Here is a 56,652-nt window from a genome sequence, read left to right as displayed (position 1 = left end):
GGTCGATGGCGTCATTCGTGATCGTCGGCTTCCGCATCGGCGTATTGGTTATGCTGAGCTGTTGAAGGGCCGCCGGGAGGTATTGAAGCTGGCCGACCAGGTGACGCTTAAGTCGCGCGCGGACTACAAAATAGTGGGTCAGCGCGCGGCGCGAGTGGATATTCCCGCCAAGGCGCGTGGTGAACTCAGCTACGTGCATGACGTGCGCCTGCCCGGCATGCTGCACGGCCGCGTGGTTCGGCCGCCCTATCACGGGCTGGACCGGGGCGAATTTGTCGGCACCAGCCTGATCGCGGTGGAGCGGGAGTCGCTGGCCGGACTCGCGGGCCTGGTGGACGTGGTGGTGATGGGCGATTTTGTTGGCGTAGTGGCGGAACGGGAGGAGGTGGCGATGCGCGCGGCGCAACGCCTCAAGGTGCGTTGGCGCCAGCCCCGGCAATTACCGCCCCTAAACGCAGCGGATGACCTGGAGAGTGCCCTGCGCGGGCTCCCCGCCCGGCGCCGGCAACTGCTGGAAGACGAGGGTGCCGACCCACCGCCAGCGGGCTCGACCCTGCATCGTACCTACGTCTGGCCCTACCAGTTACACGCCTCCATCGGTCCTTCCTGCTCGGTGGCGGACTATCGGGACTCGGCGCTGACGGTCTGGTCCGGCACCCAGAATCCTCACAGCCTGCGTGCCGATCTGGCCAAGCTGATGGATCTGAGTGAAGCCAATATCGACATTCGCCGGCTGGAAGCGTCCGGCTGTTACGGCCGCAACTGTGCCGACGATGTGGGGGCCGACGCCGCGTTGCTCAGCCGTGCGGTGGGTCGCCCGGTCCGGGTACAGCTATCCAGAGAACAGGAGCACTTATGGGAGCCCAAAGGGGCGGCCCAGATCATGGATGTGGACGGTGAGCAGGATGAGCACGGCGACCCGATCAGTTACCGTTTCGTCACCCGCTACCCGTCGGACAACGCCCCTACCCTGGCGTTGCGGCTGACCGGCGCGGTGGCGGCCTCCGAGCACCCTTTTCAGATGGGCGATCGCACCGCCGTGCCGCCCTATGCCTATCCTCGCCGCCGCATCGCCAGTGACGATGTGCCCGTCCTGATCCGCGCTGCCTGGCTGCGCGGCGTGTCGGCATTGCCCAATACCTTTGCTCACGAAAGCTATATCGACGAACTGGCGGAGTTGGCGGGTGCTGACCCGTTGGCGTACCGGCTGCGCCATCTCCAGGACGAGCGTGCCCGCGCCGTATTGCTGGCGGCGGCCGAACGTGCCGACTGGTCGGCCGAAAAGCGGGGGGCGAAAGTGGCGGACGGTGATGGCTGGTTACACGGTCGCGGTCTGGCCTATGCGCGCTATGTGCACAGCAGGTTTCCCGGCTTTGGCGCCGCCCTGGCCGCCTGGGTGGTGTTCCTGCGGGTCCATCCGGTCAGTGGCGTGATCCGGGTGCGGCGCCTGGTGGTGTCCCAGGATGCTGGGTTGATGATCAATCCCGCGGGGGTTCGCCATCAGGTGCACGGCAATATCATCCAGATGCTCAGCCGCACCCTGAAGGAAAGCGTGCCTTTTGAGAATGGCCTGCCCGCCGCACGGGAATGGGGCGGTTACCCGCTGCTGCGGTTTTCCGAGCTGCCGGAGATTGATCTGGTGCTGCTGGAGCCGCCGGAGACGCCACCTCTGGGTGTTGGAGAGTCCACTTCCCTGCCCGCCGCGCCCGCCATCGCCAATGCCTTGTTCGATGCCACCGGCGTGCGTTTTCGACATCCGCCGTTCACTCCGGAGCGGGTGCGCGCCGCCCTCGCCGGCGGGCGACGGGCGGACTGACGCGGATGCCGGGCCGGCAGGTGGTTCGGCGAGCCCGGCAACGGTCCCGGGCTGGCGAACCTGTTTGAGGCACTCTGGCGCTTGCGGCTTAGCGGGATAAGGACTCTTCCGGTGCCACCACTTTTCCTTCCTCGACGACGGTCAGATCATCGAGCATCACAGTACAGTGACGCATCGGGATGTCCATGTGGCAAGGCGTGTTGCGGGGACCGCCCACTTCGGTATTGGGGCCGGTGGAGAACAGGAAGTTGCCCTCGAAAGCACGGGCGTCCATGCCAATGGCGTCGTTCTTGTCGTGCAAGCCCAGGGCCGTCCATTGGGCGCGCGGCTGCAGCCCCCAGCCGATGTGCGACAGCGCGTACACTTCGGGGTCCTTGAAGTGTTCCATGTATTCGCGCAGGTACTCGGCGTCGAAGCCGCCGTGGATGCGTTTGATGAAGCCTTTCTCGATTTCCAGCGTCACCGGTTTTTCCCGCACGTAGTTCTTGAACGGTAACAGGATGTCGCCGACGTCCAGTACCAGAGTCCCCTCGGCGGTGCCCTCGTTGGGCCAGGAAAACAGGAATCCGCTGGGCCAGTGATCCCAACGGCCCGGTTCATCGGCGAAGCCATACTCGGTAACCACCGGGTACTGGCCCAGCGCGGCCTGGAAGTCACTGCCGGCGGCGGACGTGACCTTGATGGTGGCGGCTTGCTCGAACACCTTCTGTGCCGCGACCACGCGGCGTTTATCCGACTCGCTGGGCAGCATGCGCGCCAGCATCTCCGGTGGCTCCACCGCCAGCAGAATGCGGGTGCCGGACTTGAGGATGGCTTCCTGCTCCGGGGAGTGCAGCAGCATCATTGTATCCACCACCAGATCGGCGGCCATCAGCGCCTGCTGGGCGGCGGGGTGGTCGGTGAGCGCGGTATGGCCCACATAGGCGGTAAGGTCGTTACCCATGGCGGTCTCGTGGTTGAAGGCGGGCAACTCAACGATGTAAGCGCGTGCCTTGAGGCGCAGCGCGGCTTCCATCGCCGCATTGACGATAAAAGTGTTGGAGTAGTGGCTCTTGAGAATCGCCACGCTTTGGCTCTCGTCCACCCTGGAAAGACGCAGTACGTGCTCGAAGTGTTGAGTAAGTTCGCTCTGACTGACGGGCATTGGTGCCTCCTGCTCTGATTGTCACGCACCGATCGGGTGCGGGCTGATGTTCATGGCATGCGTTGTCGGGCATGCACGATTTCTGATCATTTGATTCAATGCATACACCATAAATGCGCGAATCTGGTGGTGCCTTATCAAAAACACCAATTCGAGACATGGAACCAGTAAGTGCATTGTTTTTAATTATTGACGGAGAACTTCAAACATTAAATCGACTTTATTGGGAACAGGGTTGCCGAGTCAATAAATGGTGTGTACGTTATTTATTCGTCAATACCAGGAATCATCAGGAGGGTCTGATCTTGACTACCACCAAGCCAACCATCGCGGTGATCGGCGCTGGCCTGGGCGGCGCCGCGGCGGCGGCGTTGTTACAGCGGGCGGGTTACCCCACTCAAGTTTATGAACAGGCACCGGAGTTCTCGCGGCTGGGTGCCGGTATTCACCTTGGCCCCAATGTGATGAAGGTGATGCGGCGCATCGGCATCGAGGATGAGCTGGATCGCATGGGCTCTCACCCGGATTATTGGTTCAGCCGGGACGGCGCCAGTGGGGAGTATCTGTCCCGTATCCCACTTGGCGATTTCGCCAAAAAACAATACGGCGCGTCTTACATTACGGTGCATCGGGGTGATCTCCATGCGCTGATGGTGGATCAGTTGGATCAGGACCGTCTGCACTTTGGCAAGCGGCTGCGGACAGTGGATGACCAGGGCGACAAGGTGATGATGACCTTCGCCGACGGCAGCGAAGCCAGTGCCGATCTTGTGATCGGGGCGGATGGCGTCAACTCGGTGATCCGCGAGCATCTTCTCGGTGAGGAAGCGCCCATCTACAGCGGCTGGGTGGCACACCGGGCGATCATCTCCGCGCAGAAACTGGCCGCCTATGATCTGGACTTCGAGGCTTGTGTGAAGTGGTGGTCCGAGGATCGGCACATGATGGTCTATTACGTCACCGGTGATCAGCGCGAGTACTACTACGTGACCGGCGTACCGGAACCCGATTGGCATCATGGCACCTCTTTTGTCGACAGCTCCCGGGAGGAGATGCGCAAGGCGTTTGCCGGTTATGGCGACGTGGTGCAGGCGCTGATCGACTGTACCGAGCAGGTCACCAAGTGGCCGCTACTGGAACGTAATCCCCTGCCCTTGTGGCACGACAATCGGTTGGTGTTGCTCGGTGACGCCGCTCATCCAATGAAACCGCATATGGCCCAGGGGGCCGCCATGGCCATTGAGGACGCGGCCATGCTGGTTCGTTGTCTGGAATCCGTCGGTAACGCCCACTACAGCGAAGCCTTCGAGTTGTATCGCGCCAACCGCTTTGAACGAGCCTCACGGGTGCAGCAGGTGTCCCACGACAATACCTGGCTGCGCAACGATGAAGACCCGGCCTGGGTGTTTGCCTATGACGTCTTCGACGTCCCTTTGAACGATCCGGCGACGCAAACCAAGAAGGAGACCGCATGAGCACCACCCGACTCTATGGCGCCAACGTGCACGCCAACGGCATCCGTCAACATTACTTGCGTTATGGCGGCAAGGGGCAACCCCTGGTGCTGATCCCCGGCATCACCAGCCCGGCGATCACCTGGGAGTTCGTGGCCGAACGCCTGGGACGGCACTTCGATACCTATGTGCTGGACGTACGGGGTCGAGGCCTCTCCTCCACCGGACCGGAGCTGAACTACGACACTGACACCTGTGCCGACGACGTGATTGCCTTTGTCGAGGCCCTGAGCCTGAGCAATGTGATTCTCGCCGGCCATTCCATGGGAGCGAGGTTCGCGCTGCGGGCCGTGACCCGTGGTGGCGGGGGTATCGGCAAGCTGGTGTTGATTGATCCGCCGGTGTCCGGCCCGGGGCGCCGCGAATATCCCAGCAAGTTGCCCTGGTATGTGGATTCCATCAACGACTGCACAGCGGGCGCTGATCTGGAAACCATGCGCAAGTACTGCCCGACCTGGACCGAGGAACAGTTGCTGCTGCGTGCCGAATGGCTGCACACCTGCTACCTGCCCGCGATCGTAAAAAGTTTCGAGGAATTTCATGAAGTGGACATTCATCAGGACTTTCCGTCCGTGAAGATTCCAACGCTGCTGATGTGCGCCGGAAAAGGCGGTGTGATCCAGCCCGAGGACAAAGACGAAATCCGGCGGCTGTTGCCATCCATTCGCATAGAAACGGTGCCGGAGGCCGGTCATATGATTCCCTGGGATGACTATGACGGCTTCTTCCAGGGCTTCGCTGACTTTTTAGGAGTGCGGCCGTGAGCCGCCCTCGTCGGGAGAACATCATGACCAGACCTTATCGAATCGGCCAGATCGTCCCCAGTTCCAACATCACCATGGAAACCGAAATTCCGGCCATGTTGACCGCCCGGCAGCAAATTCGTCCGGATCGATTCACCTTCCATTCCAGCCGCATGCGCATGAAAACCGTCAGCAAGGAAGAACTGGCCGCCATGGACGGCGAGTCCGATCGTTGCGCGCTGGAGCTCAGTGATGCCGCCGTGGACGTCATGGGTTACGCCTGTCTCGTCGCCATTATGTCGATGGGGCCGGGCTACCACCGCGAGTCGCAGCAGCGATTGCGCCAGCGTACCCGGGAAAACGATCAGGAATGCGAAGTGGTGACCAGTGCCGGGGCGCTGGTGGATGCACTCAAGGTGCTCGGCGCCAACAAGGTAGTGGTGGTGGCCCCGTATATGAAGCCGCTCACCGAAATGGTGGTGGAGTACATCCGTGGCGAGGGCACCGAGGTGCTCGAATATCGCGCGCTGGAGATCCCCAACAATCTGGACGTGGCGCGCCATGACCCGGCCCGGTTACCGGATATCGTCGCCGGCATGGATTTTTCCGACGCCGACGCCATCGTGCTGTCCGCCTGTGTGCAGATGCCGTCCCTGGCGGCGGTACCCAAGGTCGAGGCGCTCACCGGCAAGCCGGTGGTGACCGCCGCTATCGCCACCACCTATGCCATGCTCAAGGCATTGGACCTGGAACCGGTGGTACCGGGAGCCGGCGCGCTGCTGTCCGGCGCTTATTGAGGGGGAGATCATGAGTAACGGCAATCGGGATGACCTGGCCAGCAACTACCAGGGGGTTTGGGGCGGCCGGGTCGGTTTCGGGCGCCACCCTGCTTTGCTGGCGGTGGATTTTCTGCAGGCCTACACCCGCCCGGGAGCGGCGCTTTACGCACCGGGCGTGGTGGAAGCAATGAACCATGCGCCGCGCTTGCTGGAAGCCGCTCGCCACAGCGGCATTCCGGTGATCCATACCAATATTCGCTACCGTGGCCAAAACCAGCTGGACGGCGGTATCTGGGTGAAGAAGGCGCCGGTCATGCGCGCCATGGTGGAGGGCAACCCGGACGCCGAGTTCTGTCCGCAAGTGGCACCGGCGGCGGATGAGCTGGTGATAACCAAACAATACGCCAGCGCGTTTTTCGGCACGTCTCTTGCCTCCACTCTGACGGCGTTGGGCGTGGATACCCTCATCCTCATGGGCTGCTCCACCAGTGGTTGCATTCGCGCCACCGCGGTGGACGGTTTGCAACACGGCTTCCGCGTGATGGTGGTCCGCGAAGCGGTGGGCGATCGCCACTCGGAGCCCCACGAAGCCAACTTGTTCGATATTGACAGTAAGTACGGCGATGTCATCGGTATCGACGAGGCCATTGCCCAACTGAAATCGTCATCCTTGTGAAAAAGGGGAAGCTCAATGAAGAGTGCCAAATCTCTCGTCACCATCATTCTTGCGGTGGTCATGCTCGGAACCCTGACCGGCCGGGCCATGGCTGATTTTCCGGAAAAGCCCATCACCATAGTCGTGCCCTGGCCGGCGGGGGGGGCCTACGATCTGGCGGCGCGGTTGATGGCGGAGAACCCACCGCAAAACCTGCCGGTTGCCATGGTGGTGAACAATGTAACCGGCGCCGCCGGATCCAATGGCGTTCGGCACGTGGCCCAGTCCGAAGCGGACGGTTATACCATCGGCATGATGGGCACTCACGCCATCGCGCAAAGCTACATGAACGCCAACGCCACGCCGCTGGCGGATCTGGAACCACTGATGCTGATCGGTCCCGAGCCCGCGTCCCTGGCGGTTTCCAATGACACCGGCATCAGTACCGTCAAACAGTATCTGGCGGCGCTCAAAGAGCAGCCCGGTTCCATCCTCAACGGCAACGATTCCCCCGGTGGATTTTCCTACATCGCGGCCACCATGCTCGAGAAGCGTTTCGGCGTGACGCTCAGCAAGATCCCCTATCAGGGCTATGCGCCCACTGCCTCGGCTCTGGTTTCCGGGGAAGTCATGTCCTCCACGTTGCCGATTCCACTCCTCGCCGAACAACACAAGGCCGGCAAAGTGAAAATCATCGGCGTGGCCGCTGAGAAGCGTCATCCCTTCGCCCCGGATGTGCCGACCTTCAAGGAGCAGGGCTACGATTTCATCGCCGAGGATTTTTACATGCTCTATTTGCCCAAAGGCGTGCCCGGGAATCGCCGTCAGCGGTTGGAGAAAGGCTTCCATGACCTGCTCAATGATGATGGGTTTCAGAGCAAGGCCGCTGAACTGGGCCTGGTGATCATGCCTCTCGACGCAGAGGCAAGCCGCGACTACCTGGACCGGCGCGCCCTGGAAGTGAAGACGATCCTCGAAAACGCCAATCTGCTCGAAGACTGAGCCATGGCCCAACACCCTGCCGATAACGTCGACACTTCCGAGGCCACCACAAGTCCGATTCTGGATCTGGCGGTCGCCGCCTTTTTCGCCATCATCTGCGCCGCCGGCTGGTTTTCGGTACTCAGCGGCAAGCGCCTCATGGCCAGTTTGGAGAGCGGGCTGGACCCGGGAGCCGCCTTCCTGCCGGTGCTGGTATTAGGCCTGCTCTCATTGGGGACGGCGTTGATCCTGGTCAAAGGATTGGTCCGTTTTTTTTCCGGAGCGCAGGGCGGACCGTCGCTGCGCCAAGGCGACCATTTGCCTGCCGTGGCCTTGTTTCTCGGTATGGTCGTGCTGTGTCTGGCCGCCACCAGGATTGGTCTGCTGCCCGCGGCTTTTCTGTTCAGTGCCGCCTGGACCGCCTGGCTGAGCGGGCGGCGCAACGGGCGGAGAGCGCGCGCACTGTTTTCTGGTCTGATTCTGGGAGGGCTGCTGTGTACCTTCCTTTATGTGGTTTTTGTATCGGTACTAAAAGTGCCGATCGGTTGATTGAGGCCCGCCATGCTGAATGATTTCCTGTCCGTGCTGAGTGCTACAGTGCTATCGCCCTGGGGGCTGCTGCTGGCGACGGCCGGTACCGTGCTGGGCGTGGTGCTCGGCGCCATGCCCGGGGTCAGTTCCACCATGGCCTTGGCGATCCTGTTGCCGATAAGCTTCAGCATGGACCCGCATATGGCGATTCTGTTCCTGCTCGCGGTGTTCGTGGCCAGTGTCTACGGCGGGTCGATTTCGGCGATTCTGATCAATATACCCGGCACGCCGGGGGCCATCGTCACGCAACTGGATGGTTATCCCATGGCGCGTTCCGGACGCGCCGGCCAGGCACTCACCTATGCGTTGGTGTCCTCCACCGTGGGAGGGCTGATCGGTTTGTTGGCGCTGGTGCTGGTGGCACCGTTGCTGGCGTCCGCGGCGATGAAATTTCGCAGCCCGGAGTTCACCGCGGTGGCGGTATTCGGTCTGGTGTTGCTCGCCTATGCGTCGCCGGGGTCTACCCTGCGCGGCATGCTGGTCGGCGGCGTGGGCCTGCTCTGTGGCATGGTGGGATTCGACAGCCTCACCGACATCCCCCGGTTGACCTTTGATAGCCCGGTGCTGGAAGGAGGCATCGAACTGGTGCCGCTGTGCGTGGGTCTGTTCGGCTTCGCCGAGGTGATGAAGAACATCGGCGCCGCCGGCAGGCCTTCCGCGAAAAGCGTGATGCCTGCCATCGGCCGCCTGTGGCCGCCCATGAGGGAATTGCTCGGGCAATGGAAAACCTTGCTGCGCGGCTCCTTCATCGGCGCCGCCGTGGGCGCGATTCCCGCTGCCGGCTCGGCTATCGCGGTGGCTATCGCCTATGCTCAGGAAATGCGCTTTTCCAAGCGTCCGGATCAATTTGGCAAGGGGGCGGTGGAAGGTGTTGTGGCGCCGGAAGCCGCCAACAGCTCCAGCGTGGGAGGCACGTTGATCCCCATGATGACCCTCGGCATCCCTGGTGATGCCATTACCGCGGTGCTGATGGGGTCGTTGTTGATTCACGGTTTACGACCAGGACCGGGATTGTTCGCCAACAACCCGGACTTCGTATCCGGTGTTTATGCGTCGTTTTTTCTCGCGCTGATTCTGACTCTGGTTATTGGCCTGTTGTTAATGCGCTGGGTGGCCTGGGTGACCCGCGTTCCCTCTCATATCCTGCTGGTGGTAATCACGGTGCTGTGTGTGGTGGGTTCGTTCGCCATTCGTAACACCATGGCTGACGTTTACATCATGCTGGCCTTCGGTGTGATCGGCTATTTGCTGCATCTACTGCGACTACCGGCGGCGCCATTGGCGTTCGGGCTGATTCTGGGACCCTTGCTGGAAGAAAATCTGCGCCGCAGCCTGATCCTCGGTCGCGGCTCCTGGGATATATTCGTTCACAGCCCGATCGCCTTGACTCTGCTGATTGTGGCGGCGGCGGCCATCGCGTTGCCGGTGGTGGCGCCCTGGTTTGTGCGCTATCGGGACGATCTGCGTCGTACCCGGCAGCTGCAGTGATTAGTCGCCACCGTCTTCGCCGGGCAACCCCATCTTGGCCAGCAGATGCAACAACGCCACTCGCTCGGCGGGGTTGAGATTTTCCATGGTCAGGTCGGTGATATGCTGAGCCGTCGGTATCATTTCCTCTACCAGCGCTTCCCCCAACGGCGTGATCGTTACCATCACCTTGCGCTGGTCTTGAGGGCAGGTGGACAGCTCAATCCAGTCCCGTGCCTTCAACCGCTTGATCACCCCACGCACCGTGGCTGGATCGATGGCCGTGGCCTGAACGATGTCGGTCAGCGAACAGGGCCCCTTCTCCACCAGAGTACATAGCGCCACGAACTGAATCGCGGTGAGTTGCTTGTCACAGCTATGACGCTGGAAGATGGCGGTATGCCGCTGGTAGGCTCGGCGCAGCAGATGCCCAACTTGCTCGGAAAAGTCGTAGCCATACTCCGCCGGGGTATGGGGTTTCTTGCGTTTAGCCATAGGGTGTGTACGCTCCTTCCAATCAGGGTGTGCACATTATAATAACCCCTGTCTCCTGCCAAATTCCGTATTCCCGGTGCCGATGGTGCTGCTCGGCAAGATCCCGTTTACGTGACGACGGCCTTGACCTGTGCGCCGGCCCACGGGCCTAATGCCATCGATCGTAAAAGCGAATCATTATCAGGGTGCGGTATGTTGTCGACACGCGGCGCAAGCCCGGCGATTTGGTATGGGATTCTTGGCGTACTTGTTCTTTTCTGGACCGGCCTGGCTGGGGCCAAGGAGCCAGTGGCGTTGACCACGGTGACGTTGCGTCATCTGGAGGAACGGTTGCCGCTGACGGGCACCCTCACCGCGGACAGGGCCGCCCAGCTGTCCACTTCCGTGGCGGGCCTGGTAACGGCCTTGAACGTGGATGTGGGGGATCGCGTCGAGCAAGGTCAGGTGCTGCTGGAGCTGGATGGTGAACTGAACCGTCTGGCGCTGGACGGCGCCCGTGCCGCTGGCAAGGAAGCCGCCGCTCGATTGGCGGACGCCCGGCGGCGTTTTCAGGAAGCAAGCACACTGGTAGCGAAACGCAGCATTGCCGCCAGTGAGGTGCGTGCACTGGAGGCCGAAGTGGCCATGGCGGAGGCGGCGCTGGGCAGCGCGCGGGCGGAACAGCGCCGGCAAGGCGCCCTCCTCGCCCGCCATACGCTCAAAGCGCCGTTTGCCGGCGCGATTAGTGCCAAGCGCACGGAAGTGGGTGAATGGGTGACGCCGGGCAGCGCGGTGTTGGACCTGGTCAGTCCGCAACAAGTCCATGTGGATCTGGCGGTACCGCAGGAATACTACCCGCGTCTTTCCAAGGACAGCCGGCTGGAGATTCGTCCGGGGGGCGGAGGCGCGTCCTATGCGGCACGGATCGCCGCCATCGTGCCGGTGAACGACCCTGACGCCCGTACCTTCCTGATTCGCGCCAGGTTGACGGATCCGCCCGGAGTGACACCGGGCATGTCGGTGCGCGCCACTTTGTTGCTCAGTAGTGAGGAACCGCAGCTGGCGGTGCCCCGGGACGCCCTGTTGCGCTATCCCGATGGCCGGGTTTCCGTCTGGCTGGCGGAGAGCAACGCCGACGGCACGTTAGTGGCACGGGAACAGCGGTTACGGGTAGACGAAGGCCTGGGCGACCTGGTGCCGGTACGCGAAGGCCTGAGCGAGGGGGATCGGGTGGTGGTGCGCGGTAACGAGGGCCTGCGGGACGGCCATGAACTGGAGGTTCGCCAGTGAGGGGCCGCTGTGTTTGAGAAAATCGTCCGCAACGGCACCCTGATGACGGTGGTGGTGTTGATCATCACCATTCTGGGTGTGCTGGCCGCACTGCGCATTCCAGTGCAGATGATTCCTGATCTGGAGGTGCGCACCATCTCGGTGCTGACGCAATGGCCCGGCGCCACCCCTCAGGACGTGGAAAAGGAAATCCTCATTGAACAAGAGGAATACCTGCGTAACGTGCCCAACCTGCGCCGGCTCACCGCCGTGGCCAGCAGCGGTAGTGCCGAGATTGAACTGGAATTTCCTTTTGGCGTGGACATTACCGAGACGCTGATCCGAGTCAACAACGCGCTCAGCCAGGTGCCATCCTATCCGGACAACGTGGATCAACCGATGATCCTGTCCACGTCCTTTTCCTCCAACGCCTTCATGTATTACCGGGTGTCACCGTTGCCGGGCAATCCCAGGGATCTGGACCTGGACCTGATGCGGGATTTCATCGACGACAACGTCCGTCCCCGCATGGAGAGCGTGCCGGGCGTGTCCCAGGTGGAACTGCGGGGCGGCGCGGAACGGCAAATCCGGGTGCTGCTGAACCCGCAACGGCTAGCCGAGCGCAATCTCACCGTGACCCAGGTCCGTGACGCCATGCGCGCGCGTAACCGCGATGTTTCCGGCGGCGAAGTGGATAGCGGCAAGCGCCGTTATCTGCTGCGTACCGTGGGCCGGTTCGAGCAGCTGTCGGACATGCTTGACCTGGTACTGGCCCGCCGCGGCGACGGGGTGATCCGGCTGCGCGATGTGGCCACGGTGGAACTGGACCATTTCCCGGTCAACGTTATCAGCTCCGTCAATGGCGAGCCGGTCATCAGCCTGGCGGTACGGCGGGAGACCGGATCCAATGTTATCGACATCAAATACGCCATGTTCGAGGAAGTGGCTCTGATCAACCGGGAGGTGCTGGAACCGGCCGGTCTGCGCATCGCGCTGATCTCCGACGATGCGCGTTACGTGGAAGCGTCCGTCGCCAACGTTTGGAGTAATCTGGCTATCGGTGCCCTGTTCGCCACCCTGGTCATGTTTTTGTTTCTGCGATCGGTACGCATCACCGCCGTCGGCGTCGTGGGGATCCCGATCTGTACCATCGCCGCTTTTCTCGGCCTGTTGCTGGCCGGACGTACCATCAACGTGATTTCCCTGGCCGGCGTGGCTTTCGCCATCGGCATGACCCTGGACAACTCCATCGTCGTGCTGGAAAGCATCGAGATCGAGCGCCGCCGGGGACTGGACCGGTTCCGAGCCTCGGTGGAAGGTATCCGCAAGGTATGGCCGGCGGTATTCGCTTCCACCATGACCACCGTGTTGGTGTTTCTGCCGGTGGTGTTCATTCAGCAGGAGGCCGGACAGCTTTACTCCGATATCGCCATTGCCGTGTCCGCGTCCATTCTGGTGTCCATGCTGGTGGCGATGACGGTGATTCCCACCCTGGCGGCAAGGTTGGATTTTGGCGCCGTGTTCGAGCACGGTGGCCAAGACAGTCGCTGGTTGCGCGGCCTGCACCGGTTGTCCGACTGGCTCAGCGCCAGTGCCGGTCGGCGCGGTGTCACCATCGGCGGCACGGTTCTGGCCGGCGGGCTGATTCTGGTGGTGTTGACGCCGCCGGCGGAATACCTGCCGGAGGGCGAGGAAGCCAAGGTGTTCGCCTCCATGAACGCCCCGCCAGGCTACAACCTGGAGGCGATGGCCGCCATCGGCGAGCAAGTGCGCGATTATTTTTTGCCTCTGGTGGGCGAGGCGCCGGGCAAGTGGGAAAGCGGTGACCTTCCCGCCCCTCCCATCCGTTACCTCAATTTCTACGTTGAACCCAGTGGGCTGTTTATCATCGCCGAGCCGGTGGACGCCGCGCACATGGAACCGTTGATGGACGCCATCACCGAGGTGTATGAGCGCTACCCGGGGATGCGTGCCTTCGTTTCCAGGGGCTCGATCATTTCCAGCAACGATGGCGGCACCCGCAGCGTCAACCTGGATATCTCCGGCAATGATCTGGCGATGATCTACGACTTCACCCTGCTCTCCTATCAGCGGGCGGAGGAAGTGTTCGACAACCCCCGTATTCAGTCGCAGCCGTCCAGCCTGTCCCTGGCCCAGCCGATGCTGGAAGTGCGACCGGATTGGGAGCGGGCGGAGGAGCTGGGTATGAGCGCGGAGAGTCTTGGCTTCACCGTGGCGGCACTGACCGATGGCGCCTTCATGGACGAATTCTTCCTCGGTGATGACAAAGTGGATATCTACGCCTACAGCGATGTGGGCTCGGACCCGGCGCTGGATACCCTGCCCTCGCTGCCGGTGCATACTCCGCAAGGGGCCACGGTGCCGCTGTCGTCGCTGGCGTCATTGGAGGAGGCCGTGGATACCAGTATGGTCCGGCGCGTCAACGGTCGCCGCACCGTGACTCTGAACATCATTCCGCCACGCGGCGTGCCGCTGGAAACCGGTGTGGCCCTGGTACGGGAGCAGGTGATCGGTCATCTGCGTGATCAGGGGCGGATTCCCGCCGGGGTCACGGTGGATATCTCCGGCGCCAGTGACCAGTTGGACGCTACTCGCGAGGCGCTGTCCGGCAATTATATCGTGGCGCTGGCGCTGATCTACCTGCTGCTGGTGGCGATCTTCACCCATTGGGGCTATCCGCTGCTGATCATGACCACCATACCCGCGGGCATTGCCAGTGGCATTCTCGGCCTGGCGCTGCTAAATGGCTTCGGCGCATTATTGCCGACGTTCGGGCTGCCGCCGGTGCAACAGTCCTTCGACATGATTTCCATGCTCGGCTTTCTGATTCTGATGGGAACCGTGGTGAACAACCCGATTCTGATCGTGCATGAGGCGCTGACCAATCGCCGCCAGGGACAGAGCGCCGACGACGCGGTCAGCAACGCGGTACGTTCCAGGCTACGCCCCATCGCCATGACCACCATTACCACGGTATGCGGACTGGCACCTTTGGTGTTGTTGCCTGGCGAAGGCACCGAACTGTATCGCGGCGTTGGTGCCATCGTGCTGTTCGGTCTGATCGGCACTGCCTTGGTGACGGTCACCTTTCTGCCCGCGCTCACCGTTGCCGTACTGCGCTTCGCACGTCCGCTCAGGGAGGGCTGCGACGAGACCCGCTAGGGGCCCCTCCCGCGGAGGATGGCCCCTGGTGGTGTACTGGCCGATGACACTACCAGCGATAGCTTACTTTCGCCGTAATTTCGCGCCCCGGATTGTAGTAGTTTGCTGTGCCTGAGCCGACCACATGCTGCTCATCGAACAGGTTGTGGACATTGACGGTAACATTGATGTTCTTTATGAGCTGGTAGCCGAGAGAGGCATCAAAGAGCGTCTCCGAATCGCTCTTGGAGGTATTGGCGGCATCAAAGTAATAAGAGCCGACATGGCGAGCACCAAGACCAAAGCTCATCCCCGTATCTGGCAGAGTATAATGCCCCCAGAGCGAGGCGGTGTGTTTCGGTGCTATGGCGAACTCGTTCCCTTCAAGTGACGTGCCATCCCGGAGTGTGCCGCGAATCACTTTGGGCTCTATATAGGAGTAGCCACCGGTAAGACTCAGGTTATCGGTCAGCTCGACTTTGGCTTCCAGATCACCCCCTCGCACGCGGGATTCGCCAATGGTTTCCTGCTCGATGGTGCCGTTATCCTGCACAACGGCAATGGAAACGTCGTCTTTGTTCAGCTCATAGACCGCTGCCGAGAACAGCGCGTTCATACCCGCGGGCGCGTACTTTACGCCTATCTCGTGCTGCTCACCGCGTTCCGGTTTAACGCCGATGGACGGCGGTGCCACCGATTCCACATAACTGATATAGGTCGAAAGCCTGTCATTGACTTTATAGGTTAGCGCGCCCCGGGCTGAAGTTTCCGAAAAGTCATCACTGTCATCGAATGGCGAACCATAGGAGCTCCCCTCGCTGGAAAGATCCATTGAGTCATTGCGAACCCCAGCCGTGATAACGAATCGATCATAAAAAGATAAGTTCTGTGTCAGGAAAACTGATTTGGTGGTGTAATCCTGTTTGTTGGTGCTATAGATATTCAGGCTGCTCGGAGCCCCGGAGTAAACCGGGTCTTCGATATCAATTGATTCCGCATCCCCATAGAAGGAGCTGTCATCCGTTGAGGCGTCACGGTATTCGACCCCCATCAAAGTGCTGCTGTCGATGTGGTCGAAGCTGGCATTGTATTGCAGAATGACGTTGCCGATCAGCTCATGCGCCTTACTGTCGGTGCCGAAGTAATCCCGATCAACCACCGTGCCTGTTCTTGCGACGGAATCCGTCAGATAGACGTAACCAAAATCATCGGTCAGATCGCTGTAGCGCAAATTCCCGCGCAGGGTAAGTCCATTGCTGAAATCATGGGTGAGCTGCCCTGTCATGCTGGTACGTTCAACGTCGTGATAGTTGAAATCAGGCTCACCAAAGAAATCGCTGCGGTCATATTCCCGGTCAAGGGGATAACCGCCGCTGTTGGGCGTGCTGTCACGCTTAAGATAGTCCAGGATCAAGGTGGCGGAGGTATACGCTGTCGGCTCCCAGGTCAGTGCCCCCATGAAAAACTGATTATCGTCTTTCGAGTGATCGTATTCGCGCTCGCCATCCTTGAATTTTCCGGTGAAGCGATAGGCCAGTGTCTGATCAGCGTCCAGTACGTCCCCCACATCGATACCGGCCTCTTTCTGATCAAAGGAGCCATAGCCCAGGTAGCCCTCGCCAAAGCGATAAAACTTCGGCCGTTTGCTCACGAAGTTTACCGATCCCCCCGGATCCGCCGGGCCGAACAAGGTAGAGTTGGCCCCTCGCAGGACCTCAACGCGCTCATAGGCGTAGGGTTCCTCGCGCACACCGCGCATCGATCCCAGTGTCATGCCGTCACGGTAGGTAGTGGCCTGGAAGCCTCGAATTTTGAAATAGTCGTTACGGTCGTCGGTGCCGTAGTAATCGGTGATGACCCCCGGGGTATATTGCAGGACCTCCTCGGTGGTATTCGCGTTTCGCTGCTCGATCTCCTTTTCCGTGATAACCGACACGGAGGCCGGTGTGTCGAGGATGCTGGTTGCGACCTTGCCACCCACCCATAACTCTCGGGCAACAGTTGAGTTGGCATCATCATCAGGAGCTATTGCCTGCGTATTGACGATAATGGGGGCGAGACGGTACACCGTTTCATCCTCATTCCCGCCGCCTGCCTCCTGGGCATTGCCAATCATGGGAGCAATAGCCAGAGTCGCGCCGCATAGCAGAGCGGTCGTGGTGCGCTGGCACCGTCGATTTACCTGGCATTGGACTGCATTGTTGATATCTATCATTTGACCCCCCTAAAGGTGAAGAACATGGTCTGGCGCGCCCAACGAGCCTGATCAGCGCGCTTTACGATTCTCTGTCGAAAGGGGTAGGGATTATCCGGGGGTAACCTGCCCCGGTCAATAATGATAATGTTTTTCATAATCATTTAGATTGTTTGGTCATACCTCCCGGTCTTTTCAGGCCGGGATTTCCGCATCCCCCATGGTTCTATTGATGTATATCAAGGGCAGCTTTAGCGCCGACTGATACCTTGCACACGCCTCAATCTGCAAGGACAACACCATGCAAGACGCCGCTGCGCCGCCGGCGTACCACTACCATGTGGTTCGCCAATTTACAGTCATGACCGTGGTTTGGGGGGTCGTGGGCATGTTCGTGGGGGTCTGGATCGCCGCGCAACTGGCTTGGCCCGCCTTGAACTTTGATTTGCCCTGGCTGAGTTTCGGGCGCCTTCGCCCGCTGCACACCAACGCCGTAATCTTCGCCTTTGGCGGCTGTGCCTTGATCGGCACGTCCTTATATGTGGTTCAGCGCACTTGTCAGGCCCCACTGGTGTTGCCGGGGCTGGCGGCTTTCGTGTTCTGGGGGTATCAGGCGGTCATCGTTCTCGCCGCTGTGAGTCTGCCGCTGGGGTTCACCAGCGCCAAGGAATACGCGGAGCTGGAGTGGCCGATCGATATTCTGCTGGCTCTGGTCTGGGTGGCCTATGCGGTGGTCTTTTTCGGCACCATCGCGAAACGGCGTACCGGACACATTTATGTGGCCAACTGGTTCTATGGCGGCTTTATTCTGGCGGTGGCGCTGTTGCATATCGTCAATAGCGCCGCCATACCGATTTCCCTGACCAAGTCCTATTCGGCCTATGCCGGCGCCATCGATGCCATGGTGCAGTGGTGGTACGGCCACAACGCCGTTGGCTTTTTCCTCACCGCGGGCTTCCTCGGCATGATGTACTACTACGTGCCGATTCAAGCGGAACGTCCGGTCTATTCCTACCGTTTGTCCATCGTGCATTTCTGGGCGCTGATCGCGGTGTACATGTGGGCCGGGCCGCATCATCTGCACTATTCCTCCCTGCCGGATTGGGCCCAGTCCGTGGGCATGGTGTTCTCCATCGTCCTGCTGGCGCCCAGCTGGGGCGGCATGATCAACGGTGTCATGACGCTGTCCGGCGCCTGGCACAAGTTGCGTGACGACCCGATTATCCGCTTCCTGATCGTCGCCCTCTCCTTCTACGGCATGAGCACCTTTGAAGGGCCGCTGATGTCGATCAAGACGGTCAATGCGCTCAGCCATAACACCGACTGGACCATCGGCCACGTGCACGCCGGCGCCCTGGGCTGGGTGGCGATGATCTCCATCGGCGCGCTTTATGTCATGACGCCGCGCCTGTTTGGCCGCCAGCGCATGTATTCCGTGGGCTGGATCAACGTGCATTTCTGGCTTTCCACCATTGGCACGGTGCTCTACATCGCCGCCATGTGGGTGTCCGGGATCATGCAGGGCCTGATGTGGCGGGCGGTCAATGACGACGGCACCCTCACCTACAACTTCGTTCAGGAGCTGGTGGAACGGCAGCCGTTCTACATTGTGCGTCTGATCGGCGGTGTGGTGTTCCTGGTCGGCATGTTGCTGATGGCACTCAATGTCTATCTCACCATTCGCGGCACCCGTGATGACGCCGGTGAAGACAACCGTCTGGCCCTTGCCTACTAGGAGATCAACGATGGCAAACCGACACGCCGTAATCGAGAAAAACGTGGGCCTGCTGATCGTGCTGATTCTGGTGGCGGTGAGCTTCGGCGGGCTGGCCGAGATCGTACCGTTGTTCTGGCAGAAATCCACCACCGAGCCGATGTCCACTTTGCGGCCCTACGATGCCTTGGAAATGGCCGGTCGCGATATCTACATCCGTGAAGGCTGCCATGTATGCCACACCCAGATGGTGCGGCCGCTGCGCGCGGAAACCGAACGGTTCGGGCCGTACAGCGTGGCCGGAGAAGACGTCTGGGAGCATCCGTTCCTGTGGGGGTCCAAGCGTACCGGTCCGGATCTGGCACGGGTGGGACTGCGCCCGATCACCGAACAATGGCATCGGGAACACCTGCGCGATCCGCGCGCGGTGGTGCCTGAGTCCAATATGCCAGCCTACCCCTGGCTGCAAAACACGCCGGTGGATTGGAAGCACATGGAACGCAAGCTGAGCGTGTTCAAGGACCTATTCGGTGTGCCCTACAGCGAGCAGGATGTGGCCGAGCAGATGGAAAAGGTGAACGGCGAATGGGCCGATGCCAGTGAGGAAGACGCGCTGGTGGCTTACCTGCTCTCCCTTGGCCAGGCCCGTAAGGAGGTTCGTGAATGACTTATCACAGCGTTCTGACCGTACTGTTTTTCCTGGCGTTTCTCGCCCTGGTGGCCTGGGTCTACCGGCCCGGCCGCAAACAGCAATATCAGGAACTGGCCAAGCTGCCGGTGCGTGACGATCAACAGGCCCGGGCCGGGAGCGGCGGGGAGCAAATCCATGAGTGATTTCTGGAGCGGGTACATCATTTTTATCGTGGTGTTGAATCTGGTGGGTTGCGCGGTGCTGTTGTTCGCCAATTCCCGCCTGTCCGCCGAGGAGGCGCGACAGGACACCACCGGTCACAAGTTCGACGGCATCGAGGAGCGAAACCAGCCCCTACCCCGCTGGTGGCTGTTTCTGTTCATCGGCACCCTGGTTTTCGCCGTCGGCTATCTGGTGCTCTACCCAGGCCTGGGCCGGTTCGGCGGCCTGCTGAACTGGACCAGCGTCACTCAATGGGAACAGGAAGTGGCGCTGGTGGAAAAAAGCAGCGAGCCGTTGTTCCAGGAATTCGCCAAGGTGCCGGTGGATGAGCTGGCTCATTATCCCGAGACCCGGGACGTTGGTGGCCGGCTGTTCGCGCAGAACTGCGCCATCTGCCACGGCTCCGATGCGCGCGGCGCACGCGGCTATCCCAACCTTACCGATGGTGACTGGCTCTACGGCGGCTCCCCCGACGCCATCGTGCAGACCATTACCAGTGGACGCCGCGGCACCATGACGCCGATGGCGGCGGCCATTGGCAACAGCGACGAAGCGGTGCGGGACATGGCCATGTACGTGCAAACCCTCAGCCGGCCCGACCTCAAGGACAAGCCAGAGTATCGTGACGCGGCCGAACGGGCCGAGCCTCGGTTCCAGGTGTGCGCCGCCTGCCATGGCGCCGACGCCACCGGCAACCAGATGATTGGCGCCCCCAACCTGACCGATGGTATCTGGCTCTACGGGGCCCGTCTGGAGGACATCGAAACCACCATCCGGGAAGGCCGTCAGGGGCATATGCCAGCCCATGAAGGGGTTTTGACGCCGGAACGTATCCACGTGCTGGCCGCCTACGTCTACAGCCTGTCCATGGAGACCGAGGAGTAGTCAGAATGTCGAAAACGGAGCGCATCCCGGTTCATTCCGAAGGCATCGACGACGGCCGCTCGGTGGCGTTGTACGCCAAGCGTGAACGGATTCAGGCCAAGCAGGTGTCTGGCCATTACCAGCGCCTGCGCGATCTGGGACTGAGTCTGACCATGGGTCTGTATCTGTTGTTGCCCTGGGTACAGTGGCAGGGTCGGCAGGCGGTGCTGTTCGACCTGCCCCATCGCAGTTTCCACATCTTCGGCATCACCTTCTGGCCGCAGGACTTCCTGTTCCTGGCCTGGGCATTGATGCTGGCCGCGTTCGCCCTGTTCTTCTTTACCGTTCTGGCCGGGCGGGTCTACTGCGGTTATGTCTGCCCGCAGACCACCTGGACCCGCTTCTTTATGGGAATCGAACGGATATTCGAAGGCGACCGCCATCAGCGCATGAAGCTCGACAAGGCGCCCTGGTCGTTCAACAAACTCTGGCGTCGCACTGGCAAGCACCTGTGCTGGCTGTTGCTGGGGCTGGTCACGGGACTGACCTTCGTCGGCTACTTCACCCCGATCCGTGAGCTGGTGCCGGACTTTCTCACCGCCCAGGTGGGGGGCTGGGCGCTGTTCTGGATCGGCTTCTTCACCGTCGCCACCTACGGCAATGCCGGCTTCCTGCGTGAGCAGGTATGCCTGTATATGTGCCCCTACGCGCGTTTCCAGAGCGTCATGTTCGACCGCGACACGCTTATCGTGTCCTACGACACCGCCCGGGGCGAACCCCGTGGCCGTGGCTCCCGTAAAAAGCAGGCCGTCTCCCAGACTGGTGATTGCGTGGACTGCAGCCTGTGCGTACAGGTTTGCCCCACCGGCATCGATATTCGCGATGGCCTGCAGTACGAATGCATCACCTGTGCCGCCTGTATCGACGCCTGCGATCAGGTGATGGATCGCATCAACAAACCTCACGGGCTGATTCGCTACACCACCGAAAACGCCCTCGCCGGCGGCCGCCATCAGGTACTGAGGCCACGCCTGATCGGTTATGGCGTGGTGATTTCCCTGTTGTCGCTGGCGTTTGTCTGGGCGCTGTACAGCCGGGTGCCACTGCAGGTGGATGTGTTGCGTGACCGTAACCAACTCTATCGCCTCACCAGTCTGGGCGAGGTGGAAAACAGCTACCGCCTGGAACTGCAGAACAAGGACCAGCACAGCCACCGCTATCGCGTCACCCTGGAAGCGCCGGAGGGCCTGGAACTGGTCCACGGCGAAGTGACCGTGACACTGGAAGGCGGACAACACCGAAGCCTGCCCCTCACGGTCAGCTACGACCCCTATGTCACCGATCTGGACAACCGGACCATCTGGTTCCGGGTGCAGGATCTGGATGTGCCTGATCTGGAGGTGCGCCATGAATCACGCTTCATCGCTCCGTGATGGCACCCTGCCCTGGTATCGCTACCCGTTGGTATGGCTGGTTATTCTGATCCCGCTGTCCTCGGTGGTGGGGGGCATGGTTACCCTGACTCTGGCGATACGTCATGCCGACGCCACCGTGGCGGACGACTGGTATCAACAGGGCAAGGCCATCAACCGTTCCATGGCCGACCTGGATCAGGCCCGCCGGCTCGGTCTCGAACTGCGGCTGTACGCCGGTGAACCGGCCGGTCTGCGACTGACCAGCAAAGTGCCCATGCCCTGGCCTGAACGGTTGCAACTGGCGTTCCGCCACCCGACCTTCGCCGAGCGCGATATTGCCATGACATTCCTTCATCAGGGAGGCGGTCGTTATCGCGCCGACGGGGGCGCTCTGGCGGTGAATGATCACTGGGTGGTGACGGTGACGCCGGAACAGGGACATTGGCGATTGCGTCAGCGCCTGCAGCCGCAGCAGGGCGCGCCATGAGCACGGCCTGCTGGCACTGTGGCGAAGGCGTCGGTGTTTCGCCTTTCGTCGCCCGCACTCCGGGAGGGGAAAAGCCCACCTGCTGTCCTGGCTGCGCCGCCGCCGTGGAGATGATTCATCGCCTCGGTCTGGAGGACTACTACGCTATCCGCAGCAATAACGGGCCGCTGGTGGCCGGCGAGGAAGCGGAGCGCACTCTGGCACTGTTCGATATGCCTCAGTTGCTGGCCGCTCACATCCAGGAGCAGGATGATCGGCGGCGCTTGCGGCTGCAGGTCTCCGGGCTTACCTGCGCGGCCTGCTGCTGGCTGATTGAAAAAGTGGTGATGGGGCTCCCCGGCGCCCGCTCGGTTCAGGTCAATCTGGCCAGCATGCAATTGACCCTGGAATATGACGCCGCCGAACACCGATTCCCCCGCAACGCCGTGCGCCGCATTCTGGAACTGGGCTACCGGGTCGCCCTGCCGGGCGATCCCACCTGGGAAGGGCATCTGCAGAAAGAACGGCGCCGCCTGTTGGGCCGGTTGGCGTTGGCCGGCCTTGGCGCGATGCAGGCCATGATGTATTCCGCCGCGCTCTACATTGGCGTGTTCGAGGGCACGGATCGCATTTACCAGGACCTGTTCCGGCTGGCGGGTCTGCTGGTGGCCACACCGGTGGTGTTCTATTCCGGCTGGCCCTTTTTCCAGGGCGCCTGGCGCAGCCTGAAAGTACGCCGCCCGACCATGGACGTGCCGGTGGCCCTGGCGCTGTTGTTGGCCTGGGGCGGCTCGCTGGTGGTGATGGCCAGCGGTGGTGAGCACGTTTACTTCGATTCCGCCGCCATGTTCGTGTTCTTCCTGCTGCTCAGCCGCTGGCTGGAACTGCACCAGCGTCAGCGCATCCAGCGTTCCTGGCAGCAGTTGCAGGACACTCTGCCGTTGGTCGTGCGGCGGCTGGGTGACATCGAGGGTGGCGACTGGGTGGCTACCGCCCAGTTGTGCGCCGGCGATACCGTGCGCGTCAGCCAGGGGGAAACCGTGCCGGTGGATGGGGTTATCCGCGCCGGCGAAGCGCGCCTTAACGAGGCGGCCCTGACCGGCGAATCCCTGCCGCGTACCCGCACCACCGGCGATGTGGTGCAGGCCGGCTGCCGGATCCTGGAAGGCAGTGTGGATATCGAGGCCGCGAGTGCCGCCGACAGCAGCCTGGTGGCGCGCATAGGGGAACAGGTGGCGCGCGCGCAGGAAGAACGGGTGACGGTGGTGAGAGATTGGCAGAGAGTGGCCCCGCTGTTCACCGTCACGGTACTGCTGCTGGCGATAGCCACCCTTCTGTTGCATTGGCATCGCGGTCCGGCTGAGGCGTTCGAGCACATGCTGGCCTTGCTGGTGGTGACCTGCCCTTGCGCCTTGGCGTTGGCGGTGCCGTTGACACTGTCCGCCACGCTGGCCCGGGCGCTGAAGCTGGGCTTGCTGATTGCTTCCCCTTCTCAGTTTTTATCCTTGCCGGGTATTCGCGGTGTCCTGTTTGATAAGACCGGCACTCTGACCACCGGCCGATTTCAGCGGGTGGCGTGGCAAGCCACCGCCGACGTCGGGGCGGAAGGACTCACCACCCTGCCCCGAATCGCAGCCGGTCTGGAACGGGATCATCCGCACCCGCTGGCGAGGGCTTTTGATGATTTATCGCCGGTGCCGATCGAGGACTTGCGTTTGAGCACCAGCGGCGCCCGCGGCCGTTTTCAGGGCCACCAATGGGCCATGGGCGGGGCGCCGGAGTTGAGTCGTGGCGGCGAGACGTGTCTGACCCTCACACGTGACGGCCAAACCCAGGCGCTGTTCTGGTTGCGGGACCAGCCACGTGCGGAAGCCCCGGCGGTACTTGAGCAACTGCGTCAACGGGGGTGGCGGCTGCGCATGGCCAGCGGCGACGCCGCCGAGCCGGTGGCCACGCTGGCTGATGAACTGGGCATCGGCGAAGCCCGCTCGCGATTGGCGCCCCATGACAAAGCGGCCTGGTTGCAGAAACTGGAGCAGCAGGAAGGACCGCAAATGATGGTGGGAGATGGCATCAACGACGCGCCCGCGCTGTTGCGGGCGACGGTATCGGTGGCACCGGCGGCGGCTTCCAGTCTGGCGCGTCGCGCCGCCGGGATCTATTTGCTCAACGAGGGGCTGCAGGGGCTGGCTGATCTGCCCCGTCTGGCGGATCGCTGCCAGGCGGTGATCCGCCAGAACCTGACCTGGGCTCTCGGCTACAACCTGGTGGCGATCCCTCTTGCCATGGCCGGCTGGATACCGCCCTGGGCAGCGGCTCTGGGAATGTCCGCCTCGTCACTGCTGGTGACACTCAACGCCAATAGGATAACCACATGGAAAGCCTGCTCTTGTTGATTCCGGTGGCCTTGCTGTTCCTCGCCGTGGCGGTGTGGGCGCTGTTCAAGGCTTTACGCCAGGGCCAGTTCGAGGATCTGGATCATGCCGCCTGGACGGTGATTTTCGAAGACCGAGAACAGCGGCGAAACGCTGGCAAGGGGGCCGATCATGATCGTTGACCCGCTTACCGTGGCGTTGACCGGTGCGCTCGCCCTCGGCGTCGGCGGTGCCCTGCACTGCGCCGGAATGTGCGGCGGCATCGCTGCCGCCCTGAGCTTCTCGATCCCCGAAGAACGGCGGCGCGGCAGCAGGCTGATCGCCTGGCAGGGGCTGTTTGGCAGCGGCCGCCTGTTGACCTACGCCGGTCTGGGCGCGGTCGCCGGAGGCCTGGGCAGTCAATTGGCCAGTGGCCCGGTGGCGGGCGGTTGGCACTGGCCAGCGTTGCTGTCAGCGCTGTTGATGGTTTTGCTGACCGCTCATTTCCTCGGCCGCAGCGCGCCGATCCGGGCACTGGAGCGTCTCGGGGCCGGGCTGTGGCGCCGGCTGTCCCCGCTGACGCGCCGTCTGATGCCGGTGGATCACCCGCTCAAGGCGCTGGCACTGGGTGGTCTGTGGGGGTTCTTGCCCTGTGGATTGCTTTATTCCGCCCTGGTGCTGGCCGCCGGAACCGGTGAATGGGCCGATGGTGCCCTGGTCATGGGGATGTTCGGCGCCACTACCCTGCTGCCGGTGGGCGCTGCCGGCGTGTTCGGCGGGCAATTGGCGCGGTTGCGGCGGGGGCCCGCCCGATATGTGGCGGCGGCGATGACATTGGCGCTGGCGCTGGTGTTTCTTCAGCACGGGCTGCCCGGAGACGTCCATGTCCATCACCATCCTTGATCTGCATCAAGGTCGGCGATGGTCATAGTGGCATGATGCCGCCATTACCCTTTGGAGCGCTGACATGACGCAATGGAATCCGGATCTGATCCGCCGATTCGGAGGCCCCGGGCCCCGCTACACCTCCTATCCGCCGGCCACCCAGTTTCATGAGGAAGTCGGCGAGGAGGACTACCGGCGGGCCGCGGCCCGCGGTAATCAGGCCCGCCGTCCACTGTCGCTGTACTGCCATATCCCGTTCTGCGCCACGGTGTGCTACTACTGCGCCTGCAACCGGATCATCACCGGCAACCGGGCCAAGGCCGAGGATTATCTGACCTTCCTGAAGCAGGAGATCAAAGCCAAGGCGGCGCTGGTGGACCCGCAACGGCCCGTGGTGCAGATGCATTGGGGCGGCGGCACCCCCACCTACCTCAGTGACGCGCAGATGACCGAGCTGGTCTATGACCTGGCCCGTCATTTCAATCTGCTGGAAGATGATCGCGGCGAGTACGCCATCGAGGTCGATCCGCGCACGGTGGATCGCGCCCGTCTCGGGCTGCTGCGGGGGCTGGGTTTCAACCGGCTCAGTATCGGCATTCAGGATCTGGATCCGGTGGTGCAGAAAGCGGTTAACCGGGAGCAATCCCTCGAGCTGATCACCGAAGTATTCGAGGCCGCCCGGGATTTCGGTTTCCACTCCATCAATGCCGACATGATTTACGGTTTGCCCTGGCAGTCCGCCTCCAGCCTGGCCCGCTCCCTGGAACAGTTGCTGGCTTTACGCCCGGAGCGCATTTCACTTTACAACTACGCCCATATGCCGGCGCGCTTCAAGGTGCAGCGACAAATCCAGGAAACCGCGCTGCCCAGTCCGGAGGAAAAACTCGCCATGCTGAAACTGGCCGGCGAAACCCTGGAGGCGGCCGGCTACGTGCTGATCGGCATGGATCATTTTGCCCTGCCGGACGATCCCATGGCGGTGGCGCAGCGCAACGGCACCCTGCACCGCAATTTCCAAGGCTACTCGTTGCATGGCGACGCCGACCTTTTGGGCATGGGGATCAGCGCGATCAGCGCTTTTGATGATTTCTACGCGCAGAACGTCAAGGTTCTGAGCGACTGGCAGGAAGCCGTGCAAGAGGGGCGTATGCCGATCGAGCGGGGTTTCCTGCTCGATTGGGACGATCGCCTGCGCCGTGACGTGATCATGGGGCTGCTGTGCGACCTGCGGCTGGATCTGGTCGCCTTTCGACAGCGTTGGGAAGTGGATTTCGCCGATTATTTCAAGGACCAGCTGGCCGCGCTGGGCGAATTCGAGAAACTGGGGCTGATTGATATGGACGGCCCCGTGTTGAAGGTCACCGATACCGGGCGCCTGGTGGTGCGCGCTCTGGCGATGTTGTTTGACCGCTATGCCGGCACCCCGAACCCACAGCGATTCAGTCGCATTATTTAGCTCGCCGTCACCGATCCGGGAGACCATAATGTCTCAAGCCGTAATTGCACTACGCAGTGTATCCAATATGGAGGTACGCAGCATGCCTCGTCACGTTTCATGCAACGACTGTAGTCTCAGCCCCATTTGCCTGCCGTTGGCGGTGGCGCCTTCCCAGCTTGACGAACTGGATGGCATCATCCGCCGCGGCCGCCCTCTCAAGCGCGGAGAGCACCTGTTTCGCGCCGCCTCCCCGTTCGGAGCGGTTTACGCCGTGCGCTCCGGGGCCCTGAAGACCTATGTCCTCTCCGATGAGGGCGAGGAACAGGTTACCGGCTTCTACCTGCCGGGTGAGATCGTCGGCATGGACGGCATCAGCACCGCGCACCACGTTTCCAACGCCAAGGCATTGGAAACCGCCACGGTGTGCGAGATCCCCTTCCATCGCCTGGAGGATCTGTCGCAGCGCATCCCCTCCTTGCAGCATCACTTCTTCTCGCTGATGAGCAACGAGATCCGAGCCGACCGCGAACTGCACATGCTGTTGAGTAAGAAGAGCGCGGATGACAGAGTGGCTTCTCTACTGTTGTCCCTGGCCGCGCGTCAGCAGCGCCGGGGCTTGAGCAGCAGCCGCTTCCGTCTGCCCATGTCCCGCTACGACATCGCCAATTACCTGGGACTGGCGGTGGAAACAGTGAGCCGCATTTTCACCCGTTTTCAGCAGCAGGAGATGCTGCTGGTGGACGGCAGGGATGTGGAAATCATCGACCGGGAGGCGCTTTGCGGCAGCGGCAGACTACAAGTGGAGGCACCATGACTATTCCGACCGATGGCATTCTCGTTGTATTGGACCGCCACCTGAAGGCTCCGCAGCCGGCGTTGAAGAAAGGCCGGCTGCTGGCCGCGGCACTGGGCTGCCCTCTAGTGGTGACCGTCAATAGCGATTCGTCGGCCATGCGCCGTGCCGTGGGACTGGACCAGAAACGCCGGCAAGCAGCCGAACAGCAAATCCGTAACGCCTGGGAAAGGCGTATCCAGGACTTGCTGGCGGGTACCGAGGCCTCCGTGCATATCACCACGCACAAGGATCAGGATGAAGATCTGCGGCAGACGGTAATTGCCGCCAAACCACGCCTGGTGGTGGTTCATACCAGCGAGGAAGGCACTCTGCGGCGTCATCTGTTTACGCCACGGGACTGGCTGCTGATCCGCAGAGCGCCCTGTCCGGTGCTTTGCGTGCAGGACCGTCCCTGGAGCGAGCCGCCGGTGTTTACCGCGGCGATCGAGCCGGAGGAAGAAGACGAGAACGGCCTGGACGCCACCGTACTGGCCGCTGCCCGGGAATGGTCGGCGCCGCTGCAGGCGTCACTCAACGCCGTGCACGTGCTGGAACATCCGGACGAGACGTTGTTATTGGTGGCGGGAGAAGCGTTGCCTGAATACGCCGCCAGTGCCGAGAGCATTCGCAAGAGTCACCGCGACGCTCTGGACCGTTTCGCCGAGCGCCACGGTCTGCCGCTGGAGCGCACGGAAATGCTGGAAGGGCCAATCGCCGGCACCCTGGCCGACTACTGTGAAAATAACGGCTCCGATGTGCTGGTGGTGGGGACGGTGCGCCGCAACAAAGTGGAACGGCTGCTGCTGGGCGCCACCGCCGAATCCCTGCTGGTGCACGCCCGCAATGATGTGCTGGTGATCAAGCCCGAGGGCTTTGAGGCCGACTGGCAGTGAAATCGTGGCCCTTTTCTGTATGAAAAGGGCCACGATCAACCGCCCTGCTCGGCTCTTCGGAACACCGGTTTGGTGTCCGTGGAAGACGTTTTGTCATAGCGATACCCCGCCTCCCTGAATCGCTTCAGATCCTCGGGCTTTTCAAACCCCTTGCGCAATATCCAGGCCGCCATCATGCCGCGGGCTTTTTTGGCGTAGAAACTGATGACTTTATATTTGCCGTTCTTCTCATCCTGAAAGACCGGCTCGATGACCGGCCCCGGCAACAGTTTGGTTCGCACGGATTTGAAGTATTCATTGGAAGCAAGGTTCACCAGCACGTCAGTGCCCACGGCGCGCATGTCCTTGATCAGTTGCCGGGTAATGCGTTCATCCCAGAAGGCGTACAGGTCCTTGCCGGCCGGTGTGTCCAGTTTGGTGCCCATTTCCAGACGATACGGTTGCATCAGATCCAGCGGCCGCAGGACTCCGTAAAGACCGCTCAGCATGCGCAGCCGATGCTGTGCGGCGGCCAGGTCGTCCTTGCTGAACCGGCTTACATCCAGTCCGGTGTAAACATCCCCTTTGAAGGCGAAGAGTGCCGGACGGGCATTGTCCTTGTTGAAGGGGCGTTGCCACAGAGCGAAGCGCTCGACGTTGAGGTGGGCGATCTTGTCACTCACCCCCATCAGGCTGGACAGATCCGCCGGCGACAGTTTGCGGGCTCTTTCCACCAGTGTTTCACTGTCATCCAGCATGCGCGGTTGAGTGGCGCGCAGCGCCGGCAATGATGACTCGTAATCCAGGGTCTTGGCCGGCGAGACCACTATCAGCATGGGTTTTCCTCCGTGGCATGAAATCGTGAATACCGCCATCATGATGGTCTGGCAACCGCCATGCCGGGGCACGGCTCATGATTAAGCAGCCATAGATGGTAGCGCAAGCGGCCATAGTTTGGACCACTGAACGGCATAGGCAGGGCCGGTTCCAATCCGGGTGACGCCGGCGGACGAGGATCGCGGCGGCGCCGGGGAAACAAAACAGAAGGATAAAGAGCATGCGGTATTTGTTGGTTCTGGCGGTGGTGACCGCGGTGGTGGTGTTGCTCTGGGGCAGCTGGCAGGCCGGGCGGCGCCCTTTCTATCTGGTGCTCACCGGGGTCGGCGTGGCCAGCGCCGTGATGCTGATTTCCTTTCTGTTCACCGACCAGGAGCGTCTGGTATCCGGTGATCCCGCATCGATCACCGTTACTGTCACCGGTGTCAGTCAGATGGAGACCGGGGTGCGGGTAAGCGGCGAGATCAGCAACCGGGGGGAGCATGCCATCGCCCATGTGCTGCTGGACACGGTCGCCCTCTCCTGCCCACCGGCGAAAGCCTGCGAGACACTCCATGAAGAGCGGATTCCAGTGTCCATTCATGTGCCCGCCGGTGGCCGCTATCCCGTGGCGGTGGTGGCCGACCGCGACCGCGGCATGCAGACCCCGGACCGTTGGGAGTTGCGGGTCCGGGAAGTACAAGTGTACGGCGAATAGGCACGGTCGCCGTCATACCGGGGGGTTTGCAAGCCAGGACTAAATGGTCACAATGCGCTTCCCGAACCAATGGAGTTACCATGGCGGCGCTGATTCCCGGCCAGTCCACGGCCATCGCTACCAATGCCTGGCGTGTGCTGGGCCGTAACCCCGGCATGATGACCGGCCCCGGCACCAACAGCTATCTGGTGGGCGGCCGCGCCCTGACGGTGATTGATCCCGGCCCCACCGACCCGGAGCATACCCGGGCTCTGCTGGCCGCGGCCGAGGAACTGGGGCGACCGATCGAGCGCATTATCGTCACCCACACCCATCGCGATCATTCCCCCGGAGCCCATGACTTGGCCGCCGCCACCGGTGCCGTGCTGGAAGGCCCCTGGGTGCCGGACGATGGTTTGCAGGACACCACCTGGGAACCGGCCCGCGAGCTCAAGGACGGTGATACCGTGGACTGCGGCGGCCTGACCCTGGAGGTGATCGCCACACCCGGTCATGTCGGTAACCACCTGTGTTACCTGCTAAAGGAAGAGGCGCTGCTGTTCACCGGCGACCATCTGATTCAGGGGTCCACCGTGGTGATAGCCCCGCCTTCGGGCTCCATGAACGCCTATCTGTCTTCCCTGGACAAGCTGCGGCAATGGGATATCAAACGCATGGCTCCCGGGCATGGCGACGTCATTGACGAGCCGTTGGCGCTGGTGGATCACACCATCAACCACCGGCTGGAGCGGGAAAAGAAAGTCTTCGCCGCCCTCACCGGCGAGGCCACCAGCGTGCCGGACCTGGTGAAACGGGTTTACGACGATGTGCCTGAATTCCTGCACGGTGTGGCGTGTCTGTCACTCGAGGCGCATCTGATCAAGCTGCATGAAGATGGCCGCGCCCATCGCCAGGCTGACCTCTGGCGCCTTCCTTAAAGAACCTGCAGGGCAGGCTCCTACAATCCAGCAATTACAGCCAGCCCTTCCGTTTGAAGTACCAGTACGGGGCGAAACCCGACAGGAACATCAGCCCGATCACCGCCGGATAGCCCAATTCCCAGTTCAGTTCCGGCATCACCTGGAAGTTCATGCCATATATGCTGGCAATCATGGTCGGTGGCAGGAAGACCACGGCGGCAATGGAAAAGATCTTGATGATCTGGTTCTGTTCGATATTGATGAACCCCTGGGTGGAATCCATCAGGAAGTTGATCTTCTCGAACAAAAAAGTGGCGTGGGACATCAAGGTGTCCAGGTCATGCTGGATTTCCGAGCAGGTGCGGCGGCGCTCCTTGTCGGCCCGCACATAGCGCTGGATAAAGGAGATCGAACGCTGGGTATCCATCAGACACAGGCGGATTTTTCCGTTGCTGTCTTCCAGATGGGCCAGTTTCTCGATGCCGTCCTCCAGTTCCGCTTCCTCATCCTCCAGCACCAGATAACTGACATCCTCCAGGTCCCGATGGATGTCCTCCAGCGTATCGGCCAGATTCTCGGTCTTCTGCTCAAGAATGCTCAGCAGAATGTCCAGCGGCTCCAGGGCGCGCACCCAGCCGCGCCGGATACGCATGCGCATGAGCCGGAAATCCGGAGCGCGGGAATCCCTGAAGGTCAACAGCCGGCCCGGTTGCAACACAAACGCCACGGTCGAGGTGCGGTGGCGCCCCTCGCTCTGATGAACGAACAGGGAGTGCACGTGAAGACCATGCTCATCATGGAAGAAACGGGCGGAGGATTCGATCTCCTCCACATCGTCGGATTCCGGCAGCGCCTGGCGGAACAGGTGCTGTACCTCCTGCCGTTCTTCAGCGGTGGCGTCCACCAGGTCGATCCAACTGGCTTCCTTGGCGGTGTCCGGGGTCAGCCCCGCCACATCCCGCTCGCGGAGCACTCCGTCTTCAATATCGTAAACGTACAGCATGCTAGACTCCTGGCGACGGACCTTCCACTAAACTGCGCATAAGCATCATCCATGCGTACATAGATGGTCAAAGGCGCTTAGATAGAGCAGGTTGCGATGACTGTCAACCACACACTTTCCCGGCTCGACTCCCTGCCCCCTCCCCTTGAATTGGGTAGAGGGGCACGCATCTGGCTGATTGAGCGGCTTCTCGGCCCTTCTGCTTCGGCCCTGTTCCACACGCTTTGTAACGAACTCCCCTGGGAACAACCCCGTGTACAGGTGTTCGGCCGTTCTCATCCGGTGCCCCGGCTGGTCTGTTGGCTGGGTGACACCGGTGTCACTTACCGCTATTCCGGGCTCATTCACCGGGCCGGGGGTTGGCCCGACCGGCTGACGCCATTACGGCGCGCGGTGACCGCGCTGACCGGACTAACGCCCAACGGTGCTCTGGCCAATCTCTATCGGGATGGCGACGACACCATGGGCTGGCACCGGGATAATGAGCCGGAACTGGGACCGGCCCCCTGGATCCTGTCCTATAATCTCGGCGCCACCCGCGACTTCTGCCTGCGCCGCTACGGTGAGCACCGGCAAAGCCACCGGTTGCCGCTGTCCCACGACAGCCTGTTGATTATGTCTCCCCAGGTGCAGCGTTATTATGAACACGCCCTGCCCCGCCGTCGGCGGGTGCGCGAGTCCCGTCTCAATCTTACCTTCCGCCATATCGTCACCGCGGCGGCGGACGTTCCCGGCTAGCAAAGCAGGCGGTCAGCCGAAAAACAGGTAGCTGACCAGAATCGCGGTAACCAGTCCAGCGGCGTCGGCGGCCAGACCGCACCACAAGGCATAACGGAAGTTTCGCACTCCGACACTGCCAAAGTAGACGGCGAGAACGTAAAAAGTCGTCTCGGTGGAACCCTGCATCACCGCCGCCATGCGACCGGCCAGCGAATCCACGCCCTGTGTATGCATGACATCCAGCATGGCGGCGCGGGCACCGGATCCGCTTAATGGCTTCAGCAGGGCCACCGGCAAGGCGTCCACGAAACGGGTGTCCCAGCCAAGCCACAAGGCGGTATGCCGGATCGCCGAAAGCACCGCTTCGAGTACACCGCTGGCGCGCAGCATGGCGATGGCGGCCAGCATGGCGACCAGATACGGGATCAGCCTCACCGCCAGGGTAAAGCCTTCCTTGGCACCTTCGATAAAGGCGTCATAGCTGTCCACCCTGGCCCGCCAGGCCGCCACGAAAAAGGCGCCGATTACCGCCAGCAGCAGGCCGTTGCCGAGCAGGCTGGAAAGCCGCGCACTGGCGTCCGCCGGTACCCACCATACCGCCAGCCCGAGCAAACCAAGCAACGCCAGCCAGCCGCCGGCGACCGCGAGCAGTATCGGATCCCGCAGCCGTATGCCCTGCAGACGGGCGGTCAGGGCCACGCCGACAAACGTGGAAGCGGTGGTTGCCATCAGCATGGGCAAATAGATGTCGGCGGGGTCGGCCGCGCCCTGCTGGGTGCGGTATAGCAGCACGGTCACCGGTACCAGCGTCACCGCGGAGGTGTTCAGTACCAGGAACATGATTTGCGCATCGCTGGCCGTTCGCGGCCGTGGATTGCTTTCCTGCAGCGAGCTCATCGCCTTGAGCCCCAGCGGCGTGGCGGCATTATCCAGGCCGAGCATATTGGCGGCCATGTTCATGGAAATGCCGGCGCCGGCCTGTGAACCTTCCGGCACCGATGGCATCAGACGATGGAGTACCGGTTGAACCAGAGCGGCAAGCCGGTCGGCGAGACGGCTTTGCTCGGCCAGGCGGAACAGACCGCTCCACAAGGCCAGCACGCCAATCAGCCCGAGGCTGACCTGAACCGCCAGATCGGCCGCCTCCCACAGCGCGCCCACCACGCGGGCGGGCGCCCCGGTATCGCCGAGCAGTAGTTGCAGGATGGCGCCGGCGATGCCGATCAGGAAGAAGCCGGTAAACAGGCGATGCATGGTGTACGGTGCTCTCCGTAGTTGTGGATGCCGTGGCGGTGGGTGGCGGTCACAAACACATCGTCAGGAACGATGTTTGACGTCGCCCTGTCGACGGCCCGCATGGTGACCACCATGGATGGTGGTCACAAATCCGGACCTCCCATACGAATTAATCAGAGGTTCCCGTATACTGCCAGTAAATGAATCATTGAGTGAGTCCATGAGCGTAATTCGCAAGCTGAGTGCCTTGATCGTTGCCGGGTTGCTACTGGGCGGCGCCCTGCATATTGGAGACGGCCTGCAGGCGGCGGCGCCGGAGGTCCAGGGCAGCATCAAGCCGGATAAGGTGCATCGGGAAGCGGCGAAGGAAATCGTCGACCGCCTGAAATTGCATTACCGGCGGCTGGACTTCGATGATTCCCTGTCCGGGCAGATGCTGGACCAGTACATCAAGGATCTGGACCCGAACCGCCTGTACTTCACCGCCGAGGACATCGGCGAATTCGACCGCTATCGCGACCAGCTCGATGATCAGCTGCGCAGAGGCACTCTGGAGGCGGGCTACACCATCTTCAACCGCTTCCAGCAACGGGTGGAACACCGTTTGCAGAAAGCGCTGACGCAACTGCGCGGCGATCTCGATAAATGGAAGTTCGACAGCGACCGCAAGGTGCTGGTGGATCGCACCAAGGCCGATTGGGCGCCGGATCAGCAGGCCCTGGATCAAATTTGGGATGATTATCTGCGTAATTCCGTGCTGTCCATGCGGCTCAACGGCACCCCCGAGAGCGAAATCCAGGACCGCCTGGTGCGCCGCTACGAAGGCCAGCTCAGCCGGGTGCAGCAAAACAGTTCCGAGGACGTGTTCCAACTCTACATGAATGCGCTGGCACAGACCTTCGATCCACACACCAACTATTTCACTCCGCATAATTCGGAAAACTTCGACATCAGCATGAGCCGCTCGCTGGAAGGCATCGGCGCCGTGCTGCAGTATGAGGACGGCTACACCAAGGTGGTACGGCTGGTACCGGGCGGCCCCGCCGCCAAGGCCGGGCAACTGAAACCGGCGGATCGCATCATCGGGGTCGGCCAGGGTGACAAGGACGCCATCGTCGATGTGGTTGGCATGCGCCTGGATGAAGTCGTCGACATGATTCGCGGGCCCAAGGGATCCGAGGTGCGGCTGGAGATCATTCCCGCCGGCGGCGCTGGCGATCACAGCACCCGCACGGTCACCATAGTGCGCAACAAGGTGGTGCTGGAGGAACAGGCCGCCAAGAAGGAAGTGATCGAACTGAATCACGATGGCGAGAACGTCAAGCTCGGCATCATCGAAATTCCGGCCTTCTACCTCGACTTCAACGCCTTTCATCGTGGCGACCCGAACTACACCAGCACCACCCGGGATGTGGCCAAGTTGCTGGTGGAATTGCGCAAGGAAAATCCGGACGGCCTGATCATCGATCTGCGCAACAATGGCGGCGGATCACTGCTGGAAGTCAACAAGCTGGTGAGCCTGTTTATCAACCGCGGCCCCACCGTGCAGGTGCGTGAATCCTCCGGCCGTGTCAGTGTCGAAAACGACCAGTACCCGGGCATGCTCTACACCGGTCCCATGGCGGTACTGGTGAACCGTTACAGCGCCTCCGCCTCGGAAATTTTCGCCGGCGCCATGCAGGACTACGGGCGGGCGCTGATCGTTGGCGAGCCGACCTATGGCAAGGGAACGGTGCAGACCCTGCTGGACCTGAATCATGGCAAGTTGAAGATGACCAACGCCAAGTTCTATCGGGTGTCCGGTTCCAGTAACCAGAATCTGGGCATTGTTCCAGACCTGTTGATGCCGTCGCTGATCGATACCAACGAGGTGGGCGAAGGCGCCCTACCCAATGCCCTGCCCTGGGACGAAATCGACTCCGCGGATTATCAGCAGGTGGCGGATCTGATGCCGTTCCTGCAGACCTTGCGGCAGCGTCACGAACGGCGCATCCAGAAGGATCCCGAGTTCGTCTATGTGGAAGAGCTGCGCACCTTGCTGGATGAGGCACGCGAGCGCAAGGAAGTGACGCTCAACGCGGCCAGCCGGGAATCCTGGCAGGAAGGTTTCGACAAGCGCCGTCTGAACATCGAAAACGCCCGCCGCAAAGCCCGCGATGAAGAGCCGCTGGAGGATATGGCGGCGCTGCGGACGCTGGAAGAGCAGCGGGCACTGGACCCGGAAGCGGCGGAGGATCCGATGAAGAAGGACCCTTACCTGCGCGAGACCGGCCATATTCTGGCGGATATGATCGAGCTGGCGCAGGCTCAGCGGGTGGCGGACAAACGGGATTAACAGAGCGTCGCTTCAGGAACCTGACGCCGCTGCCCAGCTCTTCAACTCCCGCGCCAGCCAATCCGGCGCATCCAGGGACAGATCGTGACCGGCCCGAGGGTGTACGCTCAACGGCCGGTTCCAGGCGCGGGACAACGCTTGCGAACAGCGCGGGCTTACCAGACGATCCCCTCCCCCATTCACAATCAGCACCGAGCTGCTCCGCGGTAATTGCTCGGGCGCTCGAAAGCGGGTGGCGGCCCACAGTTGGCGCAGACTGTTCGCCGTGGAAACCGGCCTTTGCCCGGCGATGAGGGCCCATTGCCGGGCTACTTCGGCCAGGCGGTCCGGCGTCAGCAAGTTGCTGGTCAACTCGAGAATCGCTCGCTCCCTGCCTTCCGTATCCCGGCTTAGCAGCACATCGCGCAGCAAACGCGGATAGTTACGCACCTGTAAACGCTGGTGAAACGGACTGAAGCGCGCCGTGCTGCTGTTGATCAGGGCGGCACCACCGAGCTCGCCGGGGAAACGCTGTAGCCAGTCCATCCCCACCATACCGCCAAGAGACAGGGCCACCAGTCTGGGCCGCTGGCTCAGCACGTCATCCCCCAATTCGGCACGGGCGGCGTCCACCATCTCCGCCACCGTGGTGGGACTGCGCTCATGATGACGCCGGCCATTGCCGGGAAGATCCACGCAGCGCACCTCATGCCCCGCCCCCAACACTTCCGCCAAACGGCGATCAAAGCCCTGCCAGTGGGCCTGCTCGCGAATCAGTCCGCGCAGCAGAATCCAGACTGTGGTCATAACGTTTCGGTTCTCCCGAGCCGTGGCGCCGCTGACGGCGCCGGGTTTGTTTGATTCCCGTCTCCGGCGACACCGACGGCGCCTTGCTGTTGGCGCTGCCATACCACTAGGATCGGAGCCGGGCTACACTGCCCTCTGTGAGTCATGGTTCATGGCGGACTTTTCCAATCCGTTGCCCGTGGCTGATGCCATCGCCTTAGCAGATCTTGGAGTGCGCGAAAATATGGCACGAAAAACCGTCAAAAGGGTTAAAACCGGTTCCCTGGAACGGCGCTTTTCCCTTGCCCGCGCCGGCTTTCTCGCCGGCGCCCGCTACGCCACCGCCAGTGCCGGCACCCTGTTCTCCGCCCCGGATAAGCGTGAGGAAAGACGGAAAGCCATTCTCTCTCAACGGGCCGAGGAATTGGTGGCCGAGTTGGGCGAATTGAAAGGCTCGGTGGTGAAAATCGGGCAAATGATGGCCCTGTTCGGAGAGCATTTCCTGCCGGAAGAGGTCACCACCGCCTTGCACTCGCTGGAAAACGACACCGCCGCGCTCGAGTGGCCGGCCATGGAGCGCCATCTTAAACAGCAATTGGGCACCGTGAAACTGGCGGAACTGGAGGTGGATCCGGAGCCGCTCGGCGCCGCCAGCCTGGGGCAGGTCCACCGGGCCCGGCGCAAAAAGGACGGTCGCGAGCTGGTACTCAAGGTGCAGTACCCTGGTGTGGCCGACGCCATAGATTCGGACATGCGCGCCTTGGTGCGGCTGCTCAAGCTGAGCCGTCTGGTGCCGATCACCGACCAGTTCAATCAATGGCTGGGCGAGGTGCGCGCCATGCTCGGCCGGGAAGTGGACTACGACCTCGAAGCCCACACCACTCGCCATTTCCGTGAAGCGTTGCGTGAAGACCCCCGCTTCATTGTTCCAGAAGTGTTTTCCGAGTACTCCTCCCACAATATTTTGTGCCTTTCCTACGAGGAAGGACTGCACATCAGTGACCCGAAGGTGGTTGCTCTGAGCCAGGAACGTCGCAACTTTCTTGGCCGCGCGATCATGGAGCTGTGCTGCCGGGAGGTGTTCGAGTGGAACAAGATGCAGACCGATCCGAATTTCGGCAATTATCTGCTGCAAATCGATGAGGACGGCCACGACCGCATCGTGCTTCTGGACTTCGGCGCCATCCGCGATTTCGATGACGAGGTGCTGGGCCCCGGCCGGGAAATGATCCGCGGCGCCTGGTATCACGATACCGAGCGCCTGGTGCGGGCGATGAAGGCGTTGCATTTTCTTTCCGGCGATCCCCCTCGCCGGGTGCAGGAGGATTTCGCCGGCCTCTGTTTCGAGGCCATCGAGGCCTTGCAGGACCCGGATCGCTTTCCGCCGCCGGCTTCGGTGATCAATGAGAAAGGGGAATATCTGTGGGGGGAAAGCAACCTGCCCAGCCGGGTGCTGAATCGCGCCAGCCGTAACGCCCTGTCTGTTCACTTCGACGTGCCGCCGAAGGAATTCATCTTTCTACTGAGGAAGTTACTGGGGGCTTACACTTTTTTGCATGTGATCAAGGCGCAGGTGCGTGGCGATACCATTCTGGGCCCCTTCATCCATATGCATGAAGATGATGATAAGGCCCGTGTTGATCAACAATTGAGCGAAAGTGCGAAGAAATCATGATCTTTATGATCAAAATCTAACCATCTATCCACCAAACCGCGATTTCTTGTTTGCCAAGCTCGCCACTCCACAATAAGGTTAGCAGCCTGCTCGACGGCCGGTTTTCTTAAACCGGCCTTTTTGTGAGGGCCTCCGTGCATTTCCGGTTAATGCCGTGGCATGGGGGCTGCCCAACAAACCATATAAACGGGGGTAACGCAGGTGATTATCGGTGTTCCCAAGGAAATTCGCCCCGGCGAGGAGCGCGTCGCCCTGACGCCCGCCAATATCGCGGCTTTATTAAAGAAGCACGATATTCAAATCCTCGTTGAAACGGGTGCCGGCGTCGCCGCCGGTTTTACCGACGGCCAGTATGAAGCCGCCGGTGCCAAGCTTGCTGACCGGGATCAAATCTTCTCCAGCGCCCAGGCTATCCTGCAGGTGCAGACGCCAGGCAGCAATACGACCAATGGCCAGGACGATTTGGACAAGATGAAGAGCGGACAGTTCCTCATCGGCATGACCGATCCGCTGGCCAATCCAGGTTTCGCCCAACAACTGGCCCAGAGCAATGTCACCGGCATCGCTCTGGAGCTGGTGCCGCGGATTACCCGGGCTCAGGCCATGGACGTGCTGTCCTCCATGGCGATGATCGCGGGCTACAAGTGCGTTCTGCTTGCCGCCACCACCGCCAACCGCATGTTCCCCATGAACATGACCGCCGCCGGCACGCTGAACGCCTCGCGGGTGTTTGTCATGGGCGCCGGCGTGGCCGGTCTGCAGGCCTGTGCCACCGCCAAGCGCCTCGGTGCCGTGGTGGAAGCCTATGACGTCCGCCCCGCTGCCCGTGAACAAATCCTGTCCGTTGGCGCCAAGCCGGTGGAGCTGGATCTGGATACCGGCGAAGCGGAAGGCAGCGGCGGTTACGCCAAAGCCCAGGGCGAGGACTTCCTCAAGCGTCAGCGCGAGTTGATGACCGACGTGATCAAGGACATGGACGTGGTGATCACCACCGCCGCCGTCCCTGGCGCCAAGAGTCCGATTCTGGTCACCGCCGACATGGTCAAGGCGATGAAGCAGGGTTCGGTGATCGTCGATCTGGCCGCCGAACGGGGGGGCAACTGTGAGCTGACCCAGTCCGGCAAGACCGTGATCGAGCATGGCGTGACCATCATCGGTCCGGAAAACGTTCCCTCCTCCGTGCCGCACCATGCCAGCCAGATGTTCGGCAAGAACATGGAGAACCTGCTCAACCTGCTGCTTGACGACCAGGGCGAGCTGGCGCTGGACTTCGAGGACCAGATCGTGGCGGACACCGTTATCAGCCACAACGGCGACGTGCCGCACACACGCTTGCGTGAGCTGCTTGGCCTGCCCGCGCTGGAGAAACCGGAACCCGAGGCGGCGGACGCCGACAACGGGAAGGAGGAGAAGTAATGGACTTCGTAGCCGAACTAACGCTTTTCGTGCTGGCCATCTTTCTCGGCGTGGAACTGATCACCAAGGTTCCCCCCACCCTGCACACCCCGCTGATGTCGGGCTCCAATGCCATTTCCGGCATTACGCTGGTGGGCGCGCTGATCGCCGCCGGCTCCGACGCCGGCATGCTGGTGAAGGTGCTGGGTTTCATCGCCGTGGTACTGGCCACCATCAACGTGATTGGGGGCTTCATGGTGACCAATCGAATGCTGGCGATGTTCAAGAGGAAGTAAGCAATGCAGATTTCCCAGAACTGGATCGATATCGCCTATTTGATCGCCGCCGTGCTGTTCGTGCTCGGCATCAAGGGCCTGACCAAACCGAAAACCGCGGTGCGCGGCAACATGCTGGCCGGCGCGGGCATGGCGGTGGCCTGTGTGGTGACCTTGCTGCACCGGGACATCGTCAGCTATGAAGTGATCATCGCCGGCATCCTGGTCGGTGGCATCATTGGCGTGCTGTTGGCGAAGAAAGTACAAATGACCGCCATGCCGCAGCTGGTAGCCCTGCTTAACGGCTTTGGTGGTGGCGCTTCCTTCTCCGTGGCGGCGGCTGAGTTCTTCCGTGGTGGCCATCCGGACACGGTGGGCATCATCGCCACCGGTGCCGCGGTGCTGATCGGTGCCGTGACTTTCACCGGTTCCTTCGTGGCCTTCGCCAAACTGCAGGAACTGATCGACGGCAAGCCGATGGGTTTCCCGGGCATGAAGGCGGCGAACGCCGTGTTGCTGCTCGGCTCCATCGTGGCCATTGCCTACCTGGTCTCCAACCCCGGTTCACCAACGGTATTCTGGGGACTGGCCATCGCCGCCGCTGTGCTGGGTATCCTGCTGGTGATGCCGATCGGCGGTGCCGACATGCCGGTGGTGATCGCGCTGCTGAACTCCTACTCCGGTGTGGCCGCTTCCGCCGCCGGTTTCGTCATGGGCAACAGCGCGCTGATCATTACCGGTTCCCTGGTGGGCGCCTCCGGCCTGATTCTGACCCAGATCATGTGTAAGGCGATGAACCGTTCGCTCACCAACGTGCTGTTCGGCGTGATGGCGGAAGGCGGTGAAACCATTGATCAGGATGAGGTTTACGCCGGCAAGATCAAATCCACTTCCGCCGAGGAAGTGGCGATGCTGCTGGAGACCGCGCAGCGCGTGGTCATCGTGCCCGGCTTCGGTCTCGCCATGGCTCAGGCCCAGCACGCCGTGCGCGAACTGGCCGACACCCTCGAAGCCAACGGTGTCGAGGTGGAGTACGCCATTCACCCTGTGGCCGGTCGTATGCCCGGCCATATGAACGTGCTGCTGGCCGAGGCGGAAGTGTCCTACGACAAACTCAAGGATATGGACACCATCAACCCGACCTTCGAGCAGACCGACGTGGCGATCGTACTCGGCGCCAACGACGTGACCAACCCGATGGCCCGCGAAGACAAAGGCAGCCCGATCTACGGCATGCCGATCCTCAACGTGGACAAGGCCAAAACCGTGGTGGTGGTGAAACGCTCCCTGAGCGCCGGTTTCGCCGGTCTGCCCAACCCGCTGTTCGCCAAGGACAACACGCTGATGTTGTTTGGTGATGGCAAGGGCGCGGTGGTGGATATCACCGCCGCTCTGAAGGAAGGCTGATCGCCTCGCCTTCAGCCCTGCCCCAATGAAAAAGCCCGCTTCGGCAGGCTTTTTCGTGTTTCCCGGCATCCGACGCCTACATCTCGCTGATATCGTCCCGCGCCGTGGCCGTATTGGCCGCCGGCGCGTCGGCGGCCGGGGCTCCCGATGGCATCGCGGCCCCGGGCGTGGCGCCTCCTGCCATGGACAGAGCCTCGTGGATGCCCAATGCCAACTGAGCAAGCTCCAGCGGTGCGCTATCAGCGGCGAGCACGTAGCCGCGTCCGTTCTGACTCCAACGCACCAGGGTTACCGGTGACTGGGTCAGCACATGCAGCCAGTTATCGCCCGATCTACTCTGCCCTGTTTCGTACAGCGCCACTCGCTGCCCCTCGGTGTTTTCGAAACGGTACTCCTGAATATGCTGTCCGGAAACCAGCAGCGGTTGCTGGCCAGAGGCAATCAAGCCCAGACGGTCCAGTGGCAATGCCGGGGCCGGCGCGCTATCGGGTAACGCCACCGGATTGCTGAAGGCGTGGACGATGGCCTGGGTCAGATCGGCGGCGGGCTCCGCGGTAACCGGAGACGGGGGCGGTGTTTGCCACCACACCGCCATCATCACGCCTGCCGCCACCAGGGTGCCGAGACCTCCTGCGGCGGCAAGCCAGCGGCGCCGGGGGGCGGCGTTTGGAGCCCGGGCCGGAGAGGACAACGGCGCGGCGCTGCTATCGTCCTTGAGGGCACGCCACAGTGTTTCGTCACGGCGCCAGTAGTCACGCACGCGGTCCGCATAGGCCGGTTGCCGCCGGATTCCCGCCGCCACCCGGCGGGCACGCCGCCGTGGCAGCTCGCCGTCGGCGAAGGCACTCAATTCCTCTTCGGTAACGGTCTCGCGATACAATAAACCTTGCTCCCGCCAGCTCATTTCACGCTCCTTAACCGGGGGCGCCCGTCATCCCGGGTCGGACTGTCGAGGGCCTGACGCAGTGTCTCGCGGGCTCTGGAGAGACGCGAGCGCAGCGTCCCCACTTTAATACCGAGAATGCGGGCTGCCTCGGCGTAACCGGGACTTTCCAGCACCATCAACAGCAACGCCGCCCGTTGCTCCCGGGGTAATGCTCGCATCGCTTCCATCGCTTCGTGGCAGGCCAGGAACGGCTCCTGCCGTGCCTCCTGAGGCCGCTCCAGCCCGGCATCCGGGGTCAACGTTTCCCGCCGCCGCCGGGCACTGGCGCGGTCGTTCAGATACAGCCGGTACAGCATCCTGAACAGCCACGGCCGTACCGAACGCCCAGGCATCCACAGGTGGCGCTTGCGCAGCGCCCGTTCCAGACAATCCTGCACCAGATCCTCCGCCTGTCCCGGGTTATCACACAGAGCCCGGGCGTAGCGTTGCAGATGTGGGATCTGGTCGCAGATCCGACGTTCAAAACTCACTCCGGCGGTTCCTTTCCGGCTGACCTTGAGGCCCTCACTAGTACTTACAGCAGCGCCTGCGGTTTGGTTCCCAAAAAACACGTTGCCATGGAACCAAACCCCACCCTGTCCTGTAGACAGTAGTGAGGCGGCGGCAACACCGGCCCTTCGGTGGCGCCCCGCCCATTGAAGTCACCCGATAGATCGGGAGGTAATCTCATGTACGCAATGAACGCTCGCAAAGCCCTGTTGATGATCCTTGGCGCGGCCTTTCTTGGTGTTTCCGGTACCGCTGCCGCGGATAACGACCCCGACCGGCGCTGATTTATCCAGCGGCCCAACGCCGCCTGTGCACAATCACTTAATGGGAGGAAAAACCATGAAAGACGAAAAAATTGAACCAAGAACCGGGTTGAAAAGAGGTGTGGCCGGCACCCTGGCCCTGTTGCTGATGGGCTCGGTGCTGGCCGCCTGCGATCCCAAGCAGCCGGATTCACCGGCGCCGGGCGACCCGCAACAGCCTTCTCAGCCTGGTATGCAAAATGGTGGTGCCCCCGCTGACGGCGGCTCTGGTGGCGGCGCTGGCGGTTACGGCGGAAGTCAGCAATAGACGCTCCGGTGGCTTTGGGCTTCGGGATCGTCTCCCGGGGCTCAGAGCCGGTTTTTCAACGATTGCCGCCATCGTGGCCGATAGCCTTGCCGGCTCTCGTAGAGGATGACTTCATGGACATCAAATTCTATATGGTCTTTAAATAGACTTTCTATTCTCTCGTTTGCCCTTTTGCTGGTAAGTCGACGATGGCCGCGAGCCAGGGTCACATGGGGCAGAAAGCCGCGCTCGTCACGGTCCACGCCGAGATCTTCCAGCAGGCGCCAGATGCGCCCATGCAGCGCCATCAGCGCGGGGGATGGGAAGGCGCGCGCCGCCCACAGCCGGCTGCCGCTGGACGGGCTTCCTTTCGGTGGACTTCCTTTCGGTGGAAAGGGACTGCCATGAGCGAGTTTCAGGCTCAGCGGCTGTACTCCCGCCAGAATCGCTTCCAGTTGCTGGCAAAGAGCCTGCGTCCAGGAAAGCTCCCGCTCCCCGAGAAACGCCAGAGTCAGATGCAGATCCGCTAACGGCAATCGCCGCCCAGAGCCTTCCGGAACGCCCCGCAACAGAGCGCGACCGGCCTCCTCCGGCACCGGCAGTCCAATGAAACAACGCATAGGTGTTTTCTCCCTGCACCGCCAACCCAATAGGCATTCACGTCGGGTTAATAGTAGAATGCCGCCCCGCTGACTTCGAGGTGGTTTATGTCCGGTAAAGTTGGGTTTATCAGCCTGGGTTGCCCCAAAGCCCTGGTGGATTCCGAGCGCATTCTCACCCAACTGCGCACCGAAGGATACGAGGTGACGCCCAGCTATGATGACGCCGACGTGGTGGTGGTGAACACCTGCGGATTCATCGACGATGCCAAGGCCGAGTCCCTGGAGGCCATCGGTGAGGCACTGAGCGAGAATGGCAAGGTCATCGTCACCGGCTGCATGGGTGTGGAAGAAGACAACATCCGCAAAGTGCACCCGGCGGTGCTGTCGGTCACCGGCCCTCAACAGTACGAGCAGGTCGTCAACGCCGTGCACCAGGTGGTGCCCCCTCGCGCCGACCACAACCCCTTCACCGATCTGGTGCCACCCCAGGGCATCAAACTGACCCCGCGGCACTACGCCTATCTGAAGATATCCGAGGGCTGCAATCACAAGTGCAGCTTCTGCATCATCCCGGGCATGCGCGGCAAACTCGATTCCCGGCCGGTGGGCGATGTGCTCGATGAAGCGGAACGGCTGGTGAAAGCGGGCGTGCAGGAACTGCTGGTGATCAGCCAGGACACCAGCGCCTACGGCGTGGACCGCAAATACCAGACCGGCTTCTGGCAGGGTATGCCGGTGAAAACCCGCATGCTGGAGCTGTGCCAGGCGCTGGGGCAGCTGGGCGCCTGGGTGCGGCTGCATTACGTCTACCCCTATCCGCATGTGGACGAGATTATTCCGATGATGGCCGCCGGTCACATCCTGCCGTACCTGGATATTCCGTTCCAGCACGCCAGCCCGTCGGTGCTCAAGGCGATGAAGCGCCCGGCCCACGCGGAAAACACGCTGGAACGGATTCGCCGCTGGCGTGAGATCTGCCCGGACATCACCCTGCGCAGCACTTTCATCGTCGGCTTCCCGGGCGAAACCGACGATGATTTCGAGACGCTGCTGGATTGGCTGGAAGAGGCGCAACTGGATCGGGTTGGCTGCTTCACCTATTCGCCGGTGGACGGCGCCCCCGCCAACGCCCTGCCCGATCACGTCGACGAGGATGTGGCACGCGAACGTCAGGAACGCTTCATGAATGTCCAGGCGCGGATCAGCGCCGCGAAACTGCAACGCAAGATCGGCCAAACCCTGGAAGTGCTGGTGGACGAGGTCGGTGAAGACGGCGTGGTGGCGCGCTCCCAGGCGGATGCTCCGGAGATTGATGGCCTGGTGTATCTGCCCAACGATGCGCCGGTAAAACCCGGGCAACGCCTGCGGGTGACCGTCGAGGACGCCGACGATCACGACCTGTGGGTCCGGCCGGTCGCGTGAATAACGACCAGCCTCTGAAGGGCGCCTTGTTATTGATTCTGGGTGAAGGGTTGCTGGCGATCATGGCGGCCCTGATCAAGCATCTCTCCGACACGCTTTCCACCGAACTGATTGTGTTCGCGCGCAACTTCGTCGGCCTGCTGGTATTGCTGCCGGTGCTGGTGATCAGTGGCGGCATTCGCGACCTGGGTACCCGCCATCTCGGCCTGCATTTCATTCGCGGCTTCACCGGCGTGGCCGCCATGTTCTGCTTCTTTTACGCCATCGGCCATATCACTCTGGCGGAGGCGGTGCTGGTCAAAATGACGGTGCCGTTTTTCTTGCCATTGGTGGCCTGGGTCTGGCTGGGCGACCGGGTATCGCCGCGCACCTGGATGGCGGTCGCGCTGGGTTTTGTCGGTGTCGCGGTGATTCTGCGCGCCGACCAGGGCCAGGTGGATCCGGTGATGTGGGTGGCGCTCGGCGGCGCCGTCATCATGAGCGTGGCCAAGGTCAGTATCCGGCGCATGGCGGTGAGCGAGCCGGCGCACCGGGTGGTGTTCTATTTCACGCTGTTCGCCACCCTTCTTTCCGCTTTGCTGTTACCCAGCGTCGAGCAATGGCCCAACGGCGTGGAAATGCTCTGGATGCTGGCAATCGCCCTGTTCGCCATCGCCGGCCAGTTCGCCATGACCAGCGCCTATCAGGTGGCCCGTCCCGGCCAGGTTGGCGTCTACAACTACTCCGCCGTGGTGTGGGCGGCGATTCTCGGCTGGCTGTTTTGGGACGAGGCGCTGGCACTGAGCACTTATTTGGGCACCTTGCTGATTATCGGTGCCGGCATCTGGAACCTGAAATCACGCTGACAGCGCCATATTGACCTCTCCGGCGGTGCCATCCGCCGCGCCGATCCTCTACGGTGGCCCCTCCACGAGGAAAAATAACAACCGGAGGGAAGAAGGATGGCATGGCGTCGTATGGGGCTGATTCTGGTGGTAGCCGTTCTGGGGGCTGCTCTGCTGGGCGGATGTGAAGACGCCCGGCGTTGGGCCTACCATCAGGGCATCGCGTTCGAGCAATGGCGGGCGGGCCTGGATGCCCTGCGGGTACCCACCGAGGATGGCCTGGACTGGCACCTGCTGCAGTCCAAAGACGGCGAACAGGCACCGGCGGTCCTGTTGATTCATGGTTTCGGCGCCGATGCGCGCAACTGGGTGCGTTTCGCCAATCAATTGGAAGGTGAATACCGCTTTATCATTCCCGATCTTCCCGGCCACGGCGACACCCTCCCGCTGACCACATCAATGGACTATCGCCTGAACAAACAAGCCGTTCGCCTGTTTGGCCTGCTTGATCAGTTGGGCATCGAGCGCTTCCATGTGGCGGGCAATTCCATGGGCGGCGCCATCGCCATTGAAATGGCCCGGCGGCAGCCGGGTCGCCTGATTTCCCTGGGGTTGGTGGACGCCGCGGGCGTCACCCTGCAAACGCCGGAATTTCGCGACGCCCTGGCGCGGTCGCCGGGCAATCCCCTGATTCCTCGCCGGGCCGAGGACTTCCATGCCACGCTGGACTGGGCCACCGAGCGTTCGGTGGGCATGCCCGACTTCGCCATCACCCTGATGGGCGCCGAGAAAGCCGCCAACGCGGAGGTGGCGGAAAAGGTCTGGGCGGATATCAATCAGGATCCGGCCATGCAGCTGGGACAGAGTGACGTGCTATCCTCGATCGATACCCCGACACTGGTCCTGTGGGGGCGAGAAGACCGGCTTCTGGGGGTCGACAACGTCGAGGTCTTCACCCAAAGCATGCCGAATGCCCGCGCGGTAATCCTTGATGGTGTGGGCCACGTGCCGATGGCCGAAGCGGCGGGACAAAGCGCCGAGGCCTTCCGCGTTTTCTGGAACCAGGTCCCGGACCGGCCGCGCTGATCATCCCGGCCTTGAACCATCCCAACCTTGAACAAAGCCGCCGGCGCCCGTAAGGTCTTTCCTTTTTTCAAGGCGCCGTCCAGCCATGACCCTATCCGACACCCCCATTGCCAAAATCCGACGGGGCGAAGCCCACACCATCCATACCCGGGGGATTACCCTGCTGCGTTCCGGTCACCGTGAGGTGCGCCGTCTGAAACGCGCCAATCATGTGCCCTCGATCCATGGCAACAAAGTGTGGAACTCCAGCTTCCTGATCATGGATCAGTTGACCCGCGAGCGCCGGGCGCTGTCCCTGGGACCGGATACCCATTTGATGGACATTGGCTGCGGCTGGGGTCCGCTGTCCATATTCGCTGCCAAACGCCTTGGCTGCCGGGTTACCGCGGTGGACGCGGACGAGGATGTGTTCCCCTATCTGGAATTGCATGCCGCCATCAATAAAACCTCGGTGACGACACTGCAAAAGCGCTTTGAGAATCTGACCAAGGCGCTGCTCGCTGATGTGGATGTCATTACCGGTGCCGATATCTGCTTCTGGGATGAGCTCACGCCGGTGCTGTTTAATCTGATTCGCCGTGCCTTGAATCAGCGGGTGCGGCGGATCATTATCGCCGACCCCGGACGCTCGCCGTTCTATGAGCTGGCGCAGCGGTGCGAGGAAAAATTCGACGCCCGGCTGGTGGAGCGGCGCACTCAAACCCCCCGCGAGCTCAGTGCCGAACTTTTGATCATCGACGGCCCGCGCTGAATCCGGCCATTGAAAACCGGTTCGGAGCCTCCATTCAGATGACTGGTCGCGCGTCCCCGTCCTGTCGTAATGTCAACGGCGACGCTTCCCGTTTATGACGAGTGGATATCATGAACCAAGAAGAGCAGGAAACCACCATTGAACAGCCCACCCCTCAGGGCGCCCTGGCCTTGCCGGATCATCATTTGCCACAACGGGTTTACCTTATACCAGTGCGTCACCGCCCCTTCATGCCCGGGCTGGTGCAGCCGATCCTGCTGAGTCAGGAGCTGTGGCAGTCCACCCTGGAGCGGGTCAGCCAGACCCCGCACCACGCCCTGGGCCTGATCTATGTGGGCGATCGTGATCCGGATGACGTCTCGGTGGAGGACTTTCCGGAATACGGCTGTCTGGTGAAAATCCATGCCGTCAATCAGGAAGACGATCATCTGCAGGTGGTGGCCCAGGGGCTGGCGCGTTTCCGCGTCTCTGGCTACACCAACCGCAAACGTCCGTTCATGGCGGAAGTTGAGTACCCCGAGCCCAAGGACGAGCTCACCGACGCCCTGCGTGCCTACGCCATGGCGATCATCAACACCATCCGCGAACTGTTGCCGCTGAACCCGCTCTACAACGAGGGACTCAAGCACTACCTGCAGAACTTCTCGCCCCGGGATCCCTCTCCGCTGACCGACTTTGCCGCCGCGTTGACCAGCGCCAACGGGGATGATCTCCAGGACATTCTGGAAACCGTGCCGTTGAAGCCGCGCATGGAAAAAGTACTGACGCTGGTGCGCAAGGAAGTGGAAGTCGCGCGCTTGCAGAACGAGATCAGCGAGGAGGTCAACGAAAAGATCTCCCGTCATCAGCGTGAATTTTTCCTCAAGGAACAGCTCAAGGTGATTCAGCGCGAGTTGGGCCTGGAAAAGGATGACCGCACCGCCGACGTGGACGAATTCCGTGCCCGCATGGAATCGCTGACCCCGCCGGAGGCCATGGCCAAGCGCTTTGATGAGGAAGTGCGCAAACTGGGCGTACTGGAAAGCGGTTCGCCGGAATACGCGGTGACCCGCAACTATCTTGATTGGCTCACGTCCGTGCCCTGGGGGCGTTTCTCCGAGGACAATCTGGACCTCAAGCACGCGCGCGATACCCTGAGTGCGCACCATAGTGGCCTGGATGACGTCAAGGACCGCATCGTTGAGTTTCTCGCGGTGGGCGCCATGCGCGGCGAAGTCAAAGGCTCGATCCTGCTGCTGGTGGGGCCGCCCGGGGTGGGCAAGACCAGTGTGGGCCGCGCCGTCGCCGAAGCCCTGGATCGCCGTTTTTACCGACTCAGCCTTGGCGGCATGCGCGACGAGGCGGAAATCAAAGGTCACCGGCGCACCTACATCGGCGCCATGCCCGGCAAGCTGATCCAGGCCCTTAAAGAGTCCGGCACCAGCAACCCGGTGATCATGCTCGATGAAATCGACAAGCTTGGCGCTTCATTCCAGGGCGACCCGGCCTCCGCCCTGCTGGAAGTGCTGGATCCGGAACAGAACCAGGACTTTCTCGATCATTATCTGGACGAACGTCTGGATCTCAGTCATTGCCTGTTTATCTGTACCGCCAATACGCTGGATTCGATCCCCGCTCCCCTGCTCGACCGCATGGAAATGATCCGTCTGAGCGGTTACATCACCGAGGAAAAGGTGGAAATCGCCAAGCGGCATCTGTGGCCGCGCTCCCTGGAGCGGGCCGGGGTCAAGCCCGGACAGCTCACCATCAACGCCAGCGCGTTGCGCCAGGTGGCGGAGGGCTATGCGCGCGAGGCCGGGGTGCGCAACCTGGAGAAGCAGCTCAACAAGATTATTCGCAAGGCGGCGGTGCGGCTGCTTTCCGGCGAGAAGAAGATCAGCGTCACCAGCAAGAATCTCGAGGAGTTTCTTGGCCAGCCTTATTTTCAGCCGGAAAAAACCCAGCGTGGCATCGGCGTCGTTACCGGTCTGGCGTGGACCTCCATGGGCGGCGCCACGTTGTCCATCGAAGCCACCCAGGTGCATGTGCAGCAGCGTGGTTTCAAGCAGACCGGGCAACTGGGCGATGTGATGAAGGAATCCGCCGAGATCGCCTACAGCTACGTGGCCAGTCATCTGCCGTTCTACGGCGGTAACGGCGATTGGTTCGATCAGTCCTTCGTCCATTTGCATGTGCCGGAAGGCGCCACTCCCAAGGACGGCCCCAGCGCCGGCATCACCATGGCCACGGCGCTGATCTCTCTGGCCACGGGTAAAAGATTGCCGCGCAAACTGGCCATGACCGGCGAGTTGACGCTGACCGGACAGGTGCTGGCCGTGGGCGGTATTCGCGAGAAGATCACCGCCGCCCGCCGCGTTGGTATTCGTGAAATCATTCTGCCGAAGGCCTGCGAGCGCGATTACAAGGAACTGCCGGAGCACCTGAAAAAGGGGCTGACGGTGCACTTCGCCGAGCGCTATCAGGATGTCCATGACGCCGTCTGGGGATAGTCCGGTGCGATTGCCTCGGGCCAGGCAGCCCGAGCACTATATCGTGCCTCGTTGCCATGAGCAGGTGACCATCCTGCATCGGGATGATCACCTGCTGGTGGTGAACAAACCGGCCTTCCTGCTTAGCGTGCCGGGCCGGGCGCCGGAGAACAAGGACTGTGTGATCCGCCGTCTGGCGCTGGACTTTCCAGAAATACGGCTGGTGCACCGGCTTGATCTGGACACCTCCGGCATCATGGTGTTCGCCCTTACCCGCGAGGCGCAGAGCCAACTGAGCCGGGCCTTCCAGCAACGCCGGGTATTCAAGGAGTATCAGGCCGTGGTGGATGGCCTGGTGGAATACGGGGACGGCATCGTGGACTTGCCTCTGATCGCCGACTGGCCCAATCGGCCGCTACAGAAAGTCTGTTTCGAAACGGGCAAGGCGGCCCTCACCCACTGGAAGGTGCTGGACCGGGACGCCGCCCGAGGCCGTACCCGGCTCCGACTGCGGCCAGTGACCGGGCGCAGCCATCAGCTGCGTATTCACTGCCGGGAACTGGGGCATCCGATTCTCGGCTGTGATCTCTACGCGCCGGAAGCGGTACTGGCCGCCAGTGAGCGATTGCTGCTGCACGCCCACCGGCTGGCTTTCAATCATCCTCACACCGGCCTGTGGAGCGAATTCGTTTCGCCGGTGCCGTTCTGAGGTCATGAACCGGCTATGGGACTACTCCCAGTCCTCACCGTAATCGTGCAACAACTCCTGCCCGGCTTTCACCGCCTTCAGCGTCACCACGGTGAGATCGTCGTAGTAGGCCACATTGGCGGGGCGCCCATGGTTGATGTAACGCAACTCACATAAGACTCGATACCGCTCTTCGCCGTCGTCATCCAGCCACAACACATAGGGGCCGTTGCCGCGGGCGGGCTTGGTTTTCAACACGCCGAGCACGGTGCCGGCGGGAATACGTTGGCGGGCGAACAGCCCCTTGCCATGGATATCACTGGTCTGGACCGAAACCAGCTCGTGACGTACATAGGGTTTCATGGGCACCGTGCTTGCAGTTGTTATCGTCAGCGTGGCATCTTGCCAGAAAAGCTACCTGGACGCATGGCATGGGCTTCGCGGACTGTCCTTTCCGATCCCGCTACGTATCGGTGCACGGGCAACGGCTGCATTATCTGGATGAAGGCTCCGGTCCCACCCTGTTGTTCGTGCATGGCAATCCCACCAGCAGTTATCTGTGGCGGAACGTGATCAAGCGTCTGCGTCACCGTTACCGCTGCGTGGCACTGGACCTACCCGGCTTCGGCCGCAGCGCCAAGCCGGATCTGGATTACCGGCTATGCACCCTGCACCACTTCTTTTCCGGTTTCCTGGAACAGCTGGCACTTGAGCCGGTGACACTGGTCCTGCATGACTGGGGCGGCCCGCTCGGCTTCAGGCTTGCTCAGCAACAGCCGCAACAGGTACGCGCCCTGGTGTTCATGGAGACCTTTCCCTTCACCTTCGACTGGCAGGAATTTCCGCTTATTGCCCGTCCGCTGTATTTCGCCTTTCGCCGGCCGGCCCTGAGCCCCTGGCTGCTGCAGCGGCACAATCTTTTCGTTAATACGGTACTGCCCATGGGCACCTTGCGGCGTTTGCCACGCAGCGTAATGAACGTTTATCGCGCCGCGTTTCCCGATCGTGACAGCCGCCGGGCGATCCGCGCCCTGCCCTCGGAGTTGCCGATTGATGATCGCCAGGGCGAAACCTGGCGGGCGATTGAGGAGATCGAGAAGCGGCTGCCGGAGATGGACCAGCCGATGTTGCTGCTGCACTTTCGCCCCGGCGCGGTGTTACCCGAACAACGCATTCCCTGGTTCAAACAACGGCTGAAATACCTGGACGTGGTGTATGCCGGCCCGGGACTGCACTTTGTACCGGAGGACAACCCGGCGGTGATCGCCGATTCTCTGGATCAGTGGTTCCAGGTACGCTTGGCGAATCCGCGATGAGCGCGGTGAGGGTCTGTTCAGAGGAATTACCCACATCATGAACCTGCTGCACACCGGCCAGGATCTGCGCCGCCTCAATGAACTGGCGGCGATTCTGCTGAAATACGGATTTGCTGACATGCTGCGCCGGCTGGGGTTGGCACCGATGATCGAACACGCCGGACGTTTGTTGCGCAGCGGGCTGGATCCCCGCTTCCTGCACATGGGCAGTGCCGAACGGCTGCGTCATGCGATGGAGGAAATGGGGCCGACCTTCGTCAAGCTCGGCCAGGTGCTGGCGACCCGGGTGGATCTGTTTTCTCCGGAGTGGATCGAGCAGTTTGAAAGACTGCAGGACCGTGCCCGCCCGGTGTCCTTCGCCAGCCTGACAGCGACGGTGGAAGCGGCGCTGGGCCGGCCGCTGGATCAGGTGTTCGCCTCGGTGGATGAGCACCCGTTGGGCGTCGCCTCCATCGGCCAGGTGCACGCGGCGGTGACCCGCTCCGGCGATCGGGTGGTCATCAAAGTGAGAAAGCCCGGCATCGAGGCCAAAATCCAGTCCGATCTGCGACTGCTGGATCAGTTGGCCAAACTGGCCTCCGACAACTCCCAGGAACTGCGCCGCTACCGCCCGGTGGAACTGGTGCGCGAATTCCACCGCTCACTGACCCGGGAACTGGACTTCACCATCGAGGCGCGCAATGCCGAGCGCATTCGCCAGAGTGTCAAAAGCCTGCGCTGGGTGATGATCCCGAAAGTCCATACCCGTCTCAGTTCCGCCACTCTACAGGTACAACAACGTCTCAATGGCACACCGGCGCGGGATCTGGCCCGTCTCGACGCCCTCGGCGTGGACCGCCCGCTGGTGGCGAGACGCGGCGCCATGGTGGCCTGGAAGATGGCCCTGGAGGATGGCTTTTTCCATGCCGATCCCCATCCGGGTAATGTGCTGATTCTGAGCAACAACCGCATCGGCCTGCTGGACTTCGGCATGGTCGGCAAGCTCACCGATGGCCGGCGTGAGCAGATCGTGCAGTTGGTGCGCGCCATCATAACCCGGGAGTCGGAGCACGCCGCGGCGGTTTTGACGGGCTGGTCCGACGGCCAGCCGCTCAACTTCGATCAGTTGGTGGCGGATGTGGAGGACGTGGTGTCCCGGTACTACGGCCTGCCGCTTGCGGAGCTGGATCTGCCTGCCCTGCTCGGCGACATCACTGCCTTGATTCGCAATCACGGTCTGATCCTGCCCAGCGATATCGCGTTGTTGATCAAGGCCTTGATTACCCTGGAAGGCTTTGGTCGATTGCTGAATCCGCGTTTCGATCTGATTCGCGAGGCGGAGCCTCTGATGCACCGGCTGCTGCGGCAGCGCTATGGTCCCAAGCGGCTGGTGCGCAGTCTGGGGCTGCGGGCATTGGATGTGGTCGATCGGCTCTACGCCCCGCCACCGCCGTCGCCACTGGCCAGCGGCCGGGCCGACGGTGGCGTCGATCCGCGCCATCTGGAACGTTTGGTGAGCCGTCTGGAGCGCGGTCAGTACCGGCAGATACAAACCCTTTTGGTGTGCGCATCGATGATTACCGGCGCTTTGATGCTCGCCGGGCGGGTGCCGCCGACAATTTGGGATCTGTCCGTGCCCGGAGTGCTGGTATTATTGGCGTGTGGATTGTGGTCCACGTGGTTGCTATGGATAGCCCGCCGCCATTTGCGTGAGTGGGAATAAGGAGGAAGACATTGATGAAAAGAATCGCCCTGCCCGTACTGGCCGCCCTGGCGCTGACGGCTTGTGCCACCTCACCGCTGGGTCGCAGCCAGTTCCTGCTGATGCCCGCGGACCAGATGGATCAGATGGGCGTGGCTGCCTACGATCAGATGAAAACGGAACAGAAGATCAGCACCAACAGTAAGCAAAAACGGTATGTGCAATGCGTGGCCGACGCGGTTACCGCCGAGTCCGGTAGTGGTGAGCAGTGGGAAGTGACGTTGTTCGACGATCCCGCCGCCAACGCTTTTGCTCTGCCCGGCGGCAAAATCGGGGTCTATACCGGCTTGCTGAAAGTGGCCAAGACGCAGGATCAACTGGCCGCGGTACTGGGCCATGAAGTGGGCCATGTGCTGGCCCAGCACTCCAATGAGCGCATGTCGATCCAATACGCCACGGAGACCGGCACGCAATTACTGGCGGCCCTGGCCGGGGACAGCGGCGGTGCTGCCCAGCAGGGCCTGATGGCGGCCCTGGGGCTGGGCACTCAGGTGGGCGTGACGCTGCCCTTCAGCCGCAAGCATGAATCCGAGGCCGACATCATCGGCTTGCAAATGATGGCCAGGGCCGGATTCGACCCGCGGCAAAGTGTGGAGCTGTGGAAAAACATGGCGGCGGCCAGCAATGGCAGCCCGCCGGAACTGCTCTCCACTCACCCCTCCAGCGGCACCCGTATCGAGGATCTGGAGGCCAGCATGCCCGAAGCCCTGCCGTTGTATCAGCAGGCCCGCGCGGCGGGCAAACGACCCAATTGCGGATAGCCGGGGGCAAATCGGTCGCGGTCCAAGGCCGCTTCCAGGTCTTTGTAGGGGCTTGCCCTGCAAGCGAATTGTTCTGCGGTCAGGACATTCGCTTGCAGGGCAAGCTCCTACAGAGGCCTTATAGTTCGGTCTGTGGGAAGCTGCTTTAGCAGCGAATGACGTGCCAGCACCGGGTAATCGGTCGGAAGTCAGCTGTAGTAGGCGTTGTCGGTGACGCTGTGGTCGGTCTTGTCCCGCACGCCGGTCAGTTCCGGCAGGCGCTCCTTGAGGGTGCGCTCCACGCCGTCACGCAGGGTGACATCCACCACGGAACAGCCCTGGCAGCCGCCGCCGAATTCCAGCACCGCGACGTTGTCCTCGGTCAGTTCCAGCAACTGCACGCTGCCACCGTGGGCCGCCAGGTTCGGGTTGATCTCGGCGTACAGCACGTAGTTGATGCGCTCTTCCAGACTGGCATCCGGGCTGATGTCGGGGACCCGGGACTTGGGCGCGCGGAAGGTCAACTGGCCACCCATGCTGTCCTTCTTGTAATCGATCACCGCGTCCTCGAGGTAGTGCACGCTCTTGCCCTCGATCCAGGCGTGAAAGCCTTCGTAGTCGTAGCGCACGTCCCCGTCTTCCTGCTCATCCGGCGGGCAATACGCCATGCAACACTCGGCATGGGGGGTGCCGGGGCGTTCGACGAAGATACGCACGCCCATGCCCTCCTGGTCCTGCTTGGAGAGCAGGTCGCGGAGGTAATCCTGGGCGCTGTCGGTGATGCGGATCAGTTCTTCGCTCATTCCGGTTTCCGTTGGGGTATTTCCTGACTATTTTAGTCAGGTACTGCTCAGTTGCAATGGCCATCCCCCTTTTCCGAAGGCTGATCCTGGGGCCGGGATACGCTTTCTGGTATGGTTGCCGCTTTCGTCAATAAGCCAGAAATCACCGTGCCTCCACTGCATCGAAGCCGTCGCGTCCTCGCCCTGGGCCTGCCCATCATGGCGGCCATGATAAGCCAGAGCCTGCTGAATCTGGTCGACGCCGCTCTGGTCGGGCGGCTCGGCGGCGATGCCCTGGCCGGTGTCGGCCTCGGTGGCTATGCCTCCTTCCTGTCAATCAGCGTGGTCATCGGCCTCGGTGCCGGGGTTCAGGCTATGGTGGCGCGGCGTAAAGGAGAAGGTGACGAGCGTCAATATGCCCTGCCCCTGAATGCCGGATTGCTGGTGGGGCTGGTGCTGTCGTTGCCACTGACCGCCCTCTTTCTGGTGATCAGCGCGCCGATGATGCATTTTCTTGCC

General features: G+C 61.9%; 53 protein-coding genes (2 of these 53 cut by a window edge). 41 read left to right on the top strand and 12 right to left on the bottom strand.

The annotated features are described in order from the left end of the window. On the top strand, positions 1-1,816 hold the 3' portion of the coding sequence (locus tag B5T_RS11335) for a xanthine dehydrogenase family protein molybdopterin-binding subunit (protein WP_014994643.1). It extends 443 nt beyond the left edge of the window; 1,816 of the gene's 2,259 nt are visible here — the last part of the coding sequence; the start codon falls outside the window, past its left edge; the stop codon is at positions 1,814-1,816. An 88-nt stretch (positions 1,817-1,904) separates the two neighbouring features. Here B5T_RS11335 and B5T_RS11330 read toward each other — a convergent pair whose 3' ends face one another. Continuing rightward, complete coding sequence (locus B5T_RS11330; RefSeq protein ID WP_014994642.1) at positions 1,905-2,960, bottom strand: hypothetical protein; 1,056 nt, start codon at positions 2,958-2,960, stop codon at positions 1,905-1,907. 305 nt (positions 2,961-3,265) lie between these two features. On the opposite strand from B5T_RS11330, the gene B5T_RS11325 reads away from it, so the two are divergent. From B5T_RS11325 to B5T_RS11295, 7 genes are read left to right on the top strand one after another with little or no spacing between them, the layout of a single operon-like run. Further along, complete coding sequence (locus B5T_RS11325; protein ID WP_014994641.1) at positions 3,266-4,435, top strand: FAD-dependent monooxygenase; 1,170 nt, start codon at positions 3,266-3,268, stop codon at positions 4,433-4,435. Continuing rightward, positions 4,432-5,238 carry an alpha/beta fold hydrolase gene (locus B5T_RS11320; RefSeq protein WP_014994640.1) on the top strand — a complete coding sequence of 269 codons (807 nt, stop codon included), beginning with the start codon at positions 4,432-4,434 and terminating at the stop codon, positions 5,236-5,238. The genes B5T_RS11325 and B5T_RS11320 overlap by 4 nt, the downstream gene beginning before the upstream one ends. 23 nt (positions 5,239-5,261) lie before the next feature. Beyond that, a complete protein-coding gene (locus tag B5T_RS11315; protein WP_014994639.1) occupies positions 5,262-6,014 on the top strand; it encodes a maleate cis-trans isomerase family protein in 753 nt (250 codons plus the stop codon). 10 nt (positions 6,015-6,024) lie between these two features. Beyond that, complete coding sequence (locus B5T_RS11310; RefSeq protein WP_014994638.1) at positions 6,025-6,672, top strand: N-carbamoylsarcosine amidohydrolase; 648 nt, start codon at positions 6,025-6,027, stop codon at positions 6,670-6,672. Between the two features lie 15 nt (positions 6,673-6,687). Further along, positions 6,688-7,653, top strand: a complete 966-nt coding sequence (locus tag B5T_RS11305) for a Bug family tripartite tricarboxylate transporter substrate binding protein (protein ID WP_014994637.1) — start codon at positions 6,688-6,690, stop codon at positions 7,651-7,653. A 3-nt stretch (positions 7,654-7,656) separates the two neighbouring features. After that, on the top strand, positions 7,657-8,181 hold the full coding sequence (locus B5T_RS11300) for a tripartite tricarboxylate transporter TctB family protein (protein ID WP_014994636.1): 525 nt from the start codon (positions 7,657-7,659) through the stop codon (positions 8,179-8,181). Between the two features lie 12 nt (positions 8,182-8,193). Further along, complete coding sequence (locus tag B5T_RS11295) at positions 8,194-9,711, top strand: tripartite tricarboxylate transporter permease (protein WP_014994635.1); 1,518 nt, start codon at positions 8,194-8,196, stop codon at positions 9,709-9,711. Here B5T_RS11295 and B5T_RS11290 read toward each other — a convergent pair whose 3' ends face one another. Then, entirely contained in the window at positions 9,712-10,185 is a 474-nt protein-coding gene (locus B5T_RS11290; protein ID WP_014994634.1) for a MarR family winged helix-turn-helix transcriptional regulator, read from the bottom strand. Between the two features lie 288 nt (positions 10,186-10,473). Between B5T_RS11290 and B5T_RS11285 the strand changes: the two genes are divergently transcribed. Then, a complete protein-coding gene (locus B5T_RS11285) occupies positions 10,474-11,454 on the top strand; it encodes an efflux RND transporter periplasmic adaptor subunit (RefSeq protein ID WP_014994633.1) in 981 nt (326 codons plus the stop codon). Positions 11,455-11,463: 9 nt separating this feature from the next. Beyond that, positions 11,464-14,616 (top strand): efflux RND transporter permease subunit, encoded by a 3,153-nt coding sequence (locus B5T_RS11280; RefSeq protein WP_014994632.1) that lies wholly within the window; start codon positions 11,464-11,466, stop codon positions 14,614-14,616. 49 nt (positions 14,617-14,665) lie between these two features. Here B5T_RS11280 and B5T_RS11275 read toward each other — a convergent pair whose 3' ends face one another. After that, entirely contained in the window at positions 14,666-16,810 is a 2,145-nt protein-coding gene (locus B5T_RS11275; RefSeq protein ID WP_041716992.1) for a TonB-dependent siderophore receptor, read from the bottom strand. Positions 16,811-17,090: 280 nt separating this feature from the next. Here B5T_RS11275 and ccoN point away from each other — a divergent pair, with 280 nt between their 5' ends. The 12 genes from ccoN to B5T_RS11215 all read left to right on the top strand — a co-directional run bounded on the left by ccoN (position 17,091) and on the right by B5T_RS11215 (position 28,506). After that, positions 17,091-18,524, top strand: coding sequence for a cytochrome-c oxidase, cbb3-type subunit I (gene ccoN / locus B5T_RS11270; RefSeq protein WP_041716991.1), 1,434 nt, complete (start codon positions 17,091-17,093; stop codon positions 18,522-18,524). Positions 18,525-18,534: 10 nt separating this feature from the next. Beyond that, complete coding sequence (gene ccoO, locus B5T_RS11265) at positions 18,535-19,170, top strand: cytochrome-c oxidase, cbb3-type subunit II (RefSeq protein ID WP_014994629.1); 636 nt, start codon at positions 18,535-18,537, stop codon at positions 19,168-19,170. Further along, positions 19,167-19,337 carry a cbb3-type cytochrome oxidase subunit 3 gene (locus tag B5T_RS11260; protein ID WP_014994628.1) on the top strand — a complete coding sequence of 57 codons (171 nt, stop codon included), beginning with the start codon at positions 19,167-19,169 and terminating at the stop codon, positions 19,335-19,337. The genes ccoO and B5T_RS11260 overlap by 4 nt, the downstream gene beginning before the upstream one ends. Beyond that, positions 19,330-20,241, top strand: a complete 912-nt coding sequence (gene ccoP / locus B5T_RS11255) for a cytochrome-c oxidase, cbb3-type subunit III (RefSeq protein ID WP_014994627.1) — start codon at positions 19,330-19,332, stop codon at positions 20,239-20,241. The genes B5T_RS11260 and ccoP overlap by 8 nt, the downstream gene beginning before the upstream one ends. 5 nt (positions 20,242-20,246) lie before the next feature. After that, positions 20,247-21,653: a cytochrome c oxidase accessory protein CcoG gene (gene ccoG / locus B5T_RS11250; protein WP_014994626.1), complete on the top strand. Its 1,407-nt coding sequence runs from the start codon at positions 20,247-20,249 to the stop codon at positions 21,651-21,653. Continuing rightward, positions 21,628-22,122 carry a FixH family protein gene (locus B5T_RS11245; protein WP_014994625.1) on the top strand — a complete coding sequence of 165 codons (495 nt, stop codon included), beginning with the start codon at positions 21,628-21,630 and terminating at the stop codon, positions 22,120-22,122. Before ccoG ends, B5T_RS11245 begins: the two co-directional genes overlap by 26 nt. Then, positions 22,119-24,497, top strand: coding sequence for a heavy metal translocating P-type ATPase (locus B5T_RS11240; RefSeq protein WP_014994624.1), 2,379 nt, complete (start codon positions 22,119-22,121; stop codon positions 24,495-24,497). Before B5T_RS11245 ends, B5T_RS11240 begins: the two co-directional genes overlap by 4 nt. Then, a complete protein-coding gene (gene ccoS / locus B5T_RS11235) occupies positions 24,476-24,658 on the top strand; it encodes a cbb3-type cytochrome oxidase assembly protein CcoS (RefSeq protein ID WP_014994623.1) in 183 nt (60 codons plus the stop codon). Before B5T_RS11240 ends, ccoS begins: the two co-directional genes overlap by 22 nt. Beyond that, positions 24,648-25,358 carry a sulfite exporter TauE/SafE family protein gene (locus tag B5T_RS11230; protein WP_014994622.1) on the top strand — a complete coding sequence of 237 codons (711 nt, stop codon included), beginning with the start codon at positions 24,648-24,650 and terminating at the stop codon, positions 25,356-25,358. The genes ccoS and B5T_RS11230 overlap by 11 nt, the downstream gene beginning before the upstream one ends. A 64-nt stretch (positions 25,359-25,422) precedes the next feature. Further along, positions 25,423-26,796, top strand: a complete 1,374-nt coding sequence (gene hemN, locus B5T_RS11225) for an oxygen-independent coproporphyrinogen III oxidase (RefSeq protein WP_014994621.1) — start codon at positions 25,423-25,425, stop codon at positions 26,794-26,796. 82 nt (positions 26,797-26,878) lie between these two features. Continuing rightward, positions 26,879-27,592, top strand: coding sequence for a fumarate/nitrate reduction transcriptional regulator Fnr (gene fnr / locus B5T_RS11220; protein WP_014994620.1), 714 nt, complete (start codon positions 26,879-26,881; stop codon positions 27,590-27,592). After that, positions 27,589-28,506, top strand: coding sequence for a universal stress protein (locus B5T_RS11215; protein ID WP_014994619.1), 918 nt, complete (start codon positions 27,589-27,591; stop codon positions 28,504-28,506). The genes fnr and B5T_RS11215 overlap by 4 nt, the downstream gene beginning before the upstream one ends. Positions 28,507-28,541: 35 nt before the next feature. On the opposite strand, the gene yaaA is transcribed toward B5T_RS11215, so the two are convergent. Further along, positions 28,542-29,321 carry a peroxide stress protein YaaA gene (gene yaaA / locus B5T_RS11210; RefSeq protein WP_014994618.1) on the bottom strand — a complete coding sequence of 260 codons (780 nt, stop codon included), beginning with the start codon at positions 29,319-29,321 and terminating at the stop codon, positions 28,542-28,544. A gap of 221 nt (positions 29,322-29,542) precedes the next feature. Between yaaA and B5T_RS11205 the strand changes: the two genes are divergently transcribed. Both B5T_RS11205 and B5T_RS11200 read left to right on the top strand, forming a co-directional pair. Then, complete coding sequence (locus B5T_RS11205) at positions 29,543-30,019, top strand: hypothetical protein (RefSeq protein ID WP_014994617.1); 477 nt, start codon at positions 29,543-29,545, stop codon at positions 30,017-30,019. Positions 30,020-30,099: 80 nt separating this feature from the next. Then, positions 30,100-30,936 (top strand): MBL fold metallo-hydrolase, encoded by an 837-nt coding sequence (locus B5T_RS11200; RefSeq protein ID WP_014994616.1) that lies wholly within the window; start codon positions 30,100-30,102, stop codon positions 30,934-30,936. 34 nt (positions 30,937-30,970) lie between these two features. Here the strand turns inward: B5T_RS11200 and corA are convergent, their stop codons facing one another. Then, on the bottom strand, positions 30,971-31,921 hold the full coding sequence (gene corA / locus B5T_RS11195) for a magnesium/cobalt transporter CorA (protein WP_014994615.1): 951 nt from the start codon (positions 31,919-31,921) through the stop codon (positions 30,971-30,973). 96 nt (positions 31,922-32,017) lie between these two features. Between corA and B5T_RS11190 the strand changes: the two genes are divergently transcribed. After that, the gene (locus tag B5T_RS11190) at positions 32,018-32,659 is read left to right on the top strand and encodes an alpha-ketoglutarate-dependent dioxygenase AlkB family protein (protein ID WP_051015473.1); all 642 of its coding nucleotides are present in this window, start codon (positions 32,018-32,020) and stop codon (positions 32,657-32,659) included. Positions 32,660-32,671: 12 nt separating this feature from the next. On the opposite strand, the gene B5T_RS11185 is transcribed toward B5T_RS11190, so the two are convergent. Further along, complete coding sequence (locus B5T_RS11185; RefSeq protein WP_014994613.1) at positions 32,672-33,895, bottom strand: nucleoside recognition domain-containing protein; 1,224 nt, start codon at positions 33,893-33,895, stop codon at positions 32,672-32,674. 202 nt (positions 33,896-34,097) lie between these two features. Between B5T_RS11185 and B5T_RS11180 the strand changes: the two genes are divergently transcribed. Next, the gene (locus B5T_RS11180; protein ID WP_014994612.1) at positions 34,098-36,212 is read left to right on the top strand and encodes a carboxy terminal-processing peptidase; all 2,115 of its coding nucleotides are present in this window, start codon (positions 34,098-34,100) and stop codon (positions 36,210-36,212) included. A gap of 12 nt (positions 36,213-36,224) precedes the next feature. Here the strand turns inward: B5T_RS11180 and B5T_RS11175 are convergent, their stop codons facing one another. Next, positions 36,225-36,998, bottom strand: coding sequence for an alpha/beta fold hydrolase (locus B5T_RS11175; RefSeq protein ID WP_014994611.1), 774 nt, complete (start codon positions 36,996-36,998; stop codon positions 36,225-36,227). Positions 36,999-37,221: 223 nt separating this feature from the next. On the opposite strand from B5T_RS11175, the gene B5T_RS11170 reads away from it, so the two are divergent. From B5T_RS11170 to B5T_RS11155, 4 genes are all read left to right on the top strand, one after another. Next, positions 37,222-38,652: an ABC1 kinase family protein gene (locus tag B5T_RS11170; RefSeq protein WP_041717519.1), complete on the top strand. Its 1,431-nt coding sequence runs from the start codon at positions 37,222-37,224 to the stop codon at positions 38,650-38,652. A 201-nt stretch (positions 38,653-38,853) separates the two neighbouring features. Then, a complete protein-coding gene (locus B5T_RS11165; RefSeq protein ID WP_014994609.1) occupies positions 38,854-40,068 on the top strand; it encodes a Re/Si-specific NAD(P)(+) transhydrogenase subunit alpha in 1,215 nt (404 codons plus the stop codon). Beyond that, complete coding sequence (locus B5T_RS11160) at positions 40,068-40,343, top strand: NAD(P) transhydrogenase subunit alpha (RefSeq protein WP_014994608.1); 276 nt, start codon at positions 40,068-40,070, stop codon at positions 40,341-40,343. The genes B5T_RS11165 and B5T_RS11160 overlap by 1 nt, the downstream gene beginning before the upstream one ends. Before the next feature lie 3 nt (positions 40,344-40,346). Beyond that, positions 40,347-41,729, top strand: coding sequence for an NAD(P)(+) transhydrogenase (Re/Si-specific) subunit beta (locus B5T_RS11155; RefSeq protein ID WP_014994607.1), 1,383 nt, complete (start codon positions 40,347-40,349; stop codon positions 41,727-41,729). 76 nt (positions 41,730-41,805) lie between these two features. Here B5T_RS11155 and B5T_RS11150 read toward each other — a convergent pair whose 3' ends face one another. Together B5T_RS11150 and B5T_RS11145 are read right to left on the bottom strand one after the other, a co-directional pair. After that, complete coding sequence (locus B5T_RS11150; RefSeq protein ID WP_014994606.1) at positions 41,806-42,633, bottom strand: FecR family protein; 828 nt, start codon at positions 42,631-42,633, stop codon at positions 41,806-41,808. Next, the gene (locus tag B5T_RS11145; protein ID WP_014994605.1) at positions 42,630-43,145 is read right to left on the bottom strand and encodes an RNA polymerase sigma factor; all 516 of its coding nucleotides are present in this window, start codon (positions 43,143-43,145) and stop codon (positions 42,630-42,632) included. The genes B5T_RS11150 and B5T_RS11145 overlap by 4 nt, the downstream gene beginning before the upstream one ends. Before the next feature lie 358 nt (positions 43,146-43,503). On the opposite strand from B5T_RS11145, the gene B5T_RS11140 reads away from it, so the two are divergent. Continuing rightward, positions 43,504-43,734 carry a hypothetical protein gene (locus B5T_RS11140; RefSeq protein ID WP_014994603.1) on the top strand — a complete coding sequence of 77 codons (231 nt, stop codon included), beginning with the start codon at positions 43,504-43,506 and terminating at the stop codon, positions 43,732-43,734. Between the two features lie 41 nt (positions 43,735-43,775). On the opposite strand, the gene thpR is transcribed toward B5T_RS11140, so the two are convergent. Further along, on the bottom strand, positions 43,776-44,333 hold the full coding sequence (gene thpR, locus B5T_RS22695; protein WP_014994602.1) for an RNA 2',3'-cyclic phosphodiesterase: 558 nt from the start codon (positions 44,331-44,333) through the stop codon (positions 43,776-43,778). Between the two features lie 87 nt (positions 44,334-44,420). Here thpR and rimO point away from each other — a divergent pair, with 87 nt between their 5' ends. The 6 genes from rimO to B5T_RS11105 all read left to right on the top strand — a co-directional run bounded on the left by rimO (position 44,421) and on the right by B5T_RS11105 (position 51,575). Further along, positions 44,421-45,737, top strand: a complete 1,317-nt coding sequence (gene rimO, locus B5T_RS11130; RefSeq protein WP_014994601.1) for a 30S ribosomal protein S12 methylthiotransferase RimO — start codon at positions 44,421-44,423, stop codon at positions 45,735-45,737. Then, positions 45,734-46,582: a DMT family transporter gene (locus B5T_RS11125; RefSeq protein WP_014994600.1), complete on the top strand. Its 849-nt coding sequence runs from the start codon at positions 45,734-45,736 to the stop codon at positions 46,580-46,582. Before rimO ends, B5T_RS11125 begins: the two co-directional genes overlap by 4 nt. 96 nt (positions 46,583-46,678) lie before the next feature. After that, on the top strand, positions 46,679-47,647 hold the full coding sequence (locus B5T_RS11120; RefSeq protein ID WP_014994599.1) for an alpha/beta fold hydrolase: 969 nt from the start codon (positions 46,679-46,681) through the stop codon (positions 47,645-47,647). A gap of 85 nt (positions 47,648-47,732) precedes the next feature. Next, positions 47,733-48,398, top strand: coding sequence for a class I SAM-dependent methyltransferase (locus tag B5T_RS11115; RefSeq protein ID WP_014994598.1), 666 nt, complete (start codon positions 47,733-47,735; stop codon positions 48,396-48,398). 110 nt (positions 48,399-48,508) lie between these two features. Beyond that, positions 48,509-50,887: an endopeptidase La gene (gene lon, locus B5T_RS11110; RefSeq protein WP_014994597.1), complete on the top strand. Its 2,379-nt coding sequence runs from the start codon at positions 48,509-48,511 to the stop codon at positions 50,885-50,887. A 64-nt stretch (positions 50,888-50,951) separates the two neighbouring features. Continuing rightward, entirely contained in the window at positions 50,952-51,575 is a 624-nt protein-coding gene (locus B5T_RS11105; protein ID WP_014994596.1) for a pseudouridine synthase, read from the top strand. A gap of 21 nt (positions 51,576-51,596) precedes the next feature. Here B5T_RS11105 and B5T_RS11100 read toward each other — a convergent pair whose 3' ends face one another. Continuing rightward, complete coding sequence (locus tag B5T_RS11100) at positions 51,597-51,917, bottom strand: SET domain-containing protein (protein ID WP_014994595.1); 321 nt, start codon at positions 51,915-51,917, stop codon at positions 51,597-51,599. 68 nt (positions 51,918-51,985) lie between these two features. Here B5T_RS11100 and B5T_RS11095 point away from each other — a divergent pair, with 68 nt between their 5' ends. The 3 genes from B5T_RS11095 to B5T_RS11085 are packed head-to-tail and all read left to right on the top strand — an operon-like array spanning position 51,986 to position 55,372. Next, the gene (locus tag B5T_RS11095; RefSeq protein WP_014994594.1) at positions 51,986-52,870 is read left to right on the top strand and encodes a haloalkane dehalogenase; all 885 of its coding nucleotides are present in this window, start codon (positions 51,986-51,988) and stop codon (positions 52,868-52,870) included. A gap of 37 nt (positions 52,871-52,907) precedes the next feature. Continuing rightward, positions 52,908-54,572: an ABC1 kinase family protein gene (locus B5T_RS11090; RefSeq protein ID WP_014994593.1), complete on the top strand. Its 1,665-nt coding sequence runs from the start codon at positions 52,908-52,910 to the stop codon at positions 54,570-54,572. Positions 54,573-54,586: 14 nt separating this feature from the next. Then, positions 54,587-55,372 (top strand): M48 family metallopeptidase, encoded by a 786-nt coding sequence (locus tag B5T_RS11085; protein ID WP_014994592.1) that lies wholly within the window; start codon positions 54,587-54,589, stop codon positions 55,370-55,372. Positions 55,373-55,560: 188 nt separating this feature from the next. Here the strand turns inward: B5T_RS11085 and nfuA are convergent, their stop codons facing one another. Further along, positions 55,561-56,154 (bottom strand): Fe-S biogenesis protein NfuA, encoded by a 594-nt coding sequence (gene nfuA / locus B5T_RS11080; protein ID WP_014994591.1) that lies wholly within the window; start codon positions 56,152-56,154, stop codon positions 55,561-55,563. A 111-nt stretch (positions 56,155-56,265) separates the two neighbouring features. On the opposite strand from nfuA, the gene B5T_RS11075 reads away from it, so the two are divergent. Further along, positions 56,266-56,652, top strand: the start of a protein-coding gene (locus tag B5T_RS11075; protein WP_014994590.1) for an MATE family efflux transporter. 975 nt of this gene lie beyond the right edge of the window; 387 of the gene's 1,362 nt are visible here — the first part of the coding sequence; the start codon lies at positions 56,266-56,268; its stop codon lies off the right edge, out of view.

Source organism: Alloalcanivorax dieselolei B5 (assembly GCF_000300005.1).
GTDB lineage: Bacteria > Pseudomonadota > Gammaproteobacteria > Pseudomonadales > Alcanivoracaceae > Alloalcanivorax > Alloalcanivorax dieselolei.
Note: the sequence above shows the minus strand (reverse complement) of the source record. Positions and strands in the feature narration are given on the sequence as shown.

What these genes read in the sequence shown, in the direction of transcription:
- B5T_RS11150 (WP_014994606.1), bottom strand. Translation starts at nt 42,633, where the DNA reads ATGAGCTGGCGGGAGCAAGGTTTATTGTATCGCGAGACCGTTACCGAA.
- B5T_RS11155 (WP_014994607.1), top strand. Translation starts at nt 40,347, where the DNA reads ATGCAGATTTCCCAGAACTGGATCGATATCGCCTATTTGATCGCCGCC.
- B5T_RS11140 (WP_014994603.1), top strand. Translation starts at nt 43,504, where the DNA reads ATGAAAGACGAAAAAATTGAACCAAGAACCGGGTTGAAAAGAGGTGTG.
- B5T_RS11230 (WP_014994622.1), top strand. Translation starts at nt 24,648, where the DNA reads ATGATCGTTGACCCGCTTACCGTGGCGTTGACCGGTGCGCTCGCCCTC.
- B5T_RS11120 (WP_014994599.1), top strand. Translation starts at nt 46,679, where the DNA reads ATGGCATGGCGTCGTATGGGGCTGATTCTGGTGGTAGCCGTTCTGGGG.
- B5T_RS11180 (WP_014994612.1), top strand. Translation starts at nt 34,098, where the DNA reads ATGAGCGTAATTCGCAAGCTGAGTGCCTTGATCGTTGCCGGGTTGCTA.
- ccoP (WP_014994627.1), top strand. Translation starts at nt 19,330, where the DNA reads ATGAGTGATTTCTGGAGCGGGTACATCATTTTTATCGTGGTGTTGAAT.
- B5T_RS11330 (WP_014994642.1), bottom strand. Translation starts at nt 2,960, where the DNA reads ATGCCCGTCAGTCAGAGCGAACTTACTCAACACTTCGAGCACGTACTG.
- B5T_RS11160 (WP_014994608.1), top strand. Translation starts at nt 40,068, where the DNA reads ATGGACTTCGTAGCCGAACTAACGCTTTTCGTGCTGGCCATCTTTCTC.
- B5T_RS11205 (WP_014994617.1), top strand. Translation starts at nt 29,543, where the DNA reads ATGCGGTATTTGTTGGTTCTGGCGGTGGTGACCGCGGTGGTGGTGTTG.
- rimO (WP_014994601.1), top strand. Translation starts at nt 44,421, where the DNA reads ATGTCCGGTAAAGTTGGGTTTATCAGCCTGGGTTGCCCCAAAGCCCTG.
- B5T_RS11090 (WP_014994593.1), top strand. Translation starts at nt 52,908, where the DNA reads ATGAACCTGCTGCACACCGGCCAGGATCTGCGCCGCCTCAATGAACTG.
- B5T_RS11215 (WP_014994619.1), top strand. Translation starts at nt 27,589, where the DNA reads ATGACTATTCCGACCGATGGCATTCTCGTTGTATTGGACCGCCACCTG.
- B5T_RS11305 (WP_014994637.1), top strand. Translation starts at nt 6,688, where the DNA reads ATGAAGAGTGCCAAATCTCTCGTCACCATCATTCTTGCGGTGGTCATG.
- B5T_RS11275 (WP_041716992.1), bottom strand. Translation starts at nt 16,810, where the DNA reads ATGATAGATATCAACAATGCAGTCCAATGCCAGGTAAATCGACGGTGC.
- B5T_RS11310 (WP_014994638.1), top strand. Translation starts at nt 6,025, where the DNA reads ATGAGTAACGGCAATCGGGATGACCTGGCCAGCAACTACCAGGGGGTT.
- B5T_RS11085 (WP_014994592.1), top strand. Translation starts at nt 54,587, where the DNA reads ATGAAAAGAATCGCCCTGCCCGTACTGGCCGCCCTGGCGCTGACGGCT.
- lon (WP_014994597.1), top strand. Translation starts at nt 48,509, where the DNA reads ATGAACCAAGAAGAGCAGGAAACCACCATTGAACAGCCCACCCCTCAG.
- ccoG (WP_014994626.1), top strand. Translation starts at nt 20,247, where the DNA reads ATGTCGAAAACGGAGCGCATCCCGGTTCATTCCGAAGGCATCGACGAC.
- B5T_RS11115 (WP_014994598.1), top strand. Translation starts at nt 47,733, where the DNA reads ATGACCCTATCCGACACCCCCATTGCCAAAATCCGACGGGGCGAAGCC.
- yaaA (WP_014994618.1), bottom strand. Translation starts at nt 29,321, where the DNA reads ATGCTGATAGTGGTCTCGCCGGCCAAGACCCTGGATTACGAGTCATCA.
- B5T_RS11100 (WP_014994595.1), bottom strand. Translation starts at nt 51,917, where the DNA reads ATGAAACCCTATGTACGTCACGAGCTGGTTTCGGTCCAGACCAGTGAT.
- B5T_RS11260 (WP_014994628.1), top strand. Translation starts at nt 19,167, where the DNA reads ATGACTTATCACAGCGTTCTGACCGTACTGTTTTTCCTGGCGTTTCTC.
- B5T_RS11240 (WP_014994624.1), top strand. Translation starts at nt 22,119, where the DNA reads ATGAGCACGGCCTGCTGGCACTGTGGCGAAGGCGTCGGTGTTTCGCCT.
- B5T_RS11175 (WP_014994611.1), bottom strand. Translation starts at nt 36,998, where the DNA reads ATGACCACAGTCTGGATTCTGCTGCGCGGACTGATTCGCGAGCAGGCC.
- B5T_RS11295 (WP_014994635.1), top strand. Translation starts at nt 8,194, where the DNA reads ATGCTGAATGATTTCCTGTCCGTGCTGAGTGCTACAGTGCTATCGCCC.
- corA (WP_014994615.1), bottom strand. Translation starts at nt 31,921, where the DNA reads ATGCTGTACGTTTACGATATTGAAGACGGAGTGCTCCGCGAGCGGGAT.
- B5T_RS11095 (WP_014994594.1), top strand. Translation starts at nt 51,986, where the DNA reads ATGGGCTTCGCGGACTGTCCTTTCCGATCCCGCTACGTATCGGTGCAC.
- B5T_RS11170 (WP_041717519.1), top strand. Translation starts at nt 37,222, where the DNA reads ATGGCACGAAAAACCGTCAAAAGGGTTAAAACCGGTTCCCTGGAACGG.
- fnr (WP_014994620.1), top strand. Translation starts at nt 26,879, where the DNA reads ATGCCTCGTCACGTTTCATGCAACGACTGTAGTCTCAGCCCCATTTGC.
- ccoS (WP_014994623.1), top strand. Translation starts at nt 24,476, where the DNA reads ATGGAAAGCCTGCTCTTGTTGATTCCGGTGGCCTTGCTGTTCCTCGCC.
- nfuA (WP_014994591.1), bottom strand. Translation starts at nt 56,154, where the DNA reads ATGAGCGAAGAACTGATCCGCATCACCGACAGCGCCCAGGATTACCTC.
- B5T_RS11300 (WP_014994636.1), top strand. Translation starts at nt 7,657, where the DNA reads ATGGCCCAACACCCTGCCGATAACGTCGACACTTCCGAGGCCACCACA.
- ccoO (WP_014994629.1), top strand. Translation starts at nt 18,535, where the DNA reads ATGGCAAACCGACACGCCGTAATCGAGAAAAACGTGGGCCTGCTGATC.
- B5T_RS11290 (WP_014994634.1), bottom strand. Translation starts at nt 10,185, where the DNA reads ATGGCTAAACGCAAGAAACCCCATACCCCGGCGGAGTATGGCTACGAC.
- B5T_RS11200 (WP_014994616.1), top strand. Translation starts at nt 30,100, where the DNA reads ATGGCGGCGCTGATTCCCGGCCAGTCCACGGCCATCGCTACCAATGCC.
- ccoN (WP_041716991.1), top strand. Translation starts at nt 17,091, where the DNA reads ATGCAAGACGCCGCTGCGCCGCCGGCGTACCACTACCATGTGGTTCGC.
- B5T_RS11315 (WP_014994639.1), top strand. Translation starts at nt 5,262, where the DNA reads ATGACCAGACCTTATCGAATCGGCCAGATCGTCCCCAGTTCCAACATC.
- B5T_RS11245 (WP_014994625.1), top strand. Translation starts at nt 21,628, where the DNA reads ATGAATCACGCTTCATCGCTCCGTGATGGCACCCTGCCCTGGTATCGC.
- thpR (WP_014994602.1), bottom strand. Translation starts at nt 44,333, where the DNA reads ATGCGTTGTTTCATTGGACTGCCGGTGCCGGAGGAGGCCGGTCGCGCT.
- B5T_RS11190 (WP_051015473.1), top strand. Translation starts at nt 32,018, where the DNA reads ATGACTGTCAACCACACACTTTCCCGGCTCGACTCCCTGCCCCCTCCC.
- B5T_RS11320 (WP_014994640.1), top strand. Translation starts at nt 4,432, where the DNA reads ATGAGCACCACCCGACTCTATGGCGCCAACGTGCACGCCAACGGCATC.
- B5T_RS11185 (WP_014994613.1), bottom strand. Translation starts at nt 33,895, where the DNA reads ATGCATCGCCTGTTTACCGGCTTCTTCCTGATCGGCATCGCCGGCGCC.
- hemN (WP_014994621.1), top strand. Translation starts at nt 25,423, where the DNA reads ATGACGCAATGGAATCCGGATCTGATCCGCCGATTCGGAGGCCCCGGG.